The organism is Rhizorhabdus sp. (assembly GCF_018006725.1).
GTDB lineage: Bacteria > Pseudomonadota > Alphaproteobacteria > Sphingomonadales > Sphingomonadaceae > Rhizorhabdus.
The window spans coordinates 1-43990 of sequence record NZ_JAGMXV010000014.1 but is presented as its reverse complement, the minus strand read 5'-3'; the positions used below and the strand labels follow the sequence as shown (position 1 = coordinate 43990).

The window sequence follows — 43990 nt, the reverse complement described above, 5'->3', positions numbered from 1 at the left end:
CTTGGGAAGCGATTCGGCCCAATCTGACCCGGCTGTACGACGCGGCCGACTGGTGGAGCGTCGTCGAGGGCAGCGTGGAGAGTGCGCTGGATGACGAGGATCCCGCCTTCGTGCGTCAGGCCGCCGAACTGGCGGAAACCGCCACATGGGACGCCGGTACCTGGAAAGCGCTGACGGGTCAGTTGAACGCCGCCACCGGGCGCAAGGGCAAGGCCTTGTTCCTGCCGCTGCGGCTCGCGCTCACCGGGCGCGAGCATGGGCCGGACATGAACGCGCTGCTCCCGCTGATCGGCCGCGACCGCGCAATTGCACGGCTGCGTGCCGCCGGATCCTGAGCCCCGACGAAGCGGCTCACCCTCAGAAGCGGTTGGACGGCGCGATCAGCCCAACCAGCAGATAGAGCAGGATCGTCGAGCCGACGCCGCAGAGCGTCAGCAGCACCGCCGCGATGCGGATCAGCGAAAGATCGATTCCGCTATAGTCGGCAAGACCGGCGCACACGCCCATGATCTTGCCCTGGCTCTTGTTGAGGCGAAAGCGTTCGGTACGGACGGACATGGCAATTTCCTTTGCTTGACAGGACGGTCAGAGGAGGACGGGGCGCTCGGCCGAGATCGGCGTCGCGGAGCAGAAGCAGTTCGCATTCGCCGGCCCCAGAGCGGTCGCCAGACAGGCGAGGCTGAAGAGCAGCGCACCGCCGACCGCGAGCAGAAAACGCTTGGCGTCGCTCATCTCGGTGTTGGTGTCGAACATGGTCTGGCTCCCTTTGATCGGCCCCCTCGGCCGGATACCCAATGCTGTGCAGGAGCCGTGCCAAATGTTCGGAGCCAGGAAAATCGGGGTTAAAACCTTCTTCACGGCCCGACGATCCCGAATATGGCACCATCTTATCGGAAAATTCGCCAAGGTGCGGCATATCTGCCCGATAGGCGCCGGCCATTTCCTTCATTGAGTCATTCCCGCGACGGCGGGAATCCATATCCGTCGGGGCCACAATCAAAAGGTCCGATCCGGACCAGATTCCACGACCGCAGGAACGCGTGATGATGTACTATCACGCCAGTGAGTCGGAGACACATCCGGCCACGCTCGGAGTAGGAGTATAGCCATGACCAATGGAGGTTATCTTACCGAACGAAAATCCCATCCCCTCGGCCTCGGGCTGGTCATCGCCGGCCATGCCGCTGTCCTGGCCGCGCTGATCCTTGCGCCGCCTGAGAGCTTCAAACGAATCGTCTATCTCCCGACCATCGTCGAGAGCATCGAGGCACCCCCGCCGCCAGATGAGCAGCTGCCCCCGCCGCCCAAGGCATCCCCGAAGGAGGCGAAGCCGCACTTGGTGAAGCCGATCGTCGACTTGGCGCCCCCTTCCACCCAGCCCATCCGGCTCGATCCGCTTCCGCAGGTCGAACCCGCGACGACGCAGCCGGTACAACCCGTCCAACCCGCAACACCGCTGTTCGTCCCTGCAGCGATCGAGCCGGGCGCCGCCGCGCGCTTCCAGCCGGGCTATCCTTCCGCCCTCGCCCGCGCAGATATCGAAGGGAGCGCAACGGTGCGCGTGCTGATCGGCGCCGATGGCCGGGTGAAGCAGGTCGAGCTGGTCAACGCGACCCATGCCGGCTTTTTCGAAGCCACGCGCGATCACGCCCTGCGCGCGTGGCGCTTCCGTCCCGCGACGCGAGAGGGCGTGCCGACCGACAGCTGGCGCACGCTGACGGTGCGGTTCAAGCTGGAAAGCTGATCCAGCCGGCCGGTCTGGCGCCCGGTCTTCCGGGCGCGGACTGGCGCGACGGGATGTCCTCGCCTATCTTGGCCTTCATGGCCATATTCCCCCGCCCTTCGACCCCGCGCGCCTTTGTTGCCGATCTAAAAGCCTTCCTGCATCAGCAGAACCGCCACAAGCTGATGATCGCGGTCGTCTCGGGGCTGATGCCGATGATCATCGTCTGGGGCTTTTATGTCGATTCGAAGACCGACAAGCCCAAGGCGCAGGTGATCTTCGTCGAGAGCTGGCCCTCTACCCGCACCGATGCCGAGATCGAGAAACAGAACATCGCCGACCAGAAGGTCCGCGACGCACAACGCAAGGCGAAACAGGAGGAATATCGCCGCGTGGCCGACAAACTCGGCATCGAATATTGATCCCGCCGCGCGCGGACGACCGGCGGTGGATGCTGGCAGCCATCGCGCTCGCCGGACGCGGCAGCGGACGCACCGCACCCAACCCCAATGTCGGCTGCATCGTCGTTCGTGACGGGCGCGTGATGGGGCGGGGCGTGACGCAGGCTGGCGGCCGCCCTCATGCCGAAGCGCAGGCCCTGGCAATGGCAGGGAGTGTGGAAGGCGCCACCGTCTATGTCACGCTGGAGCCGTGCGCGCATTTCTCGACGCGCGGCCCCGCCTGTGCCGACCTTCTTGCAGCAGCCGCTCCGGCACGCGTGGTCGTGGCGCTGACCGATCCCGACCCGCGGACCAATGGCCGGGGCATCGCACGGCTGGAGGCCGCCGGAATCGCGGTAACTGCCGGCGTCGCTGCCGACGAGGCGCGGCGGTCGATGGCCGGCTTCCTCACCCGTCAAGCATCGAACCGACCGCATGTCACGCTCAAGCTCGCCACGTCGCTCGACGGCTGCATCGCGCTCGCGGACGGGAGCAGCCGCTGGATCACCGGCGACGCGGCGCGGGCGCATTGCCATGTCGAACGCAGCCGACATGAGGCGATCCTGGTCGGTCGCCGCACTTTCGACGCCGACGCGCCGCGCCTCGACGTGCGGCTGCCAGGGCTGGCCGATCGCAGCCCCCGCCGGCTGCTGCTCACACACGGCGCGGCACCCGAGGGCTGGACCGCTATCGCCCGCCCGCAACTGATCGCGGACCTCGAAGGGGTCGACCATCTGTTCGTTGAGGGCGGCGCGGCCACGGCAGCGGCTTTTCTGCGCGCCGATCTCGTCGACAGACTGCTGCTCTACACCGCACCGATCCTGATCGGCGGCGGCCGGCCGGCGATCGCGGATATCGGCCTCGGCGATCTCGCATCGGCACATGGCCGCTGGTGCATGGCCGACACGCGCATGCTTGGCAGCGACCGCCTCAGCATCTACGAACGCTGCTGACATGTTCACCGGAATCATCACCGACATCGGCACCATCGTCGCGACCGAGCAGCGCGGCGACCTTCATGTGCGCGTCGCCTGCTCCTACGACACGGGCTCGATCGACATCGGCGCATCGATCGCCTGTTCGGGCGCGTGCATGACGGTGGTCGAACTCGGGCCCGACTGGTTCGCGATAGACATCAGCGGCGAGAGCGTCTCGCGCACCGCAGCCGATCGCTGGGTGACCGGTCGCAAACTCAACCTCGAACGCTCGCTCAAGCTGGGCGACGAACTGGGTGGCCACATCGTGACAGGCCATGTCGACGGTGTCGGCACGGTCGCCTCGATCGGTTCCGACGGCGATTCGAAGCGCTTCGAGATTCGCGCACCGGCGGAACTCGCCCCCTATCTGGCGGAGAAGGGATCGATCACGGTCGACGGCGTATCGCTGACGGTCAACACGATCACCGACCAGCCGGACGGCAGCACCCTGTTCGGCCTGAACATCATCCCGCATACCGCGGCGGTGACGACGATCGGCCTGCTCGAAGTCGGCGACAGCGTGAACCTGGAGATCGACGTGCTGGCCCGTTATCTGCGGCGCATGGAGCAGCTGCGCACCTCGGCCTGACAAGGAATCACATTTCAATGTGATTTAATCGTTGCGATGTCACCTCGATGTGATATCGCAGCACCCATGAGCACCGAACTGATCGATCGCATCCGCCACGCCGTGTCCGAACGCGGCGTTTCCCGTTCCGGCCTTGCCCGCGCCGCCGGACTTCATCCCAATTCGCTGCGGTCGCTCGACGACCCCGACTGGAACCCCACGGCGGATACGCTAAAGAAGCTCGAGCGCTATCTCTCCTATTCTGGCCTGTCGCCGATCGAGGAGATCATCGACGAGGCGCGCAACGGCCGGATGTTCATCCTCGTCGACGACGAGGACCGCGAGAATGAGGGCGATCTCATCATCCCCGCGCAGATGGCGACGCCGGACGCGATCAACTTCATGGCAAAATATGGTCGCGGGCTGATCTGCCTGTCGATGACCAAGGAGCGCGTCGACCAGCTCGGCCTGCCGCTGATGAGCCGCAACAACGGCACCCGTCACGAAACCGCCTTCACCGTCTCGATCGAGGCCCGCGAGGGCGTAACCACCGGCATCTCCGCCGCTGACCGCGCGCGCACCGTCGCCGTCGCAATCGACGCGTCGAAGGGCCCCGAGCATATCGTGACGCCGGGCCATGTTTTCCCGCTGGTCGCCAAGCCCGGCGGCGTGCTGATCCGCGCGGGTCACACCGAAGCGGCGGTGGACGTTGCGCGCCTTGCCGGTCTCAACCCCTCGGGCGTGATCTGCGAGATCATGAACGATGACGGCACGATGGCGCGGATGGACTCGCTGGTCGAGTTCGCCCGCACCCACAAGCTCAAGATCGGCACCATCCGCGACCTGATCGCCTATCGCCGCAAGCACGACCATCTGGTCGAGAAGCGCACCGAAACGCGCTTCACCAGCCGCTGGGGCGGCGAGTGGAAGCTGACGACCTTCTACAACAAGGCGACCGGGACCGAGCAGACCGCGCTGGTCATGGGTCATATCGACCCCGACAAGCCGACTCTGGTGCGCATGCACCTGCTCAACCCCTTCGCCGACATCTATGGCGAGAAGAGCCCGCGCAGCGACCTGATCGAGCGCTCGATGGAAATGATCGCCGAGGAAGGCGCCGGCGTGATCGTCATCCTCAACCGCCCGATGAGCGGCTGGATGACCCGCGCGGTCGAGGCGCGCGAGACCGGCGACAGTTCGGCGATGGACGAACTGCGCGACTATGGCGTGGGTGCGCAGATCCTGACCGAACTTGGCGTGCAGGACATGATCCTGCTCACCAATTCGCACCACACGCTGATTGCGCTGGACGGCTATGGTCTGTCGATCGTAGGCGAGCGGCCCATTCCCGCCGCCTGACAGGAGCTAGACCATGGCCAAGATCCTCATCGTCGAAGCGCGCTTCTACGATCATCTGAACGACATGCTCCTCGACGGCGCGCGCACCGCGATCGAGGAAGCGGGTCATCGTCACGAGACGGTCACCGTTCCCGGCGCACTCGAGATCCCCGGCGCCATCGCAATGGCTGCCGAGAGCGGACGCTATGACGGCTTCGTCGCGATCGGGGTCGTGATCCGCGGCGAGACCTATCATTTCGAGGTGGTCTCGAACGAGAGCGCACGCGGCCTGATGGCGCTGTCGATGGACGGCATCGCGATCGGCAACGGCATCATCACCGTCGAGAACGAAGCCCAGGCGCTAGCCCGCGCTCGCCGGTCGGATAAGGACAAGGGCGGAGAAGCGGCCAAGGCCGCACTGCGCATGCTCGAACTGCGCGAAAAATTCGGCGCCTGACCTGATCGAGACCAATTGCCGATCGTCATCACGGCGTATCGGCAATTGGGTCTTGCCCTCGCTGTGACGGAAGGCGATGGCGGGTCGATGAGCAGCGCATCGCCCGCCTCGCCCCCCGTCGCCCGCGCCTATGCCGCGATGGTGATCGCCAATATCGCGCTCGCCTTCGGCCCCTGGCTGGTCCGCCTCGCCGACACCTCATCGATCGCTTCGGCCTTCTGGCGGCTGGCACTCGCCTGCCCCCTCCTCTTTGCGATGACCCGGCTCGCGCGCCAGCCGATCCCGCGCCTGTCCTGGGGCATGATCGGGACGATCGCGGTCGGCGGCCTTTTCTTCGCGGCCGACCTCGGCGCCTGGCATGTCGGCATCCACCACACAAAGCTCGCCAATGCGACCCTGTTCGGCAATCTCGCCAGCTTCCTGCTGCCCGCCTTCGCGCTGATCGCGACGCGATCGCTGCCCGATCGCGTTCAGGCGTTGGCACTGCTGCTGGCCGTGATCGGCACGGCGCTGCTGCTCGGCCGCTCCTACCAGCTCGACAGCCGCTACCTGACCGGCGACCTGCTGTGCATTCTCGCCGGCATTTTCTACACCGGCTATATCATAGCCCTGTCGAAGGCGCGGGGCATGCTGCAGCCCATGCCGGTGCTGCTCATCTCGACGATGGCGGGCGTGCTGCCGCTGCTGCTGTTCGCGTGGATCGACGGCGGCCCCATCCTGCCGCACGACTGGACGCCGTTGCTGCTGCTGGCGATCGGCAGCCAGGTCGTCGGGCAGGGACTCATGGTCTATGCGATCGGCCATCTCCCGCCGCTGGTGATCGGGATCGGACTGCTCATCCAGCCTTTCATCGCTGCCCTTATCGGCAGCGTGCGCTATGGCGAGATGTTGGGCATCCTCGATCTCGCCGGCGGCCTCGCCATCTGCGCCGCCCTGGTACTCGTCCGGGCCGGTAGCACTGGTCAGCAGACGCCCGAAAAGCTAAAGGAACAGCCATGATTACTCCCGCCGACATGACCCTCGACGAGCTTCGGCGGGCGCTGGCCGAGCGCCTTCCCACCCATGCCGTGTTCGACGGCTGGAGTTCCACCGCGCTGGCCAATGCCGCCGACGAGCTCGACGTCCCTGCCGACCGGGCCGCGCTGTGCTTCCCGGGCGGCGCGATCGAGATGATCGACGCCTGGTTCGCCACCATCGATGCAGCGATGGCCGAGCACCTCCGGTCGCTCGACCTCGGCGCGATGAAGATCCGCGACCGCATCCGCACCGCGCTGCTCGTCCGGCTCGACGAAGCCACCCGCCAGCCCGACGCCCTGCGCCGGGCGATCACCCAGCTCGCGCGTCCGCGCCATGCCGCACGCGCGGTCAAGCTGGCATGGCGCGCCGCCGACTCGATGTGGCGCGCGATCGGCGACACCAGCGTCGACATCGCCTGGTACAGCAAACGGACGACGCTCGCCGCGCTCTACACATCGGTTCTGACCGCGTGGATGGACGACGACAGCGAGGACTTCGCCGACACGCGCGCCTTCCTTGATCGCCGGATCGACGACGTCATGCGGTTCGAGAAGTTCAAGGCCAGGATGAAGCCCGAGCCCGACCGACATTTCAGCCCGGTCCGTTTTCTCGGACGGCTGCGCTATCGCCTCCAGGCCTGACCTGCGCTTAATTTGCGAGGGGGGATGGCAAAGACGCCACCTTATTGATAATCACTCGCATCATGGATGTGGATGCAGAGACGATGAGCCTCGACAGGCTGCCGCTGGGAACCGGCGGCGCCATCATCGGGGTACGCTGGGACCAGCTAGACGAGCGCGATGCGCGCCGCCTGCGTGAACTGGGCGTGGACGAGGGCGTGTCGGTGGAGAAGTTGCACAAGGGCCCGTTCGGCGCCGATCCCATCGCGTGCCGCATCGGCCGCATGACCGTCGCGCTGCGCAGCATCCAGGCGTCCGCCATCCTGGTCGGGCCTCGATCGGCATCATGACGCCGACCCCGCTGATTGCGCTGGCCGGCAACCCCAATGCCGGCAAGAGCGCCCTGTTCAACGCGCTCACCGGCGCCCGCCAGAAGGTCGGCAATTATCCGGGCGTGACGGTGGAGCGGAAATCGGGCCGCATGGCGCTCGACGATGGCCGCCCGCTCGAATTGCTCGACCTGCCCGGCACCTACAGCCTGACGCCATCGAGCCCCGACGAAGCCGTCACCCATGACGTGCTGCTCGGCAAGCAGCCGGGCGAGCGGATGCCCTCCGCCTTGCTCGTCGTCGTGGATGCGACCAATCTCGACAACCATCTGCGCTTCGCGCTCCAACTGATCGACCTCGGCCTGCCGACGGTGGTCGCGCTCAACATGGTCGACATGGCCGAGCGCGACGGACTGCGCATCGACGCCGACCGGCTCTCGACCGAGCTCGGCGTGCCGGTCATCCCGACCGTTGCCGTCCGCCGGAAGGGTATCGACGAACTCAAGGTCGCGCTCGGCAGCCTGGCGGCGACGCAGGCGTCCCGTCCGGTCAGCGAACCGTCGACCGACCATGACGCGCTGATCACGCTGCAGCGGCGCGCGCGCGCGATCGCCGCCGCCGCAATGACAGAAGAGAATTTCCGGCTGCGCTGGACGCACCGCGCCGATGCGGTGGCGCTGCACCCGGTGATCGGCCCCATCCTGCTGGCGACCATCCTGTTCGTGATGTTTCAGGCTGTGTTCGCCTGGTCCGCAGCGCCCGCCGATGCGATCGACGGCGCCTTCGTCGCCCTGCAGGGCATTGTGGCCGACCGGATGCCCGACGGCTTCGTCAGGTCACTGATCACCGAGGGACTGATCGCGGGCGTGGGCGCGGTGATCGTCTTCCTGCCGCAGATCCTGATCCTGTTCCTGTTCATCCTGCTGCTCGAAGCATCGGGCTATATGGTCCGCGCCGCCTTCATCATGGACCAGTTGATGGCGCGCGTCGGCCTGTCGGGCCGGGCCTTCATCCCGCTCCTGTCGTCCTTCGCCTGCGCGATTCCGGGCATCATGGCGACGCGCACGATCGACGATCCCAAGGACCGGCTGACGACGATCCTGATCGCGCCGCTGATGACCTGCTCGGCCCGCCTGCCTGTCTATGCCGTTATCATCGCGGCCTTCATTCCCGAGCGGACCGTCGGCCCCGGCGTCGGTCTGCAGGGCTTGGTCCTCTTCTGCCTCTATATCGCCGGCATCGCCGGAGCGATGTTCGCCGCCTACATCCTGCGCCGGACGGTGACCAAGGGGCCTGCTCCCGGCTTCCTGATGGAAATGCCGCGTTACCAGATGCCGATCCTGCGCGACGTGCTGCTGGGCCTGTGGCAGCGCGCGATCATCTTCCTGCGCCGCGCCGGCACGATCATCGCGGCGACCACGGCCGTCCTGTGGCTGCTCGTCTCCTATCCCAAGGCCCCCGCCGACTATTCCCAGCCCGCAATCGACTATTCGATCGCCGGCCGGATCGCGGGTGCGCTCGAACCGGTGTTCGCGCCGGTCGGGTTCAACCGCGACATGGCGCTGGCACTGATTCCGGCCATGGCGGCCCGCGAGGTCGCCGTGTCGGCGCTCGCCACCGTCTATGCTGTCGATGCCGAGGACGAAGCGGTCCAGGAGCAGTCGCTGGTCGAACGGCTGCAAGGGCGCTGGTCGCTGCCAACCGCTCTGGCCTTCCTCGCCTGGTTCGTTTTCGCGCCGCAATGCGTGTCGACGATCGCAGTCGTGCGGCGCGAGACGAACAGCTGGAAATGGACCGGCTTCATGCTGGCCTATTTGTTCGGTCTGGCTTACATCGCGGCAGGCGCTACCTATTGGAGCGCGCTAGCTTTAGGTTTGTAGGGAGGCCCGCGTGGCAGGCAGCGTTAACAAGGTGATCCTCGTCGGCAATCTGGGTCGCGACCCGGAAAGCCGCTCCTTTGCCAATGGCGGCAAGGTGGTGAACCTGCGCATCGCCACCTCGGAGCAGTGGAAGGATCGCAACACCGGCGAGCGCCGCGACAAGACCGAATGGCATTCGGTCGCGATCTTCAACGAGGCACTGGCCGGCGTCGCCGAGCGCTATCTGCGCAAGGGCAGCAAGGTCTATCTCGAAGGCCAGCTCCAGACCCGCAAATGGACCGACCAGCAGGGCCAGGAGCGCTATTCGACCGAGGTCGTGCTTCAGGGCTTCAACGCCGTGATGGTACTGCTCGATCGCCCCGAAGGCGGTGGCGGAATGGGCGGCGGCTCCGGCGGCGGCGGCATGGGTGCCGGCGGCGGCAGCTGGGGCGACGATGACGGCTATGGCAGCGGCTCGGGCTTCGGCGGCGGCGGCAGTGCCGGCGGCGGCTTCGGTGGCGGCAATCGCGGCGGCGGGCAGAGCGCTGGCGGCGGGCGCAAGTCCGATCCGTTCGATGTCGGCGATCTCGACGACGACGTTCCGTTCTGATCGCGGGACCGCGACAGGCGCTGCCGATTACCCGATGAACGGCTGCTGCGCCCGGCACGCCGGGCTCCTCCTCGCTTGCGTGGGAAGCCGGGTAGCGTATTTTCCTGCAATGCGTGACCCGGTCCCTTTCGGTTTGGTGAGATGAGCCCCTCGCTACCGATCCTCAGGTCGCCACCTTTTCCCGGGACGGCGCCCGAGACGGCCGCCGTAAGTCGGCAGCGCCCGCTCGCGCCGGTGCGTGAGGACATCACTCCTCAATTGCGCGAGCGCGCCCAACTGATCCGCGAAAGGATCGTGGAAGCGCGCATCGGTGGGCGTTTCTGGGCTGCTGGCGCTGACAATGTCTGGGATCAGATAGCGCGCGGCGAAAGGCTGGCATTCGCTGGCGACGACGAGCGTGGTCTGCTGGCACTGATTGCCGGGGCTAGTGTCGATTGGACCGGTCCCGGCCCCTTTGCCGATATCGCGCACAGCCCTGATCCGGACGCGCTCGATCGTGCGGTGACCCGCTGGCTGATCGACGGGGCCGACTATCGCGACCCCTTTTCCGGACGGCCGGTCGCGATCGAAGCGGCGATCGACCAGCTCGCTTTCTGGCGGCAGGCGATCGACCGCAATCGGGGGCTCGTCGTCGCGGCTGGCATAGCGCGCTGGAAGCGGCGCGAGGTCGAAGCGATGCTATGGCCGGGTGACAGCCTGGTCTTCGCCGGCAATGCCGCAGACGCCGTCGGCGCCGCGCTGCGAGGAGGCGGCGAAATCGCGGTATGGCCTTCCAAGGCGCCGCGCGGACTGGCCGAGGAGGCCGCGGCCCATGGCGTAAACGTGCATCCGGTCGAGGACGGCTTCCTCCGATCCGCCGGGCTGGGGAGCGACTGCCACCCGCCGCATTCGATTATCCTGGACCGGTCCGGCCTTCACCTCGACCCGACCCGTCCTTCCGACCTGGAAGCGATGATCGCAGCACCGGCCGATCCGGCACTGCTCGCCCGTGCGGAACGGCTCATGCGGTCGCTGGTCGACGCCGGGATCAGCAAATATGCGAGCGGCGGAGCCCCCTGGGAGCGCCCGGTCAAGGACCGCCGCATCGTCCTCGTCACCGGCCAGGTCGAGGATGACCTTTCGGTGAAACTGGGCGGTGCCGGCGTCGAAGGCAATCTCGACCTGATCCGCCGCGCGCGCGCCACAGAGCCCGACGCATGGCTCGTCTTCAAGCCGCACCCCGACGTCGACGCCGGCCACCGGCGGGGCGCCATAACCGATGCCGTTGCCCTGCGCCATGTGGACCAGGTCGTGCGCGACGTGCCGATGGCGTCGATGCTCGATGCGGTCGACGCCGTGCATGTCCTTACGTCGCTCACGGGTTTCGAGGCACTTATTCGCGGCTGCGACGTTGTGACGCACGGCCAGCCCTTCTATGCAGGATGGGGATTGACGCGGGACCTCGCGCCGCCCATTGAGCGCAGACGGGGCCACAACGTAACGAAGGCGCAGCTTGTGGCGGCAACTTTGATTCTCTACCCGCGCTATCTCGACCCGGTAACGAAGCTCCCCTGCTCTCCCGAAATTCTCGTGGAGCGCCTTGCAGCCGAGCCGGAACCCCGTGAGACGCTGCTGACCCGCCTGCGCCGCCTTCAGGGCCGCCTGCGCCGAACCCTCTCCGTTGCGGGAGGCCGGGCTTGAAGCTTCACGACATCGCCAAGCAGCGCTTCCTGTTCCTGCAAGGGCCGCCGGGACCCTTTTTCGACCGGCTCGGCGCATCGTTGCGCCGGCTCGGCCATGCGGTCCACCGGATCAATCTCAACGCCGGTGACGTGGCCTCCTGGTCGGGTCCGGCGATCGATTATCGCGGTACCGCCGAGCGCTGGCCGAGCTTCGTCGACGATTTCCTGGTCCACCACAGGATCACCGACCTGATCCTGTTCGGCGACTGCCGACCGTTGCACAATGCGGCACGCGGCATGGCGCGGCTGCGCGGCGTGCGCGTCCATGTGTTCGAGGAAGGCTATATCCGGCCCGACTGGGCCACGCTCGAACTCGACGGCGTGAACGGTCACTCCTCGCTGCCACGCGATCCGAACTGGTACCTGAAGGCGGCGCGCACACTCCCGCCGCTGGCCAAGCGCCCGACCGTGCCGTCGCGTTTCCGCCGCCGCGCACAGGAAGCAACCAGCTATTATGCCCGCACCTCGCTCGGCCGCTGGCGCTTTCCGCACTACAAGTCGCACCGCGACCGTTCGGCGGTGACGGAAGCGCTCGGATGGCTCAAGCAGTTCGCACTGCGCAAGCTGCAGGAAGACCGGGCCGAGAACGTCCTCGCCCAGCTTGAGGGCAAACGCTATTTCGCGCTGCCGCTGCAGTTGTCCTCGGACCACCAGATCCGCGTCCATTCGCTGTTCGGCACGATGCAGGCGGGCGCCTCTTATGTCATCGAGAGCTTTGCCCGCTCGGCCCCCGACGACACCTATCTTCTGGTCAAGGAACATCCGCTCGACAGCAGCCTGTTCAGCTGGCGCCGGTTCATCCGGCGCGAGGCGCGACGGCTGAACGTCGAGCATCGCGTGCTGTTCACCAAGGGCGGCCGGATCGACGACATCGTCGAGAATTCGCTGGGCGTCGTCACGGTCAACAGCACGACGGGCACGTTGGCGCTGGCATCGGGCATTCCGGTGATCACGCTGGGCCAGGCAGTCTACAACATCCCCGGCATCACCTTTCAGGGGCCGCTCGACAGCTTCTGGAGCGATCCGACCCCGCCCAATGCGAAGATCTGGGATGCCTTCTCCCGCGTGCTGCAGGCGCGCTGCCTTGTCTATGGCGGCTTCGCCAGCGACGAGGGGATCGAAATGCTGGTCGAAGGGTCGATCGCACGGTTGGTCGAAGCGTCGAAGATCGTGGACATCGGTTCCTATCTGGGCGGCACCACCCAGATTGCCGCCGAATAGCGCGCGCCTCCCGATCGATCCGCCTCAGCGGCGGCGCATGATATATTCCTCGTCATACCAGCTGCCGACCTTGAAGCGGTAGTCGCCGACCTTCTCGAAGCCGCGTGCGGCATAAACCGCCTGCGCCTTGTCGTTGCCCGACCAGACGCCCAGCCATACCGGCCCCGGCCGCGCCACGGCGAGATAATCGAGCGCGGCCGCGAGCAGCCCCGCACCCAGCCGGAGCCCCTGCGCCTCGCGCAGGACGTAGAGCTGGTAGAGTTCGCCCTCGCCAGGCGCGACTTCGACATGGGGCAGCTTGCAGGGGCCGACCTGCGCATAGCCCAGCAATTCGCCGTCGCGATCCGCGACCCAGCTTCGCCGCTCCCCATCGGCCAGTTCGGCGCGAACCGCATCCGCCGAATAGGCCTCCGCCTCGAAGATCGCGAGGTCAGCCGGCGGGTAGGGGATCGCGAACCCGTCTTCCAGGAAGGTCTGGCGAAAGGTGCTCAGCTTGAGCCGGGCGAGTGGCTCGGCATCATCGGGCGCGGCGGGGCGGATGGCGATGGTCATGCCTCTGCCTGCGATGCAGCGGCGATGCCGTCAAGCAGGCGAACTCCACAAAGAGAAGGGGCGCGGAAGCCAAAGCCTCCGCGCCCCGATCCCTTGCTCCTGCCGGTCCCGAAGGACCGGTCCGGATCAGCCGTTCTGACGAGCCTTGAGGGCTTCGCCGAGAATGTCGCCGAGCGATGCGCCCGAGTCGGACGAACCGTACTGCGCAACGGCCTGCTTTTCTTCGGCGATCTGCATCGCCTTGACCGAGAAGGTCGGCTTCTTGGAGCGGTCGAAACCGGTCACCATTGCGTCGAACTTCTGGCCGACCTGGAAACGCTCCGGACGCTGCTCGTCGCGGTCGCGGCCGAGATCGCTGCGCTTGATGAAGCCAGCCGCGCCATCGTCGCCAGCCTGGACTTCCAGACCGCCGTCGGTGACGGCAAGGACGGTAACGGTGACGACCGCGCTCTTGTTGAGCTTCGAGCCATCCGAGGTCGCAGCGCCGATGCCGCCACGCTCGAGCTGCTTGATGCCGAGCGAGATGCGCTCCTTCTCGGAGTCGATGTCGAGGACGATCGCCTTGACCGTCTCACCCTTGTGGTGAAGCGACAGGGCTTCCTCGCCGGTCACGCCCCAGGCGATGTCGGACATGTGGACCATGCCGTCGACATCGTTGTCGAGGCCGATGAACAGGCCGAACTCGGTGGCGTTCTTGACTTCGCCCTCGACGACCGAACCGATCGGATGCGCTTCGGCGAAGGCCTCCCACGGGTTGGTGATCGCCTGCTTGAGGCCGAGCGAGATGCGGCGCTTGTCGGCGTCGACCTCGAGGATGACGACTTCGACTTCCTGGCTGGTCGAGACGATCTTGCCCGGGTGGACGTTCTTCTTGGTCCAGCTCATTTCGGAGACGTGGACCAGACCCTCGATGCCCGGCTCGAGCTCGACGAAGGCACCATATTCGGTGATGTTCGTCACGCGGCCCGAGAACTTGCCGCCGATCGGGTACTTGGCCGAAGCGCCTTCCCACGGATCGCTCTCAAGCTGCTTCATGCCGAGCGAGATGCGCTGCGTGTCCTTGTTGATGCGGATGATCTGCACCTTCACGACGTCGCCGATGTTGATCATCTCGTTCGGATGGCCAACGCGCTTGTAGCTGAGGTCGGTGACGTGCAGCAGGCCGTCGATGCCGCCGAGGTCGACGAACGCACCATAGTCGGTGATGTTCTTGACGACGCCTTCGATCACCTGGCCTTCGGCCAGCGACTGGATCAGGCCCGAACGCTGCTCGGCGCGGGTTTCCTCGAGAACGGCGCGGCGCGACACGACGATGTTGCCGCGGCGGCGATCCATCTTGAGGATCTGGAAGGGCTGCGGAATGTCCATCAGCGGGGTGACGTCGCGGACCGGACGGATGTCGACCTGCGAACCCGGAAGGAAGGCCACGGCGCCGTTGAGGTCGACGGTGAAGCCGCCCTTGACGCGGCCGAAGATGACGCCTTCGACGCGGCTCGACTGCGAGAACTCGGCTTCGAGCTTGTCCCAGGCGGCTTCGCGGCGGGCGCGGTCGCGGCTGAGCATCGCTTCGCCATGGACGTTCTCGACGCGGTCGACATAAACTTCGACTTCGTCACCGACCTTCAGATCGGCCTTCTGGCCGGGCGCAGGCGCGAATTCGCGCAGGGCCACGCGGCCTTCCGACTTCAGACCGACGTCGATGACGGCCATGTCGTTTTCGATCGCGGTGACGGTGCCCTTGACGACGCGGCCTTCGAAGCCTTCGTTCTCGCCGCCGAGGGTCTGGTTGAGAAGCGCCGCGAAATCGTCGCGGCTCGGGTTTGCCGTAGTGGCCATAGACTAATGTCTTCCTGTGTCAGTTATTCCGGCCATCCGGTTGTCTCCGGAGGTCTTTGGGCCAGAACCGCCATAACGGCCTCATGCCGCTATGGCATCCGCAGGTCGCTCGATTCGCGGAACCCGAAAAGCATAAGGGCGCGGCAAGAGAACGGCGTCTTGACTGCCGACCCCCTGTCGCGCCTGCTGGCGACCGCTGTTAAGAGCGTTTCGCCGTCCGGGCTTCCACGAGTTCTACCGCCCGTTGGACGGCCGCCTCTATACCGAGATCGCTGGTATCGAGCAAGTCGGCATCCTCGGCCTGGCGCAGCGGTGCGGCTGACCGCCCCATGTCGCGTTCGTCGCGGGCGAGGATATCGGCAAGGACCGCGTCATAGCCCACCCCCGTGCCCATCGATTCCATCTCGCGAAAGCGGCGCTGCGCGCGCACCTCGGGACGGGCGGTGACGAACAGCTTGGCGTCGGCTTCCGGCGCGATCACCGTGCCGATATCGCGTCCGTCGAGCACCGCGCCCCCCGTCTGTCCGGCAAAGACACGCTGCCGTTCGAGCAGCGCTTCGCGCACTTGGCTGTGCACCGAAGCGAGCGAGGCCGCGCGGCCCGCCGACTCGGTCTTGAGTGCCGGATCCTCCAGCAGCGCCGCCTCGAAGTTGCAGCCGCGCAACGCATCGGCCGCATCGGCCGGATCTCCGCCGGCGCGCATCACCGACACACCGACCGCGCGATAGAGCAGGCCGGTGTCGAGATGCGGCAGGCCGTAATGGCGCGCGAGCGCCTTGGCGATGGTGCCCTTGCCCGAAGCCGCCGGGCCGTCGACCGCGATGATCATGCGACTTCGGCGCCCAGGGCGGTCATCAGCCCCGTAAAGCCGGGGAAGCTGGTCGCCACCGGGCCCATGTCGTCGATCGTGACCGGCGCCGACGAGACCAGCCCCGCGACGGCGAAACTCATTGCGATGCGATGATCGAGCCGCGCGGCGATAGTCGCCCCGCCCGGCAGCTTGTCGCCGCCGGTACCGTCGATGATCAGCCCGTCCTCCAGTTCCTCGACCCGCGCGCCGATCGCGCGCAGCCCTTCGGCCATCACCGCGATCCGGTCCGATTCCTTGACACGTAGTTCCTCCAGCCCGCGCGCCACGGTGCGGCCCTCGGCCAGCGCCGCCGCGACGAACAGAATCGGATATTCGTCAACCATGGAAGCGACGGTCTCGACCGGGGTCTCGATCCCCTTGAGCACCGAATGGCGCACGACGATGTCGGCGACAGGCTCGCCGCCCACCTCGCGCTGGTTGGCGAAGACGATATCGCCGCCCATCATCCGCAGCACGTCGAACAGCGCGGCACGGGTGGGGTTGAGCCCGACATTGGTGACGGTCACCTCCGATCCCGGAACCAGCAGCGCCGCGACGACGGGGAAGGCCGCCGAGGACGGATCGCCCGGTACGACGATATGCTGCGGCCGCAGATCGGCTTCGCCCCGGATCGAGATGAGCCGCGCGCCCGCGCCGTCCTCCTCGACCGTCAGTTCGGCACCGAAGCCGCGCAGCATCCGCTCGCTATGGTCGCGCGTCGCGATCGGTTCGACCACGCGTGTAATACCCGGCGTGTTGAGACCCGCGAGCAGGATCGCCGACTTGACCTGCGCCGAAGCGACCGGGAGCCGATAGTCGATCGGCACAGCCGGACAGAGCCCCCGCACCATCAGCGGCAGGCGTCCGCCGGGGCTAGCGCTGATCTCGGCGCCCATCAGGCCGAGCGGTTCGATCACGCGGCCCATCGGCCGCTTCGACAGCGAGGCATCGCCGGTGAAGGTCGCGGTGATCGCATGGCTGGCGACGAGGCCCATCAGCAGGCGCGTCGATGTTCCCGAATTGCCCATGTCGAGCGCGCCTTGCGGCTGGAGCAGCCCACCGACGCCGACACCATGGATGCGCCAGGCATCGTCCGCACCGCGCTCGATCGTCGCGCCCATCGCCCGCATCGCAGCGGCGGTGGCGAGGACATCCTCCCCTTCCAGCAACCCTTCGACGCGGCTTTCGCCGATCGCGAGCGCGGACAGCATCAGCGACCGGTGCGAGATCGACTTGTCGCCGGGAACGCCGGTGGTTCCGCGCAACGGGCCGGGGGCCGAGAAGCGTGCGGGGCTTGGATGGGGGCCGTGCATAGGCGCGCGCTTTTGACAGCGGCGCCGGGCTATGGCAAGGCGCCCGGCGTTTCGGCCTTCCATTGACTCGGGCGGCCGCGAAGTTTCCGCAATGTCGACTGGAGTTTCTAAACCGTGGTGAAACCTGAATGGGGCACCAAGCGGACCTGCCCGAAGTGCGGCACCCGCTTTTACGACCTGGAAAAGGACAATCCCGTCACCTGCATCGAATGCGGTGCGGCCTGGGAGCCTGAACCCGTCCTCAAGTCGAAGCAGCCGCTGCCGTTCGACGCGCCCAAGAAGGAAGGTCCCGAGCCGAAGGCGGTCGACACCGACCTGTCCGACGATCTGGACATCGACGAGGACGCCGAGGAGAATCCGGACGACGACGTCGATCTGGGCGGCGACGACGATATCGGCCTGAACACGGCCGACGACGAGGACGACAACTGATCCGCGCGCCGGGGCGGCCCCCTGCGGCCCGCCCCGGCGGCGATCGTCATAAAATAGCGCGCGATGCGAAAAGGGTCTTGCGAGGCCCTCGAAGCTGACCTAAAGGGCGCGCTCCGCCGCCGGGCCCAACCGGCGAGCGACCGAAATGGCACGGGGCCGTAGCTCAGCTGGGAGAGCGCTGCAATGGCATTGCAGAGGTCAGGGGTTCGATCCCCCTCGGCTCCACCATTTCCTTTTCCCACAAATTCCAAAGATGCGCAGAACCTGGCAGCTCGTCACGGGGCTATGCGCGACCATCCTGCGAATCCCTCTCCCTTGCTCCTCCGAACGCGCGTACATCTTGCTCTCAGGACCGGCAGAAAGCCGGCTTAGACATAGGAGAGGATGCGATGCGGCCGTGCATGGAGAGCACCGATGCAGGCGCGTAATCCGAGGATCGTCTTTCAGGACGCCCTGCCCCACTGGGCCCCGAACACCGCCTTCGCCCAGATCGTCAACGCGGGATCACTGATCATCCCGGCGGTCGAGATCTTCCTGAACAAGGTGATGGCGCGCGCCCTGAGCGAGGTCGCGGCCCCCGCCACGCGGCGCGACATCGAGATTTTCATGTCCCAGGAAGGTAATCATTATCGCTACCATCGCCTGTTCAACAAAACGATGTGGGCGCGCTACCCCGAACTGCGGGCGTTCGACGCGGAGTTGACGGCGGAATATGAGGCGATGCTCAAAACACGGTCGCTCCGCGACTGCGCCGCCTATTGCGAAGGGTTCGAGTCGCTGGGCCTGATCCAGGCCGAGTTCTTCTTCGGGCATGTCGACGATCTTCTGAAAGGTGCCGACGCACGCGTGGTTCGTCTGTGGCAATGGCATCTGGCGGAGGAGTTCGAGCATCGCTCGGTCTGCTTCGACGTCCACCGGCAATTGGGTGGCGACTATCTGAGCCGCGTCCGGGGTTTCGCTTTGGCGGCGCGACACCTCGGTCAATGGGGCAAGCGGGTTTCAGACCACCTGATCGCCTGCGACACGGCGGCGCTCGATGCGGCAAGCCGTGCGCGGCTGAACGCCGAGGAACGGACCTATCGCCGCCGCCTCCTGCGCTTCTCGCTGCCCCGGATCCTTGCCATCCTGTCGCCGGCCTATGATCCGGGCGGCAAGGCGGCGCCGCGCGGTTCCATCCGGCTACTCGAGAGCCTGACCGCGTCGTAGCGATCGACATCCGCCCCGCAATTGCCTTGCCAAGTAGCCGCAAATTGGCGCATTAATTACGCCAGCGGGAACAGGGGACATCTATGACGAAGCACGAAAAACAAGCGGACGTGGCCCAGCCCGATGCGTCCAAGCAGCCTTGGGCTACGCCACAGATGACCGAGGTGGATGCGGTCGCAGCTACGCTGGCGGGCGGCGATGCGGTAGCCGATCAAGACCCCAATCGGGTATCCTGATCCCGGCCTTCAGGCCGAGTAAGCTGCTACGCGGCGAGCCAAGCTGCTCGCTGGCAGAATCAGGCAGCAGAGTCAAAATTGGAACGGTACATGACAAAGCAGGTGAAGCAGGACTTGCACCCTGTCGGGACCTTAGGTCGACACAACCAAACTCCCCTGGATTCCGCCACAGATGACCGAGGTGGATGCGGTCGCGCTTACGCGGGCGGGCGCCGGCACGATTGGCGATACCGATACCAACGAGCTGTCCTGACCGCCAACATTCTCTATAGTGCCCTATAATGCCCTTTGTGATCGATAACAGAGGGCCAGCCCGACATGGCGGACAATGAGGCGATGATCGACGGATTATCGGCGCTGCTGCAGCCCGAGAAAGTCGATTCCTTCCTCGCGGCATTTGCAGAAAAACGGCCCCTGAAGCTGCGCACGTCGCGCGACGATTTCGCGCACTTCTTCCCATGGGCGGAACTGAACCGCTGCGTCTCCATGGACAGTCTCATGTCCGGGCGCGTCAGACTGATGCGGGCAGGACGGGAAGTTCCCATCGATCTCGTGAGCAGGAGAAGGGACAGCGGCGAGCGCGTGCTGCTCGCCGAAGCCCTGCACCTTCTATGCGATCAGGGGCTGAGCATACAACTCATCGGACTCCACAACCTGAGTTCGAAGATCGCAGCCCTCACCGCCGCGCTCGAGCGCGAATTGCGCGCAGACATGCAGGTCAATGCCTATGCCAGCTTCACCCGCGGCGGGGCCCTGCCACCCCACTCCGACGAGCATGACGTCCTGATATTGCAGATCGACGGCAGGAAGGCGTGGAAAGGCTATGGGGGCGCGGAGGCCCGACCCCTCAAGGGCGGGATTGCGAGGATCGAACAGCCTTCGTGGGTAGAGGAACTCCAGCCGGGTGACCTGCTCTACCTGCCGCGTGGCGAGGTCCATCAGGCGGCGGTCGTCGGAGAGCGGTCGCTGCATCTGACGATCGGCATCCATACTCTCAAGGCCTGCGACAGCCTTTCCTGGCTGCGCGAGCGCGGCATTCAGGACATCCTCTTTCGCGAGGATGTATCCCCGCAGGAGCCGGACGCGGCCGCCGCACGGCGGTCGACGGGGATCAGGCAGGCACTCCATGCGCTGGTCGATCAACTGGACCTTGGCGACATGCTTGCGGATCGGGATCGCCGGGCGGCCCCGTTCAGACCGTTGAACCTGGGCTTCTTCGGTCCGCTCGCGCCGCGAAGCTGGGTCTGTCCATCATTGCGGCGCTGTCCCGACCTCCCCTCCGAGGGCGGCGCGGAGATCGAGGCGGACGGGATCCGGATTGTCCTGGATTCTGCCGAACGCGCGCTGCTCGTCAGGCTGCTCGAAAGCGGAGGAAGCCGCGTCGATGCCCTGCTGCAAGGACCGGAAGCAGAAACCACGGAACGGGCATTGTCCGGGTTGATACGCAAGTCGCTGCTGTTCGTTCTGGAAGACTGAACGAAGCAAGCTCCGCTGCAATCCAACAAAGTTCAGGCGTTGCTGCCACTGGCTTTGCGCGTGAACAGGCCCGTCGCAAGCCCGCGCATGAGCTTCAGGTGATAGCGGTAATAGGAGGCGCGATCGGCCGGATCGGCCTGCTCCAGCGTCTGCGCCAGACCAAGCAACGTGTCGACGTCGACCACCTCGTGACACGCCCGGGTCGCCGATTGCCGCTGAAGCTCGTCGACCAGAGGGCGCTGCGCCTGCAACTGCACGCTCTTCCAGTCGGATGCGGCCAGGCCCCTGTGCCGGTCCTCCCAGATCGGCTCCGGAACACGGCTTCCGAATGCCTTTCGATACAGCCATTTCGGCTGCCCCTCGCGCAGAAAGATGTCCGCCGGCGTGGCGAGACAAAATTCGAGCACGCGTCGATCGCCGGTCGGATCGCGCCGATCGATGCGGAAGGCCGCGCGAATGGCGGAGTTCATCGGCGCGGCGTCGGTTCGACCCCACGCATGCCGGAACCAGTCCTGCCAGGACAGAAGGCGGGGGGAGAGCGCATCGGCGAGCCGCGGATCGTCCGGACCATCATAGCCCAGTTTCTGGAGCGCGGCCGGCGCGATGGGAAAGAGATCGGCATAGATCGGATGCCTCCGGAGATGCCTGATTGCCCCCGGCAGGCGTGACGTCAGTGCCCTCCGAACGACTGTGTAGAGGCGATACTCCGCCCTTTCCGCATAGCCGTTCCGGCGGAGGCGTCCCGTTTCCGCGAGGAGCTTTCCCCAGCGCGCCCGTTCCGCCATCTCCGACAAGGCGTGCTGGCCGGTATAGCTGATCCCGAAATTGCCTTTGGTCCCGACGAGGACCGTCGAATTGCCGCGTCTCGCCGCCAGCGCATAGCCCAGACACAACCAGGCCGTGTTGAGCGGATTCATCACCGGCTGATCGGCATAGCCGGTCAGCCGCTCGACCTCTGCCAGCAGGTCGGCATCGGCCAGATGCACGAATTCATGGTCGATATTCGGGTGGCGCGCTGCAACCAACGCCGCAAAAGGTCCTTCGTCGAGGCGGGCGTCCGCCATATATTGCCGGGGAACGTCGGATCGCGGCACGTTGGTTATAGCGGTCAGCCGCTCCCCGCGGGCCGCGAGGATCGGCGCGGCGCTGGTGGCGACGGCGGCGCTGTCGAGCCCGCCGCTGAGCAGAAGGGCATTACCGCGCACGCTGCGCAGACGTGCTTCGACGGCCTGGTCCAGAACCGATCGCAGCCCCTCGACATAGTCTTCCGGCCGCGACAGGCGCAGAGGCGAAATGGCTTCCGGTCGCCAATGGCGCCGCACATCCACCCGGCCATCGGCGTGCACCCGCACCAGATGCCCCGGTTCGACGCTCGAAATCTGTTCGTAGAAGCTCCGCCCTCCCCCGTCGGACTGCAGCAACTGCCAGCGCGCGAGCCGGACGGTGTCGAGCCCGCGCCCAATTGCTGGCAGCGACAGCAACAGGCTGGGCATGGACGCAAAGGCGAACCAGCCCTTGCCACGGTGATAATGGAGCGGACGGGCGTCGCCATGGTCCCGGGCGATCAGAAGCGAGCGATCGCGCGCATCCCAGACCGCAAAGGCAAAGTCGCCGACGAGACGGTCGATGGCGGCCTCCCCCCACCGCTCATAGGCGGCAAGAAGCACATCCGCGTCGCTTCTGCGAGCCATGTCCGGGGGCGACAGGGCGAGCGCTGCGCCGAGCTCGCCGCGATTGTCGAGACGAATGTCGGCCACGAGAGTCACTATCCCGCCCGCGCCGAGCAATGGCTGCCGATCGAAACGATCTTCCGGCAGGAGCCGCAGCAACGCAGCCCCCAGCGCGACCTCTCCACCATCCCAAGTGCGCGCCTGATCGGGACCAAAAGCGCGGGCCACCTGCTGCATCCGTTCGCACCCGGCATGCGCTCCAGGTCGACCGTCGATATGCCAGGCTCCGTAGATCGCACTCATGACCGGCTCCTGCCGCAAACGGCGTCATCGCCGAAGGACGGCCGCGCCTTCTGCACCAGACGCAGTGCTTCCAGCCGATTATAAGATTCGCGCACCACCGCCTCGACGATGCCTTCGAGCGCAGGATCGCAGGGGTCGATCCGGGGCGCGGCGGCCTTGCCTCGGTCGGCCTCCTTCACGTTCGTGCGGGCCAGGACCTTGAAGCGCGCTACCAAATCGTCTGCCGGGCTCATCGCGAAATGACCGCAGATGGCAGGCACGGAATCCGCGAGCTCGGCATAGTTCACGAGCATCCAGTCGCCCATCGGATCGCCCTCGACCATTTCGGCGATGACGCTCATCCCATCCGCCACTGTCCGAGCGATAAAATTCCATGCGCCCTCCGCACCAGCATGCCGCCCCCAAATCGGCGGCCGGGCGGCGAAGGAGGCAAGTGCAGCGAGCGGCTCGCGGTACAGATAGAGCTTGGGGACGCCCGGCCACATGGTCTGAAATCGCACTGCCTCCCTCGTCGTCCAGCTCGACATCTTCACGATGAGCGGGCCGGGATCTTCGCCAAACCCGGCCGGCAGGAGGTGCATCAGATGACGCAGCGCCGCCTCACGCCGCGGCCATGGAAGGAAGCGCCAGAACCCCGTCTCGCTCAGCACGTCATTCAGTGCGCCGGGCTCCGAAACGACCCGGCTCCACTGCAGGCGTGCCAGGGCGACGGCAAGCAGCGTCGATCCGCATCTGCCCGCATGGAAGATCAGCCCGTCGGGAGCCGATGCGTCCGCAAGGTCGAGCGGTGGAATCCGCCGGCTGGACAGTGGGCGCTGCAAGGCGCGGGCTGCCGCGATCTGGTCGAGCTGGAACGGATAATCGCTGCGCAGCCCGGCAATGTCGATCTCTACGATTTCCAGTCCTTCGCCGATGGGGAAGGCCCTGACCGGGATCGGGCGGACGACCGTCTCGCGCTCAACCTTCGACACGGATGACATCGCGGGCGATCGCCCGGTCGAGAAACCGCATGGCATCGCTCTCGATGATCGATCGGTCGGCATCATATTTCAGGCATAGCCGGTCGACGAGAGCCCCCACGTCCAGTGGCGTTTCGATGAGTCGCCATATCTCTGAAGCGACGTGGTCGAAGCTGATATAGGATCCGTTCGCGACGTCGAGCATCACGATTTCACCGTCGACCTCCGACCACATGAAGTCCGGATTCCGGCTGAGCACGCTATGAAGGGCTGCGGTCTCGGCTTCCTCGGGCATGACGTCCGGATATCGAAAAGCCGTGCGATTGAAAATGGGATGATGTTCGATGAAGTCTTTCGGCTCGACGCAACCATGCGGCGAGCGGACATCGCGACGGCGCTGCATCCCATCCTTCGGCAGGGGGCAGTCCACAGCCGGCCAGGCGAGGCACCGGAAAGAAATCCGGACGGATTCCAATGAAAAACTTACCGGAAAGTCGAAGGGTCTGGGAACATTACTTAGCCGCTTCAAGGCATTACATTAACCACCGGAAACTATCGGATAGCGTGGGCATATTCGAGGAGCTGGATATGATCCGATGGTTTGTGGCGGATGCGCCGATACGGTCCAAATTCAATGTCATGGCAGGCAGCTATGTCTTTCTGGCCGTAGCGGGAATGGGCGCGGTGACTCTGTCTGGAGCGACGCCCCCGCTGGCGCAACTCGCCATGATGGGAGCGGTCGGGCTCGCGACGGTTTCGCTCACCTTTCTGTACAAGAAACTGATCTGCGATCCTTATGTCACCACCGTGGTGCGCATGGAGGGGCTGGCAGCCGGTGATCTCAACAGCGAAGTCCAATTCACGGATCATCGCGACTGTGTCGGGCGCATGACAAAAGCCATGGCGACTTTCCGCGACAATGCCGTGCAGGTGCAAGCCAGCGCCAAGGCCGAGATGATCGCCCGGGAAGCGCAACGTACGGTGATCGGCGCGCTGGCCGATGCCTTGGGGGCGCTGGCCAAAGGCGATCTGACGATCAGGCTCAACGAGATCTTCCCGGCGGATTATGAAGACCTGCGTGAGCATTTCAATGCTGCCATCGCGTCGCTGGATGCTGCGCTTGCAGCGACGAGCAACGCGACGCAGGGTGTGCACACCGGGGCGCAGGAAATTCAGAAGGCGTCGGACGAGCTTGCACGCCGCACCGAAATGCAGGCAGCCAATCTTGAAGAGGCGTCGGCGTCGGTAGGCCTCATCACATCCACCGTCGCAGCGACCTCCGCCGACGCCGCCCGCGCAGACGTGGCGGTTGAACAGGCCCGCAACGAGGCGATCCAGGGCAGCAGGATCGCGCGCGATGCGATCGAGGCGATGAACAGCATTCAGGGCTCGTCGCGCGAGATCGTCGAAATCATCAACGTGATCGACGGCATCGCTTTCCAAACCAACTTGCTCGCGCTCAATGCCGGCGTCGAGGCGGCTCGCGCCGGAGATTCGGGTCGCGGCTTCGCGGTCGTCGCGAGCGAGGTGCGCGCCTTGGCACAGCGGGCAGCCGAAGCGGCGAAGGACATCGCAGGCCGCATCAACGGCAGCGTTGCGGAAGTGTCGAATGGCGTGCAGCTGGTATCGGCGGCGGGCGCCTCGCTCGAAACGATCAGCAACAGGATCGCTGATGTCAGCGCGCTGGTCTCGACGATCGCCCGGGCGGCGGAGTCCCAGTCAGCGAGTTTGGGTCAGGTCAACGCCGTCGTACTCGAACTCGATCAGGTCACGCAGCAGAACGCCGCGATGGTCGAGCAGGCGACCGCAGCAGCCTCCTCACTCAACGACGAAGCAGGCAGCCTGATGGGTACGGTCGCCCGCTTCAACGTCGGCGCGCCGCGTCACCGCAAGCCGCAAGCCTGGGTTGCCCCTGCCTCCACCCCCCGGCCTGTGCGCATGCCGGCCGTCAGCAGCAGGGCGGCGGCAGCCGTCGCAGTCGCCGAGGACTGGCACGAGTTCTGACCCCTCATACATTGATATCAGCACCCCCTTTCTTCCCCGGCCGGCTCGGTCGCGACACGGTTCCCTTGCTCGTCGCGACCGGCCTCGAACCGGCCCCGGCAAGCCGGGCGTCAGATGATCCATATCGGCGAGATCCGCGCTGGCGCGGACCTCGCGGCCGTGCATGATGCATCCGATCGGCGGCACCGGCCTAGACTGACCGGGAAGGCGAGCCGATGCGGAGGATGCCGATGTCGTTGACGCTCTTTGCCCACCCCTTCTCTTCCTACAGCCAGAAGGTTCTCATCGCGCTGTGGGAGAATGACACCTCCTTCACCTATCGCCACATGGAAGAGCCGGGCGCCGGCGAGGAATTGCGCGCGCACTGGCCGATCGGCAAATTCCCGCTGCTGGTCGACGGCGACCAGGCCATCGCCGAGACGAGCATCATCGTCGAGCATCTGGACCTGCACCATCGCGGGCCGGTCCGCTTCCTGCCCGACGATCCGGTGGCGGCTCTGGAGGTGCGACTGCTCGATCGCGTTTTCGACAGCTATGTGATGAACGCGGTGCAGGGTGCGGTGAACGAGTCGCTGCGCGAAAAGCCCGACCGCCTCGACGAGGCGAAGCGCGTTGCTGGGGCCGCGCTGGATCGTGCCTATGGGTGGATCGAAGCCCGGATCGCCGGGCGGTGCTGGGCAGCGGGCGACGCCTTCTCGCTCGCGGATTGCGCGGCGGCGCCGGCGCTCTTCTACGCCGACTGGGTTCATCCGATCGCACAGGCCTATCCCGTCCTGCGCGCCTATCGCGCGCGACTGCTCCAGCGGCCATCCTTCGCCCGCGCGGTCGAGGAAGCCCACAAGTACCGGCATTATTTCCCGTTGGGCGCACCCGACCGCGACTGAGGCCGGATCGGGCGGCCCCGCGCTGCCCCTGCTTCGCCACCCGTCGCGCAAGGACTAGCCACGCCTCACCGCGCCCTATAAAACAGACATGCATGTTTGTATTTTTCGAGTCCTGTACGGACCGGGCGATGCAGAGCAGCGGCGCAGACAGGAGCAGGATGTCGGCGCCATACCTCGTCCGAAGCGGAAAAATATCCGCCGGGCGCTATCAGGAGATGGGTGCATGACCGAAGACGGCCAATATGATTATCGCCTGACCTGGCCGGTCAATCCCGAGGCGCCGGCCGACAGCTATGAGGCCAAGGCGCCCTATGTCGACAATGGCACCGCGCCGATCTCGCCCGAGCGCTATTATTCGGCCGAATATATGGAAGCCGAACGTCGGCTGCTGTGGCCGCGCGTCTGGAACTGGGCAGCGCGCGAGGAGGACATAACCGACGCGGGCGACTATGTGACCTTCGAAATCGGCCGCGAGAGCTTCATCATCACGCGCGACGAAACCGGCGCGATCCGGGCCTATGCCAATGTGTGCCCGCATCGCGGCAACCGGCTGGTGTCGGACGAGGAAGGGTCTCGGCCCGGCGGCTTCACCTGCCCGTTCCACAACTGGAATTTCGGCCTGGACGGAAAGGTCGCGCGCGTTACCGACCGCGAGACATTCCGCCCCGAGGCGCTGTGCCGGTCGATGGACCTGGCCGAGGTCCGCTGCGAGAGCTGGGAGGGCTTCGTCTTCATCAACATGGACGAGAATGCCCCGCCGCTGATCGAGACGCTCGGCCCGCTGCCCGCCCACGCTCGCCCCTATCGCCTGAAGGACATGCGGATCATGCGCCGGGTGCAGGCCGTGTGGGAAGCGAACTGGAAGATCGGTGTCGACGGCTTCAACGAGGCCTATCATGTCCACGCGATCCACCCGCAGATCCTGCCGGTGTTCAACGACTATAATGCGCAGATCGACCTCTATCCCAACGGCATGAGCCGGATGGTGACCAAGTTCGCGACCGAAAGTCCGCGCATGGGCCAGGAGGGGCTGAACGCCGGGCTGCGGGCGACGATGATCGAGGTCGGGCTCGACCCCGACACTTTCGAGGGCAGCAAGGGCGATGTCCGCAAGGCGATCCAGGCGGCGAAGCGCCAGCGCGCCGAGGCGCTCGGCCTCGACTATTCGGGCTTCCTCGACAACCAGCTGACCGACGACTGGAACTATGCGATCTTCCCGAACATCCAGATGGGCATCCATCCGGAGGGCGTGTCGATGCTCTATTTTCGCCCGCACGCGACCGACCCGCGCAAGTTCATCTTCGATGTCATCGTCATGATGCACCCGCAGGAGAGCCCCGAAATCCTGCCGCCGGCCTATATGGGCCTGCCCGAGGGCTGGGACATTTCAGGCCGGGAAAAGGCCGAAATCCAGCATATCGACTGGCGCGAAGGCGGGTTGGGCGAGGTGTTCGACCAGGACAGCAGCCTCTTCGCCGAGGTCCAGCGCGCGATCGAAAGCCGCTTTTTCCGTGGCTCCATCCTGTCCGAGCAGGAGCAGCGCATCGGCCATTTCCATGCCGAGCTCGACCGCTACATGACGGGCAAAGGCTGACGCCTCAGCCTATAACGCGCTCGAACGGCAGGAAGGCCGAGCGGCCGTGGTCGATGAAGCGGCGCTCGTCCTCATAGGCATCGCCGGCGATGTCGGGCGAGGCCAGCCGCGCCTGCATCGCCGGGAGGTCGGCGAAGAGGGCCTGGGCGACACCGTCGAAGGGGGCGTTCGGCAAGCCGGCTGGCGTAACCGCTTCGCGTGGGTGGATCTGGCGATAGCCATTGACCGGGTTGCGCCGGCCGAAATCGGCATGGACGTCGAGCCAGTATCGCTGGAAGCCCGCCGGGGTCAGATGGCCTAGGCGCACGAGCGGGCAGAACAGCGCGACGTCCCCGCCCCCCGGCACGATTTCATAAGCGGAGCCGACGAAGGCCCGCGACCCTGTGCGATCCAGTCCCTCGGCGGCGGCAAGCGCCACCGCCAGTCGGTCCGCAGCGGCCGCGCCAATCGCCTCGAGCACCAGATCATAATGCGCGCCGGGGCCAGCGGCCCCCTGCGGGCTGGGACCGAGCAGATCGCGCGGCAGCGCTTTCCATGCGCGCAAGCCCGGCGTGTCGCGACAGGCCCCCAATAAGCCGGCCACGGGCGCTTCGTCGTCCCTGGCGATGAAGGCCAGGGTCGTCTCGACACCGGTTGGGCTGTTGCTCATGCTCGCTCTCCTCCGGCCGGTCGCCCCGGCTTGGGCCTAGCCTGACCGATGGCGGCGGCCCGTGCACCGCTGACTTAAGACAGGATCGATCCATGCGAACTCCCGCGCGGCATCGGATTTTGCGCCTTTTGAACATTAACTTTCTGTAATGTTGTTACAAACGCAACGAACGAGAGCAGGAACCCGCATTGTTCGGCGCAACGGAATGTTACAAGGCTGTTTCCTGACGACGGTAAGTGTCTAGCGCCCCGTCCTTTTGCGCCATCATCAGAGAGGGTTGGCCGATATGAAGACGATCCTGACCGCAGCTGCCGCATTGGCGCTTTCGACGGTCCTCCATCCGGCCGGCGCGGTCGCCGCCGAGCAGACCTTCTCCGCCCCCGTAAAGGACGATGTCCTGTCGCGCATGTTCACCTGGTGGAATCAGGCGATCAAGGATCCCAACGGCTTCACGGTCGAGGCGTTCAGCCGCTACTTCACCGACGACGCGGTGCTGCGCATCAACGGCACCAACCGCGCCGCCGGTATCCAGAACCTGACCGAGCGCTTTCGCATGATCCAGAAGGGCGTCGAGGCGGTCGAAATCAAGGTGCCCTTCGTCGAGGCCTTCTCCTCGCCCGACGGGTCGAAGATTTTCACCTATCATCTCGAGGAAGCCATGGAGAAGGGTAAGACCAGCCACTCGATGGTGATGGGCTATGCCGAAATCCGTGACGGCAAGATCGCCCTCGTCAACTTCATCAGCATCGACGGTCAGCCGGGCCCCATCGCCGGCAAGTGACCTGACCAAGGCCCGTTATACGGGCCGCACCACAGGCCGGCGGCTGCAGGTCGACCGGCCCCTCCAAAAGGGAATGACATGAAACGCTCTGCCTTCGTCCAGCTGCTGCTGGCCGGGATATCCTTTGGCGCGCCCGTCATGGCGCAGACCGCTGCCGACGCCACAGCCAATGCGGCCGATGGCGACATCGTCGTCACCGCCCAGCGTCGCCAGCAGCTCGCCACCGACGTGCCGATCAGCCTGACCGTGTTCGACGACAAGGCGATCACGCGCCAGAACGTCCAGGGCATCGACGATTATTTCTCGCAGACGCCGAACGTCAGCTTCACCTCGACCGGTGCGCGCGACCGCAAGGAAATCAGCATCCGCGGCATCACCAACCAGCTGAGCGCCGACGCGATCCCGAGGACGAGCACCTTCGGCTTCTACATCGACGAGTTCAACGTCTCGACCGGCACGGTGAACCCCGAGATCGTCGACATCGACCGGATCGAAGTGCTGCGCGGTCCGCAGGGCACCTATTTCGGCCGCAACTCGGTCGGCGGCGCGATCAACATCACGACCAAGCAGGCGAACACCCAGGAGTTCGAAGGCGAAGGCTCGATCGGCTATTCGAGCTTCGATACGCTCGACGTGCACGGCGTGGTCAACGTGCCGATCGTCACCGACAAGGCCGCGATCCGCGTGGTCGGCCGCCTGTCCAAGAGCGACGGCAACATCAAGAACATCAACCCGATCGGCGGCGGCAACGACTCCGACTATAAATATGGCAAGGCGATGCTGCGCCTGACGCCGACCGACCGTCTGACGGTCGACCTGACCGGCGTCTACACCAAGGAAAATGTCGGCATGCGCGTCGGCGTGCCCTCGGGCGTGCTCGGCTATACCGCGCTGCAGGTCGTCTATCCGGGCGTGACCAACCCGGTCGCCGATCCGGACGGCGTGGGCTTCTTCCCGCGCAACGACAACAAGGTGAACTTCAACCGCCCGCAGAAGATCGGCACGGAGTTCTATTACTTCACCGGCCGCGCGAAGTGGGACTTCGACTTCGCGACGCTGACCAGCATCACCGGCTATATCCACTCCAAGCAGTTCCTGCAGGGTGACATCGACGGGTCGAGCAAGGACTATTATTATGAGACCAAGCCGATCAGCCGCTCCTCGTTCAGCCAGGAAGTCCGCCTGCAGTCGAACGACAATGGCAGCCCGCTGAGCTGGACCATCGGCGCGCTCTATGCGACCGACAAGGGCAACATCAACCAGTTCACCTTCACCGGCGCGGACAACCCGTTCGGCCTGCCCGCCGATCTGCAGATCACCTCGACCCAGAACCGCGGCAAGTCCGAAAGCTGGGCGATCTTCGGCGAAGGCGTGTACAAGCTGAACGACGCTTTGTCGGTGACGCTCGGCGGCCGCTACACCCATGAGAAGGTGACCGTCGCCCAGCTCAACACCTCGACTGGCGGCGTCAACGGCGTGGTCGACGACAGCGCGAGCTTCAACAACTTCTCGCCGCGCGTGACCGTCGCCTATGAGCTGGCCGACCGCACCAACCTCTACGCAACCGTCTCGCGCGGCTTCAAGGCTGGCGGCGTCCAGATCAACCCGTTGATCAATGACACCTCCTATGCGCCGGAAAGCCTGTGGAACTATGAGGTCGGCTTCAAGACGCAGGCCTTCGATCGCCGCCTGCTGTTCAACGTCGCAGCCTTCTACATGGACTGGAAGAACCTCCAGACCGAATTCGCAGTGGCCCGCGCCGACGCAGCCGGCAACATCACCTTCATCTCGGGCATCGAGAATGCGGCCAAGGCCCGCAGCTACGGCGCCGAGGCGGATGCGACGTTCAAGCTGACCCGCGACCTGCAGGTCGGTGGCACCGTCGGCTATCTCAGCGCCGAGTTCCGCAAATATGAGAACGCCTTCATCGATGGCCAGATCATCGACCTGTCGGGCCGGCGCATGCCGAACTCGCCCAAGTGGACGCTGAGCGGCTTCGGCGAATATAACTTCACCCCGGCGGAGGGCTTCGACAGCTTCGTCCGTGCGGAGTGGGTCTATCGCAGCTCGATCTACTCGGACAAGGCGGCGCTCCTGTACAACATCTGGCCGTACAAGGTTCCCGCATTCAACCAGTGGAACCTGCGCGCCGGCTTCACCCGTGGCAATGTCGAGGTGCAGGCCTTCGTGGAGAATGTGTTCAAGAACAAGTACTTCACCAATGCCTATGAAAAGGCGTTCGCTGGCGGCCTCTATGTCGAGCCGTCGGTACGCAACATCGGCACCCGCGTGACGTGGAAGTTCTGATCCACTGACATGCCCATGCCGGCCCGTCGTCGCCTTCGAGCGGCGGCGGGCCGGATTCGTTTGGGGCTCCCACCATAGCGTCCCACCATTACCCTCTTCCGCCCGCATAGCCCCGTCATGCTATGCGTGCAGACATCGATAGCGGCTCCGCTCCGCCAGCTTGCCCGAAGGACCACGACGCCGATGAAGACCAACCAGCGCTTCCTGCTCACGCTCCTCGTCGCCGCCTCGACCCTGGCGGGCGCCGCCATGGCAGTTGCACCTGTAGCGGACCCCGATCGGGCGCCCCTGCCTCCGGTCCCGGCATGGCACGGCAAGAGCGAGAAGCTGGCGGTCAAGCCGTCCGACCCGTGGATTACCCCGGCCGAGAAGAGCAGCCTGACCGCGACGGCGACCTACGCCGAGACGGCTGCCTATCTCGACCGCCTCGCCGCCGCCTCGCCGCTGATTCGCGTCGAACGCTTCGCCAAGACGCCGCAGGGTCGCGACATGCTGCTGGTCGTCGCCAGCAAGGACGGCGCCACGCTCGATCCGGCCAAGCCGCTGCTGCTGGTGCAGGCTGGCATCCATTCGGGCGAGATCGACGGCAAGGATGCCGGCATGATGCTGCTCCGCGACATCGCGCTGCGCGGCAAGGATGGGCTGCTCGACCGCGTCAACTTCGTGTTCGTGCCGATCTTCAACCTCGACGGGCATGAGCGCAGCTCGGCCTATAACCGCCCCAACCAGCGCGGGCCGGTTTCACAGGGCTGGCGAACCACCGCGCAGAACATCAACCTCAACCGCGACTACATGAAGGCCGACGCGCCCGAGATGCAGGCGATGCTGGGGCTGTTCAACCGGTTCGACCCGACGCTCTACATGGACCTGCACGTCTCGGACGGGCTCGACTTCCAATATGACATCACCTTCGGCTGGCAGGAGCCGCAATATACCAAGTCGCCCGCGATCAACCGCTGGTTCGAGGGCGTCTATCGCAGCCAGGCCAATGCCGGGCTGAAGGGCGCAGGCCATGTCCCCGGCCCGCTGATCCTCGCCGCCGACGATCGCCATCCCGAAAAGGGATTGATGCTGCCCGCCTTCCCGTCGCGCTTCTCGCACGGTTATGGCGACCTGCGGCACATGCCGGCGGTGCTGGTCGAGAACCACTCGCTCAAGCCCTTCGGCCGCCGCGTGCTCGGCACCTATGTGCTGCTCGAACAGACGCTGAAGACGCTCGCCAGCGACGGCGCCAAGCTCAAGGCGGCGATCGCCGCCGACCGCAAGGCGACCGGCCCCGAGGTGGTCGCCTGGAAGAGCAAGGCCGATCCGGTCCGCTCGATCGATTTCCTGCCGATGCAGGCCGATTACTACACCTCCCCCGCTTCGGGTGCCGAGGAAGTGCGATGGCTCGCCAAGCCCGCGCCGGCAGCGGTCGTGCCACTCTACGGCTCGCAGCCCGACGTGACAGTCACTCCGCCCGCCGCCTATTGGGTGTCGGCGGTCGACCGAGAGGTGATCGACCGGCTGCGCCGCCACGGGGTCCAGATGGAGGTGATCGACGCCCCGCGCACGGTCGACGTCGACATGATCCGCGTGGCAGATCCCAAGCTCGACGCGACCCCGACCGAAGGCCGCGTCATGGTTCACGCCGCCGGCTTCGCGCATGAGCGGCGGCAGGAGACCTACCCCGCCGGATCGGTGCGCGTGCCGACCGACCAGCCGCTCGGCGCGCTGGCGACGATGCTGCTCGAGCCGCAGGGCGAGGATTCGCTCTTCACCTGGGGCTTCTTCCCCGCGCTCCTCCAGCGCACCGAATATATCGAGGGCTATGTCATCGCGCCGATGGCCGACGCGATGCTCGAGCGCGACCCCGCCCTGAAGGCCGCATTCGAGAAGAAGCTGGCCGAAGACCCGGCCTTCGCCGCCGACCCGCAGGCCCGCCTCGCCTGGTTCTACGCGCGCACCCGCTATTATGACGCACGCTACCTGCTCTATCCGGTGGGACGCGAACTGGCGGGACGATAGGAGAAGGGCCGGCTCGCACCCGGCAGCACGGCTCCAGGCGAAGCTCGATCAGCACGGGCGCCAATGGGCGAGCAACTCGGCGAGATCGCATGCCCCCTGCCCCTCCAGCCCCGGCAGACTGGCGATGATCCAGTTGCCGCTGCTGTTGCCTTCGAGGAACACGGGCCCACTACTGGTCAGGATCACGTCCCAGTGAACGAGGGGGAGCGGTGGAAGCACATGCATCGCGGTCAGCGCAGCGTCCACCGCGCGGTCGAAGTCGGTTAACCGCCGCCCAGTCAGAACCGATGCGTTCCAGGGTAGCCGCTCTAGCCGCTCATCCGGCCGCGAGAGCGATAGCCCGCGCAGCATCTGGCCCGTCGCGCCGTCGACCGGCACATGCACCGCGCCTTCCAGAAAATGGGCTGGATTTCGGTCGGGGACACCGACGGTCAGCAGTGCGGAATGCAGGAAGGGCTCGGCGCCGGGCATCCGGGCGGTGACAAGCCGCAGGACGGGCGCCCGGCCGGCTACTGCGAGATCTGCCAGATCGGAAGCTGCCGTCAGGCGCTCCTGGATCAGGAGATCGTCCTCCATGACCACGCTGTCGAGACGGGCATATAGGTCGGGTTTGGAAATGATCCGTCCATCGATGAGCCATTCCCCACCTTTTGGCACAAGCGAGAAAGCGTCACGGCAAGGCGGGCACAGTCCTGGAACATGCGCTCGGAGAGGCCGAGCAGGCCACCAGCGGTGCGACGGTAGACATTCTCATAGAGCATCCGGACCGCTGGCAGGCCGCCCAGCGGCACGAGGCGCAGGTCGCCGTCGCGCATCTTACGGTTGAGCTGGCAGATGCCAGCCAACCGCATCTGTTCCGGCTGAAACTGCTCGGCCACCGAACGATCGAATTTCTCTAGCGAAACCGTGCTGCGCAGCGGCCGACCGGGGATCATGCAGAGCATGTCGAGCGTGTCGCGCCACAGCTTCTGGCGTGGAAAGCCCGGCAGCACGAGTGGGCCGCCAGGCGCGTGGATGTCGATCACCGTGACGTCATCCGACAGCAGACGAGCCCCCTCCGCCAGCAGAAGCGCGGCAATCGTCGACTTGCCCGCGCCGGAATGCCCGACGAGCGCGATGGCCTGCCCCTCCACGGCGACACAGCTCGCATGCAGCGGGAACAGCCCTCGTTGATGAGACAGGAAACCTAGGACAGACCCGAGCAGGAACAGGGCGACATCGGGCGCGCCGCGCGCAAGCCGGGTATCGATGATCACCTCGCGGCCATCGCGGACGAGATAGTCGGCAACGTCCTGCACCGTATAGCGCAGCCACCCCCGGTCGTTCACCTGCACGAGCGGATTCGCCGCCACGGTGCCGGGCAGCACCGCCGGCACATGTCCGACGCGGATGTCCACATCCACGGGCCGATCGTCGCCGTCCCAACGCGGCAGCTCGGGCAGCGGCCATTCGCTACGCACGCGCCAACCGCATAGGGAATGATCACCAGCCGTCACGGTTACTGGCCCCAGCCGGTGAAGTCCAGCCAGATCAGCTCCAGGAAGGGCAACGGGTGCGCTGTTCCCAATGGGCCAAGCGGCAGACAGTACAAAAGGAACGTGGCGACGAGCATCGGCGAGACCGGTGGCAGGCGCCAGCCGAGGCGGGCGGCGCCGGTCAGCAGCGTCAATGCCACCGCGAAAAGACCGAGGCTCGCCCAGCGGAAATAGTCGAAGCCGAGGGGGAAGAGCAGCAGCGTCGCCGCCGGCGGCAGGAAATAGCGCCACAGGCTGGCGCGGTTGTGGCGCAGCACCGCGAACAGCAGGACGAAGGGCGCCAGCGTGTAGAAGGCCAGCGCAGCCTGTTCATAGGGCTTTAGCGCGATCGGCACCTCGATCACCCCGCGCGACCAGACGGTGGTGCCGCTGCCGGGGCGAGCGTCGAGCAGGGCGAGCTGCGCCGGGTCGAGATTGCCCCACAGCCCGACCGCGCCCAGCGCCAGTGCGCCGGGCGACAGGCATGCCAGCATGTCGACGGGACGCGCCCGCTTGGCGAACAGGGCGACGGCGAGCGGCCCGGCCCCGTAGAAGAAGACTGCTTCGTGGACGAGACCGGCGATGCCGAACACCAGCCCGGCGAGGCGCGGGCGTCCGTGCAGGACAAGCGCGACGGCGACCAGCAGCAGCGCGATGTTGAGCGCATCATAGCGCCCGATATCGTGCGCGATCTCCATCAGCCCGGCGGGCGAGAGCAGCAACGCCGCGAGGACGCAGGCGCCGAGGCCTGCCACTTCCGTGCGAAGCGGACGGGCATGGAGCCGGTCGAACAGAAGGATGAGCATCGCGAAGATCGCGAGCGACAGGCCCGTGGCTATGGCGGCACCGGTCGAGGCATCGACGACCGGCGCGGAGAAGGCCGGATAAAGGAGCGTGCCCACCAGCGCACGCTTGGCAAAGCCGAAGTCGATATAGTTGACGTAGAACTGCTTGAGCAGCCACGGCCCGACCAGCGGCCGGTCGGCGCCGAGCCAGAAATAGAGATTGGCGAGCGAGCCGATAACGAGCGAAAGCAGAGCGAGCGGCAGGAAATGCTGCGTCGCCAAGCGTCCTAGCCGCCGCGCTGTTGCGGAGCCCTCCATCCCGTTCCCCCTCGCCGTCAGATGCTGAGCTTCTTGAACAGCCCTTCGGGTATTGCGCGGATGATCGCCATGATCCAGCGCCACAGCGGGCGGACATAGATGACGTCCTTGCGTCGTTCGACCGCGCGCAAGATCGCCTGTGCCACCTCGTCGGGCTGGGCGGTGAGCGCCGGGGGTAGCGTCATCCCCTCGGTCATGCGCGTATCGACGAAGCCGGGCAGGACGGTGACGACATGGACGCCGGTCTTGCCGAAGCGGTTGCGCAGGCCCGAGAGAAAGGCGGTCATCCCCGCCTTGGCCGAGCCATAAACATAGTTGGAGGCGCGCCCGCGCTCACCCGCGACCGAACTGATGCCAACGATGACACCGCTGCCACGCGCGGAAAAAGCGTCTGCCAGGCTTCCGAGTAGCAACGCCGGCCCTTCATAATTGGCACGCATCACCCGTTCGGCTGCGACCGCATCGGTCTCATTCAGCCGCTGGTCGCCGAGCAGACCGACCGCGCAGACGATCACATCGGGCAGGACCGGCAGGCTGGCGAGCAGCGCAGCGCGATCCTTGGCCTCGGTCACGTCGCACCGATGAACCGTCACGGTTACCCGGTGGCGCAGCTTGAGATCGGCGGCGATGGCGCCCAGCGCGGTTTCGTCACGACCGGCGAGTTGCAATGCATAGCCGGCGGCCGCGAAGCGACGCGCGGTCGCCTCGGCAATGTCCGACGATGCACCGACGACGAGAAGGGTAGGCGTCACAGTCCGAGTCTTTCCGATTGATAGGAGCGCAGCGGCCCAGCCATGCCTCCGTCGCGCCGCCAGCGCGCGAAGGCAAGCCCGCGCGGATCGAGCGCGGCCATCTCCACATCGGTCATCTGTGCATCCTTGGCGAGATACAGCCGCCCGCCATGGTCGCGCGTCATCGCGCGCAGCTCGGCTGTCAGCGCTGCGGTGCGCCGGCCGACGGGGAAATCGAGCGCGAGGGTGTAGCCGTCCATCGGGAAGGAGAAAGGCCCCTCCTCCGCGCCCATGCGCTTGAGCACGGCGAGGAAGGAGCCGGTGCCGGTGGCTGCGATCCGCGACAGCATCGCCGTCAGCCCGGTCTGTGCGCTGGCGAGCGGAAGCACGCACTGGAACTGGACGAAGCCACGCCGGCCATAGATGCGGTTCCAGCGCAATATCGCATCGAGCGGATAGAAGAAGCTGTCGATGGGGACGAGCGACGTGCCGGTCTTGCGGCGATGGCGGGCATAATAAAGCGCGTTGAACGCGCGAACGACCGGGCCGCCGACGATGCTGAACGGGGGCGTGAGCGGCACGTCGAGGGTCGGCCCGCGACGGCGGGCAAAAGGAGCCTTCGCCACCTCCGCCGGCAATTCCTCGGCGCGGGCATGTTCGCCCAGCATCAGGATCGAGCGCCCCAGCGAGCGAGCTGTCGCGAGCGTGTCGATCCAGGCAACCGAATAGGTCGCGTCGGCGCTCGCCTCGAACGCGTCCATCGTCTCGGCGAGCGAAGATGTCGCGATCGTCCGCTGGCGGATCCACGCGCTTTCGACCGGGCGCAGCCGCACCGCCGCGCGCAGGATCGTGCCCGTCAGACCCATGCCGCCGATCGTCCAGTGAAACAACTCGGCATGGTCCTCGTGGGAGCACCGGCGCTCGACACCATCCGGGCCGAGTAGGTCGAACCAGGCGACATGGCGCCGGAAGCTCCCTTCGCCATGATGGTTCTTGCCATGGACGTCGGCCGCAATCGCGCCGCCCAGCGTGACGAACTTCGTGCCCGGCGTGACCGCCGGAAACCAGCCGCGCGGCAGGAAGATGTCGATGATATCGGCGAGGGTCAGCCCCGCTTCGGCGACAAGCAATCCCGCCGCATGATCGAAAGCGATCAGGCGGTCGAGCCGTCGCATGTCGATCGTGGTCGACAGCCCGATCGCAGCATCGCCATAGGCCCGGCCATTGCCGCGCGCCACCGTGCCCGCCGGATCGAGCAGCGCCGAAACATCGGCCGGCTGTCCGGCGCGACGCAACCGCGTGGCGCGGCGCGGATAGAGCCCCCAGCCGCTGAGCTCCACGCGATCAGCCACGGCCTGTCGTCACAGCAGGCCGAAGCCGGTCGCGCTGCCCGCGACGATGACGACCATCAGCAGCGCGCAGCAGAGGCTGACGCGGTCGGTCGCCGCGAACACGATCGGATCGTCATGCATGTTGCCGCGATTGGCGACCATCGCGATCCGGCTGATCCAGTAGAGCAGGATAGCGCAGCTGCCCCACAGCAGTTCGGGAAAGGCGTAGAGTCGGTCGACAGCGGTGGAGTTCAGGTAGAGCGCAAGGACGAGCACCGCGACATAGCCCGACGAGATCGCCATCTGCGATACGGTCGCGAGGTCGCCGCTCTCATAGCCCCGCCCGTGCAGCACGCGGCCGCCATCGGCGAGGCTGTCGACGATTTCCGCCTGGCGCTTGATTGCAGCCAGCGAGAAGAACAGGAACAGGGTGAAGGCCAGCATCCACATCGACAGCGGCACCTGCGCCGCCACCGCTCCCGCGATCACGCGCAGCGTGTAGAGGCCGGCGAGCGCGCAGATGTCGATCACCACCTTGCGTTTCAGCCACAGCGAATAGGCGGTGGTCGCGACATGGTAGAAAAGCAGCACGCCGAGGAACGCCGGTCCCACCGCTGCACCGACCGCGACGCCGCCCGCAAACAGACCGATCGCCATCCAGCTGGCCTGTTCGATCGGGATCGTTCCCGCTGCGAAGGGCCGCCGCCGCTTGCGCGGATGGGCGCGATCGGAACCGAGATCGAGCAGGTCGTTGAGCACATAGACGCTCGACGCGATCAGCGAGAAGGCGATGAAGGCCATGAAGCCGGCCCTCAGCGTCGCCAGATCCGACTGATGCGCGCCGATGATCGGCAGGAAGACGAGCGGGTTCTTTGCCCATTGGTGGACACGGATCGCGCGCAGATAATCGGCGAAGCGCGCGTTCGGACGGGACAGCGTCTGATGCCCCGGATGAAGGGTGGCGAGCCGTGCCGAGAGCCGGCGCCCGGGGTTGCAGGCGATCACGGTACGCGCCTTGCCCCACACCGGGAGATCGGCGGGGCTGTCGCCCATATAAGCGAAACCGCCCTCGCCATAGCGCTCGCACAACCGGCGCGCCTTGGTCTTGCCCTTGAGATTTTCGTCGCGGCCCGATGCCATGACCTCGTCGAACAGGCCGAGATGATCCGCGATCGATCGCGCCAGACGGTCGCTCGTGGCGGTTACCAGCGCCACGCGTCCGCCTCGCGCACGCCAGCCGCGGATATGGTCGATCACTCCCTGGTCATAAGGCAGCGTCGCAGGATCGATGCAGGCATGCTCGGCAAGCACATGCTTGATCCGGGAACGGCCGCCGGGAAGGGCCATTAGCAGCTGGAAAAGCACCATCCAGCCCTGCGCCAGCGCGGACCAGAAGCTTTCGTAGAGCATGTTCGAGCGCAGAAGGGTGCCGTCGAGGTCGACCGCCAAGACCGGCAGGACTTCCTTGTCCAAACTGCTTCCCCCGCAAGCCACTTGTCGGACGGATCGCGCCGACGCCAGGTCCGTCTATACCCGGTTGCGACTGTGCATCAATCGGACTGGCGGGGAAAGCGCGGCCGGGCGACGTGAGGCGGCACCGGCAGCGGGCTGTTCGCGGTCGCATAGGGCTCGACGAGCAGAGGTCTGCGGTTGAAGCAGCGATCCCAGCGCCGTGCATCCGCAATCTCCGCCAGCAGCACGCCGGTCCCCACGCCGGGTGCGAAGCGCGCGCCCTCGGCCATCACGGGGCCGCACGGCCCGGTGTCTCTGTACCGGACAGCAATCAGATCGACGTGCAGGACGCCGGCGAACAGCCCGCCCGCGATGAGCAGCACAAGGACGCCGGACAGGCGCGCCTGGAGAAGCAGCAATCCCAGAAAGGGAATGGCGAAGATCAGATAGGATATCTCGATCGGCGCGCGCGCGAAGATGAGAAGCGTGATGGTAACGAACAGGAGGCCGAGCCGGAAAACTGGATCGCGCCACGCAGCCTGGAGGCGCTCCCGCTGCACCAGCAGGAGCGCGCCCGCTGCGAGCGTACCGATCAGCCCGAACGGCTGGACGACCTTGTAGGCGAAGCGCGCGAGCAGACCGAACAGGCCCTGGTCGTCCGGCAAAGCGGCACTAAGCCAGCCAAAACCGAGATGCGCGGATATCCAGACCGGCAGGTAGAACAGCCCGGTCACAAGGGTGAGCGCGGCCACCGATCCGTACCAGCCTTCGCCGTCGCGTCGCCGGGCGAGCCAGATCAGGAAGGCCGCCGCCAGCGCCCAGTTGGTGAGCCGCGCCCCTCCCGCCGCCGCCAGCAGCACTATGCCCCACAGCATGCCTCCGCGCAGGCACAGCAACATGCCCGAAGCGAGCAAGGCATAGGCGATCATATAATCCATCGAACTGGACGCCGCGATCGCGACATAGGGGCAGGCCGCCATCAGCGCCGGCAGCAGCAGCGGCTTGTCCACCTCCAACTCGCGGCCGATCGCATAGGTCGCCCACAGCGAGCCGATCGATAGCAGCGCGACGAGCGCGTTGCTCCCCATCGCTCCGCCGAGCGTCGCGGCCATACCCAGGGCGAACTCGGCGACGATATAGCCGGGGAAGCGCGACGGCACATATTGGCCCTCGGCCAGCATGTGCTGCCACGCACCGAGCATCAGATAGGCGTCGCGGTCATGGCCGTAGCCGAGCGGCAGCCGATAAAGGAGGAAAGCCGCAAAGATCGCGAAGGCGGCGATGGCAGCAGCACGCTCCCACCGGCTAAGATCCTGTATCGCTTCGTTCATCCCAGCCCCCATGCCGAACGAGTGACCGCTGTCGGCCCTGCAATCAAGCCCTTCGCCCGCGCCTTGCTCCCCGCAACGACGCCCCTTACAGCGCAGGTACGGCAATTCTGCCGGTGGGGGACGGCAAATGGAGCGGCGGGTGAGCCCGGTGGCGATCTACGTCGCGATCGCCTGCATGGCGGCGCTGCTCAACATAGGTGCGCAGATGGCCAGCGTGGCGATCTACAAGGGGCGCTTCTACGTCGAGATTTCGATGATCGTCGGGCTGGCGACCGTGCTGCCCGTCAAATATCTGCTCGAAAAGCTGTTCGTCTTCTCCTTCGCCTCGCGCGACCTGTTCCACGATGCGCGGCTGTTTACGCTGTACACGGTGCTCGGCGGCATCACGACCTTGGTGTTCGTCGCGGTCGAATATCTGTTCCACCTGCTCTTCGTCGGCGAAGCGATGCGCTATGTCGGCGCCGCGCTCGGTCTCGCGCTCGGCCACCTCCTCAAATATCAGCTCGACAAGCGCTTCGTTTTCGCGCGCTGATCCGCCCGCCACGACCGCGCTTGTCTTGGTGGGGCGAGCGTTCTACCGCGCGGACATGAAGCGACTGCGGCATATCTGGATGCGCATCCTGCCGATCGTCCTGATCGGGATGATGTTCGGCGCGCTTGCGCCGCAAGGCTTCATGCCGCGCTATGGCGACAAGGGCCTGAGCATCATCCTGTGCTCGGGCAGCGGCGCGACCACCGCGCAGATCGATCGCGCGGACCCGCTCTACGCGAAGATCGCCACGATCAGCGCAGCGATGGCAGAACGGGCGGCCCCGTCGGGCCATGAGGACGACGGCAAGGCGCAGCCGACCATGCCGCATTGCGGCTTTGCCGCCGCCGCGATGCCGGCCCTGCTGCCCGCCTCGGCGGCGATCCTGCCTCCGTCCGCCTTCGCTCCGCTCGCACCCGACACGGTCGCCACCATCGCGGTCAGCCGCCACCGCGCCGCTCGTCCGCCCGCCACGGGGCCGCCCGTCCTCGCCTGATCTCCGACCCTGCCGGCCAAGGCGCCGGCCGACGACGATCGACGAAGGACATTCGCATGAGCTGGAAGACGAAGACCGCGCGCTGGGCGTGCGGCAAACATGGCTGGCTGGCGCTGGTCGGCGGGATCAGCCTGTTCCTCTGGGGCCTGTCGGGCCTGACCCACATCGCCATGGTGCTGTTCGGCCCGCAGCAGGCGCAGTTCATGCCGCCCCGAGCGCCGCTGAACCTGCAGGGCAGCCCGCCGGTCGCCGAGATGCTGGGCAAGGCCGGGATCGATCGCGCGGTGGCCGTGCGAACGGTCGCCTATGACGGGCACAGCCTGCTCCAGGTGACCACTGATCCTGCCGGCCAAAGGCGCTATTTTGATCCGGTTTCGGGACGCGAGATGCCGGGTCAGGATGCCCGTCAGGCCGAATATCTGGCGCGCCATTATCTGAAGGAGGCGCGACCGATCTCATCGATCACGCTCCAGACCGGCTTCGATGCCGACTATGGCTGGGTCAACCGGCTGCTGCCGGTGTGGAAGATCCGCTTCGCCGGCGACGACCATCTGACCGCCTATGTCCACACCGAGACGAGCAGCCTCGCCGCCGTCACCAACCGGACCAAGGGCTGGCTGCAGATGATCTTCCGCGCGCTGCACAGCTGGGACTGGGTGCCGCCGTCGATGGTCTGGGCAAAGGTGATCGTCGCGGGCGCGATGGTCGGCAGCCTGGCCGCGCTCGCGCTGACCGGGATTGCCATGCTGGTGACGGTTCGGCGCAGGAAGCGCGCCGAAGGGGGACGAGGCTGGCACCGCATGGCGGGCTATGTCCTTGCCCTGCCGCTGATCATGTTCTCGCTCAGCGGCATCTATCATCTGGTGCAGGCCGCGATCACGCCGCCGATGAGCCAGATGCGGATGGCGACGCCCATCGACCTGCGCGCGGGCCGCTTTCCCATCGGTGCCCAGTGGACCGGGATCACGCGCGGGCTGACGGTCGAGTCGCTATCGCTGGTCGAAGGCGCAGGCGGGCGTCCGCTCTATCGCCTGGGTCTCGCGCGCGACGAAGCCATGCCCCGGGGCGAGCATGATCATGACGCGCATGCCGGCCATGCGATGCCGAAGACCGCGATGGAAATCCGCAGCGCGCGCTTCGAAGGGGTGCAGCCGACCGGCCCGGCGCTCTACATCGATGCCGGCACGGGCGCCGTCGCGCCACAAGGCGACCGCGAACTCGCCCGGACGCTGGCCAGCCGCTATGCCGGCGTAGGCGAAGACAAGATCGCCGACATGCGGCTCGTCACGCGCTTCGGCCCCGACTATGATTTCCGCAACAAGCGCCTGCCCGTCTGGCGCGTCGACTATGCCCCGCCGGTGAACGCGACCCTGTTCGTCGACACCGCGACCGGCGCGCTGGCGGACCGGGTCGAGCATTGGCAGATGCCCGAACGCTATGTGTTCAGCTTCATCCACAAATGGAACTTCCTGTTCCCGCTGGGGAAGATCGGGATGAACGCCGTCGTCGGCGGGTTCATGATCGCGCTGATGCTGTTCATGCTCGGCACGATGATGATCCCGAC

43 protein-coding genes, 1 tRNA gene and 1 pseudogene are annotated in these 43990 nt (G+C 66.1%); 28 read left to right on the top strand and 17 right to left on the bottom strand.

What is annotated here, in order from left to right; translation table 11 throughout:
• Positions 1-335 (top strand): annotated as a pseudogene (locus KAY22_RS04095) (glutamate--tRNA ligase); the annotation flags it as partial.
• A 22-nt stretch (positions 336-357) separates the two neighbouring features.
• On the opposite strand, the gene KAY22_RS04090 reads toward KAY22_RS04095, so the two are convergent.
• A complete protein-coding gene (locus KAY22_RS04090) occupies positions 358-558 on the bottom strand; it encodes a PspC domain-containing protein (RefSeq protein ID WP_296620328.1) in 201 nt (66 codons plus the stop codon).
• A 27-nt stretch (positions 559-585) separates the two neighbouring features.
• A complete protein-coding gene (locus KAY22_RS04085; protein ID WP_296620326.1) occupies positions 586-753 on the bottom strand; it encodes a hypothetical protein in 168 nt (55 codons plus the stop codon).
• Positions 754-1108: 355 nt separating this feature from the next.
• Between KAY22_RS04085 and KAY22_RS04080 the strand changes: the two genes are divergently transcribed.
• The 13 genes from KAY22_RS04080 to KAY22_RS04020 all read left to right on the top strand — a co-directional run bounded on the left by KAY22_RS04080 (position 1109) and on the right by KAY22_RS04020 (position 12880).
• Entirely contained in the window at positions 1109-1744 is a 636-nt protein-coding gene (locus KAY22_RS04080) for an energy transducer TonB (RefSeq protein ID WP_296620324.1), read from the top strand.
• A gap of 53 nt (positions 1745-1797) precedes the next feature.
• Entirely contained in the window at positions 1798-2145 is a 348-nt protein-coding gene (locus tag KAY22_RS04075; protein WP_296620321.1) for a hypothetical protein, read from the top strand.
• Positions 2145-3116 carry a bifunctional diaminohydroxyphosphoribosylaminopyrimidine deaminase/5-amino-6-(5-phosphoribosylamino)uracil reductase RibD gene (gene ribD / locus KAY22_RS04070; RefSeq protein ID WP_366514060.1) on the top strand — a complete coding sequence of 324 codons (972 nt, stop codon included), beginning with the start codon at positions 2145-2147 and terminating at the stop codon, positions 3114-3116. The genes KAY22_RS04075 and ribD overlap by 1 nt, the downstream gene beginning before the upstream one ends.
• A gap of 1 nt (position 3117) precedes the next feature.
• Positions 3118-3729: a riboflavin synthase gene (locus KAY22_RS04065; RefSeq protein WP_296620318.1), complete on the top strand. Its 612-nt coding sequence runs from the start codon at positions 3118-3120 to the stop codon at positions 3727-3729.
• 66 nt (positions 3730-3795) lie between these two features.
• Positions 3796-5067, top strand: coding sequence for a 3,4-dihydroxy-2-butanone-4-phosphate synthase (gene ribB, locus KAY22_RS04060; protein WP_296620316.1), 1272 nt, complete (start codon positions 3796-3798; stop codon positions 5065-5067).
• Between the two features lie 13 nt (positions 5068-5080).
• Positions 5081-5503 carry a 6,7-dimethyl-8-ribityllumazine synthase gene (gene ribH / locus KAY22_RS04055; protein WP_296620314.1) on the top strand — a complete coding sequence of 141 codons (423 nt, stop codon included), beginning with the start codon at positions 5081-5083 and terminating at the stop codon, positions 5501-5503.
• Positions 5504-5590: 87 nt separating this feature from the next.
• Positions 5591-6502 carry a DMT family transporter gene (locus KAY22_RS04050; RefSeq protein ID WP_296620312.1) on the top strand — a complete coding sequence of 304 codons (912 nt, stop codon included), beginning with the start codon at positions 5591-5593 and terminating at the stop codon, positions 6500-6502.
• A complete protein-coding gene (locus KAY22_RS04045; RefSeq protein ID WP_296620309.1) occupies positions 6499-7161 on the top strand; it encodes a COQ9 family protein in 663 nt (220 codons plus the stop codon). The genes KAY22_RS04050 and KAY22_RS04045 overlap by 4 nt, the downstream gene beginning before the upstream one ends.
• Before the next feature lie 83 nt (positions 7162-7244).
• Positions 7245-7490, top strand: coding sequence for a FeoA family protein (locus KAY22_RS04040; protein ID WP_296620307.1), 246 nt, complete (start codon positions 7245-7247; stop codon positions 7488-7490).
• Positions 7487-9349 (top strand): ferrous iron transporter B, encoded by a 1863-nt coding sequence (locus KAY22_RS04035; RefSeq protein WP_296620305.1) that lies wholly within the window; start codon positions 7487-7489, stop codon positions 9347-9349. Before KAY22_RS04040 ends, KAY22_RS04035 begins: the two co-directional genes overlap by 4 nt.
• 10 nt (positions 9350-9359) lie before the next feature.
• Positions 9360-9938, top strand: a complete 579-nt coding sequence (gene ssb, locus KAY22_RS04030) for a single-stranded DNA-binding protein (RefSeq protein WP_296620303.1) — start codon at positions 9360-9362, stop codon at positions 9936-9938.
• Positions 9939-10172: 234 nt separating this feature from the next.
• Positions 10173-11618: a capsule biosynthesis protein gene (locus tag KAY22_RS04025; protein WP_296620301.1), complete on the top strand. Its 1446-nt coding sequence runs from the start codon at positions 10173-10175 to the stop codon at positions 11616-11618.
• Positions 11615-12880, top strand: coding sequence for a capsular biosynthesis protein (locus KAY22_RS04020; RefSeq protein WP_296620299.1), 1266 nt, complete (start codon positions 11615-11617; stop codon positions 12878-12880). The genes KAY22_RS04025 and KAY22_RS04020 overlap by 4 nt, the downstream gene beginning before the upstream one ends.
• 24 nt (positions 12881-12904) lie before the next feature.
• On the opposite strand, the gene KAY22_RS04015 is transcribed toward KAY22_RS04020, so the two are convergent.
• The 4 genes from KAY22_RS04015 to aroA all read right to left on the bottom strand — a co-directional run bounded on the left by KAY22_RS04015 (position 12905) and on the right by aroA (position 17431).
• The gene (locus KAY22_RS04015; RefSeq protein ID WP_296620297.1) at positions 12905-13432 is read right to left on the bottom strand and encodes a GNAT family N-acetyltransferase; all 528 of its coding nucleotides are present in this window, start codon (positions 13430-13432) and stop codon (positions 12905-12907) included.
• 126 nt (positions 13433-13558) lie between these two features.
• Positions 13559-15268: a 30S ribosomal protein S1 gene (gene rpsA / locus KAY22_RS04010; RefSeq protein WP_296620294.1), complete on the bottom strand. Its 1710-nt coding sequence runs from the start codon at positions 15266-15268 to the stop codon at positions 13559-13561.
• 199 nt (positions 15269-15467) lie between these two features.
• Positions 15468-16097, bottom strand: a complete 630-nt coding sequence (gene cmk / locus KAY22_RS04005; RefSeq protein ID WP_296620291.1) for a (d)CMP kinase — start codon at positions 16095-16097, stop codon at positions 15468-15470.
• Positions 16094-17431: a 3-phosphoshikimate 1-carboxyvinyltransferase gene (gene aroA, locus KAY22_RS04000; protein ID WP_296620289.1), complete on the bottom strand. Its 1338-nt coding sequence runs from the start codon at positions 17429-17431 to the stop codon at positions 16094-16096. The genes cmk and aroA overlap by 4 nt, the downstream gene beginning before the upstream one ends.
• 114 nt (positions 17432-17545) lie before the next feature.
• Between aroA and KAY22_RS03995 the strand changes: the two genes are divergently transcribed.
• The 5 genes from KAY22_RS03995 (at position 17546) to KAY22_RS03975 (ending at position 20781) form a co-directional block, all read left to right on the top strand.
• Positions 17546-17863: a TIGR02300 family protein gene (locus tag KAY22_RS03995; protein WP_296620287.1), complete on the top strand. Its 318-nt coding sequence runs from the start codon at positions 17546-17548 to the stop codon at positions 17861-17863.
• A gap of 152 nt (positions 17864-18015) precedes the next feature.
• A tRNA-Ala gene (locus KAY22_RS03990) sits at positions 18016-18091 on the top strand.
• 186 nt (positions 18092-18277) lie between these two features.
• Entirely contained in the window at positions 18278-19069 is a 792-nt protein-coding gene (locus KAY22_RS03985) for a metal-dependent hydrolase (protein WP_296620285.1), read from the top strand.
• 83 nt (positions 19070-19152) lie between these two features.
• On the top strand, positions 19153-19305 hold the full coding sequence (locus KAY22_RS03980; RefSeq protein ID WP_296620283.1) for a hypothetical protein: 153 nt from the start codon (positions 19153-19155) through the stop codon (positions 19303-19305).
• A gap of 318 nt (positions 19306-19623) precedes the next feature.
• Positions 19624-20781, top strand: coding sequence for a cupin domain-containing protein (locus tag KAY22_RS03975; protein ID WP_296620281.1), 1158 nt, complete (start codon positions 19624-19626; stop codon positions 20779-20781).
• 32 nt (positions 20782-20813) lie between these two features.
• Here KAY22_RS03975 and KAY22_RS03970 read toward each other — a convergent pair whose 3' ends face one another.
• From KAY22_RS03970 to KAY22_RS03960, 3 genes are read right to left on the bottom strand one after another with little or no spacing between them, the layout of a single operon-like run.
• Positions 20814-22754 (bottom strand): asparagine synthase-related protein, encoded by a 1941-nt coding sequence (locus tag KAY22_RS03970; RefSeq protein ID WP_296620279.1) that lies wholly within the window; start codon positions 22752-22754, stop codon positions 20814-20816.
• Complete coding sequence (locus KAY22_RS03965) at positions 22751-23725, bottom strand: hypothetical protein (RefSeq protein ID WP_296620276.1); 975 nt, start codon at positions 23723-23725, stop codon at positions 22751-22753. The genes KAY22_RS03970 and KAY22_RS03965 overlap by 4 nt, the downstream gene beginning before the upstream one ends.
• Positions 23712-24116 carry a PqqD family peptide modification chaperone gene (locus KAY22_RS03960; RefSeq protein ID WP_296620274.1) on the bottom strand — a complete coding sequence of 135 codons (405 nt, stop codon included), beginning with the start codon at positions 24114-24116 and terminating at the stop codon, positions 23712-23714. The genes KAY22_RS03965 and KAY22_RS03960 overlap by 14 nt, the downstream gene beginning before the upstream one ends.
• 185 nt (positions 24117-24301) lie before the next feature.
• Between KAY22_RS03960 and KAY22_RS03955 the strand changes: the two genes are divergently transcribed.
• The 3 genes from KAY22_RS03955 (at position 24302) to KAY22_RS03945 (ending at position 28195) form a co-directional block, all read left to right on the top strand.
• Positions 24302-25717, top strand: coding sequence for a methyl-accepting chemotaxis protein (locus KAY22_RS03955; RefSeq protein ID WP_296620271.1), 1416 nt, complete (start codon positions 24302-24304; stop codon positions 25715-25717).
• A 230-nt stretch (positions 25718-25947) separates the two neighbouring features.
• A complete protein-coding gene (locus KAY22_RS03950) occupies positions 25948-26601 on the top strand; it encodes a glutathione S-transferase family protein (protein ID WP_296620270.1) in 654 nt (217 codons plus the stop codon).
• A gap of 223 nt (positions 26602-26824) precedes the next feature.
• The gene (locus tag KAY22_RS03945) at positions 26825-28195 is read left to right on the top strand and encodes an aromatic ring-hydroxylating dioxygenase subunit alpha (RefSeq protein WP_296620268.1); all 1371 of its coding nucleotides are present in this window, start codon (positions 26825-26827) and stop codon (positions 28193-28195) included.
• Positions 28196-28199: 4 nt separating this feature from the next.
• On the opposite strand, the gene KAY22_RS03940 is transcribed toward KAY22_RS03945, so the two are convergent.
• Entirely contained in the window at positions 28200-28844 is a 645-nt protein-coding gene (locus KAY22_RS03940) for an EthD domain-containing protein (protein ID WP_296620266.1), read from the bottom strand.
• 286 nt (positions 28845-29130) lie between these two features.
• Here KAY22_RS03940 and KAY22_RS03935 point away from each other — a divergent pair, with 286 nt between their 5' ends.
• From KAY22_RS03935 to KAY22_RS03925, 3 genes are all read left to right on the top strand, one after another.
• Complete coding sequence (locus KAY22_RS03935; protein WP_296620263.1) at positions 29131-29625, top strand: hypothetical protein; 495 nt, start codon at positions 29131-29133, stop codon at positions 29623-29625.
• Between the two features lie 78 nt (positions 29626-29703).
• A complete protein-coding gene (locus KAY22_RS03930) occupies positions 29704-31932 on the top strand; it encodes a TonB-dependent receptor (protein ID WP_296620260.1) in 2229 nt (742 codons plus the stop codon).
• Positions 31933-32115: 183 nt separating this feature from the next.
• The gene (locus tag KAY22_RS03925; protein ID WP_296620256.1) at positions 32116-33939 is read left to right on the top strand and encodes a M14 family metallopeptidase; all 1824 of its coding nucleotides are present in this window, start codon (positions 32116-32118) and stop codon (positions 33937-33939) included.
• A 48-nt stretch (positions 33940-33987) separates the two neighbouring features.
• On the opposite strand, the gene KAY22_RS03920 is transcribed toward KAY22_RS03925, so the two are convergent.
• The 7 genes from KAY22_RS03920 to KAY22_RS03890 all read right to left on the bottom strand — a co-directional run bounded on the left by KAY22_RS03920 (position 33988) and on the right by KAY22_RS03890 (position 41401).
• Positions 33988-34515, bottom strand: a complete 528-nt coding sequence (locus KAY22_RS03920) for a sugar-transfer associated ATP-grasp domain-containing protein (protein WP_296620254.1) — start codon at positions 34513-34515, stop codon at positions 33988-33990.
• Positions 34497-35399 carry a hypothetical protein gene (locus tag KAY22_RS03915; protein ID WP_296620251.1) on the bottom strand — a complete coding sequence of 301 codons (903 nt, stop codon included), beginning with the start codon at positions 35397-35399 and terminating at the stop codon, positions 34497-34499. The genes KAY22_RS03920 and KAY22_RS03915 overlap by 19 nt, the downstream gene beginning before the upstream one ends.
• A 38-nt stretch (positions 35400-35437) precedes the next feature.
• A complete protein-coding gene (locus KAY22_RS03910; protein ID WP_296620248.1) occupies positions 35438-36520 on the bottom strand; it encodes a hypothetical protein in 1083 nt (360 codons plus the stop codon).
• 53 nt (positions 36521-36573) lie between these two features.
• Positions 36574-37308 (bottom strand): SDR family oxidoreductase, encoded by a 735-nt coding sequence (locus KAY22_RS03905; RefSeq protein ID WP_296620246.1) that lies wholly within the window; start codon positions 37306-37308, stop codon positions 36574-36576.
• On the bottom strand, positions 37305-38639 hold the full coding sequence (locus KAY22_RS03900) for an FAD-binding oxidoreductase (protein ID WP_296620244.1): 1335 nt from the start codon (positions 38637-38639) through the stop codon (positions 37305-37307). Before KAY22_RS03900 ends, KAY22_RS03905 begins: the two co-directional genes overlap by 4 nt.
• A gap of 9 nt (positions 38640-38648) precedes the next feature.
• Positions 38649-40091, bottom strand: a complete 1443-nt coding sequence (locus KAY22_RS03895) for a UbiA family prenyltransferase (RefSeq protein WP_296620241.1) — start codon at positions 40089-40091, stop codon at positions 38649-38651.
• A 77-nt stretch (positions 40092-40168) separates the two neighbouring features.
• Positions 40169-41401 carry a hypothetical protein gene (locus KAY22_RS03890; RefSeq protein ID WP_296620240.1) on the bottom strand — a complete coding sequence of 411 codons (1233 nt, stop codon included), beginning with the start codon at positions 41399-41401 and terminating at the stop codon, positions 40169-40171.
• A gap of 139 nt (positions 41402-41540) precedes the next feature.
• On the opposite strand from KAY22_RS03890, the gene KAY22_RS03885 reads away from it, so the two are divergent.
• The 3 genes from KAY22_RS03885 to KAY22_RS03875 all read left to right on the top strand — a co-directional run.
• Positions 41541-41933 (top strand): GtrA family protein, encoded by a 393-nt coding sequence (locus KAY22_RS03885; RefSeq protein WP_296620238.1) that lies wholly within the window; start codon positions 41541-41543, stop codon positions 41931-41933.
• 55 nt (positions 41934-41988) lie between these two features.
• On the top strand, positions 41989-42426 hold the full coding sequence (locus KAY22_RS03880; protein ID WP_296620237.1) for a DUF2946 family protein: 438 nt from the start codon (positions 41989-41991) through the stop codon (positions 42424-42426).
• Between the two features lie 56 nt (positions 42427-42482).
• Positions 42483-43990: PepSY domain-containing protein (locus tag KAY22_RS03875; protein ID WP_296620235.1), on the top strand; the 1508-nt coding region annotated here is incomplete at its 3' end.

What these genes read in the sequence shown, in the direction of transcription:
- KAY22_RS04075 (WP_296620321.1), top strand. Translation starts at nt 1,798, where the DNA reads ATGTCCTCGCCTATCTTGGCCTTCATGGCCATATTCCCCCGCCCTTCG.
- KAY22_RS03890 (WP_296620240.1), bottom strand. Translation starts at nt 41,401, where the DNA reads ATGAACGAAGCGATACAGGATCTTAGCCGGTGGGAGCGTGCTGCTGCC.
- KAY22_RS03980 (WP_296620283.1), top strand. Translation starts at nt 19,153, where the DNA reads ATGACGAAGCACGAAAAACAAGCGGACGTGGCCCAGCCCGATGCGTCC.
- KAY22_RS03925 (WP_296620256.1), top strand. Translation starts at nt 32,116, where the DNA reads ATGAAGACCAACCAGCGCTTCCTGCTCACGCTCCTCGTCGCCGCCTCG.
- KAY22_RS03945 (WP_296620268.1), top strand. Translation starts at nt 26,825, where the DNA reads ATGACCGAAGACGGCCAATATGATTATCGCCTGACCTGGCCGGTCAAT.
- KAY22_RS03935 (WP_296620263.1), top strand. Translation starts at nt 29,131, where the DNA reads ATGAAGACGATCCTGACCGCAGCTGCCGCATTGGCGCTTTCGACGGTC.
- ribH (WP_296620314.1), top strand. Translation starts at nt 5,081, where the DNA reads ATGGCCAAGATCCTCATCGTCGAAGCGCGCTTCTACGATCATCTGAAC.
- rpsA (WP_296620294.1), bottom strand. Translation starts at nt 15,268, where the DNA reads ATGGCCACTACGGCAAACCCGAGCCGCGACGATTTCGCGGCGCTTCTC.
- KAY22_RS03975 (WP_296620281.1), top strand. Translation starts at nt 19,624, where the DNA reads ATGGCGGACAATGAGGCGATGATCGACGGATTATCGGCGCTGCTGCAG.
- KAY22_RS04040 (WP_296620307.1), top strand. Translation starts at nt 7,245, where the DNA reads ATGAGCCTCGACAGGCTGCCGCTGGGAACCGGCGGCGCCATCATCGGG.
- KAY22_RS03950 (WP_296620270.1), top strand. Translation starts at nt 25,948, where the DNA reads ATGTCGTTGACGCTCTTTGCCCACCCCTTCTCTTCCTACAGCCAGAAG.
- KAY22_RS03955 (WP_296620271.1), top strand. Translation starts at nt 24,302, where the DNA reads ATGATCCGATGGTTTGTGGCGGATGCGCCGATACGGTCCAAATTCAAT.
- KAY22_RS04090 (WP_296620328.1), bottom strand. Translation starts at nt 558, where the DNA reads ATGTCCGTCCGTACCGAACGCTTTCGCCTCAACAAGAGCCAGGGCAAG.
- KAY22_RS03960 (WP_296620274.1), bottom strand. Translation starts at nt 24,116, where the DNA reads ATGCAGCGCCGTCGCGATGTCCGCTCGCCGCATGGTTGCGTCGAGCCG.
- KAY22_RS03930 (WP_296620260.1), top strand. Translation starts at nt 29,704, where the DNA reads ATGAAACGCTCTGCCTTCGTCCAGCTGCTGCTGGCCGGGATATCCTTT.
- KAY22_RS04015 (WP_296620297.1), bottom strand. Translation starts at nt 13,432, where the DNA reads ATGACCATCGCCATCCGCCCCGCCGCGCCCGATGATGCCGAGCCACTC.
- ribB (WP_296620316.1), top strand. Translation starts at nt 3,796, where the DNA reads ATGAGCACCGAACTGATCGATCGCATCCGCCACGCCGTGTCCGAACGC.
- aroA (WP_296620289.1), bottom strand. Translation starts at nt 17,431, where the DNA reads ATGCACGGCCCCCATCCAAGCCCCGCACGCTTCTCGGCCCCCGGCCCG.
- KAY22_RS03970 (WP_296620279.1), bottom strand. Translation starts at nt 22,754, where the DNA reads ATGAGTGCGATCTACGGAGCCTGGCATATCGACGGTCGACCTGGAGCG.
- KAY22_RS03940 (WP_296620266.1), bottom strand. Translation starts at nt 28,844, where the DNA reads ATGAGCAACAGCCCAACCGGTGTCGAGACGACCCTGGCCTTCATCGCC.
- KAY22_RS04065 (WP_296620318.1), top strand. Translation starts at nt 3,118, where the DNA reads ATGTTCACCGGAATCATCACCGACATCGGCACCATCGTCGCGACCGAG.
- KAY22_RS03920 (WP_296620254.1), bottom strand. Translation starts at nt 34,515, where the DNA reads ATGGAGGACGATCTCCTGATCCAGGAGCGCCTGACGGCAGCTTCCGAT.
- KAY22_RS04050 (WP_296620312.1), top strand. Translation starts at nt 5,591, where the DNA reads ATGAGCAGCGCATCGCCCGCCTCGCCCCCCGTCGCCCGCGCCTATGCC.
- KAY22_RS03880 (WP_296620237.1), top strand. Translation starts at nt 41,989, where the DNA reads ATGAAGCGACTGCGGCATATCTGGATGCGCATCCTGCCGATCGTCCTG.
- KAY22_RS04080 (WP_296620324.1), top strand. Translation starts at nt 1,109, where the DNA reads ATGACCAATGGAGGTTATCTTACCGAACGAAAATCCCATCCCCTCGGC.
- KAY22_RS04035 (WP_296620305.1), top strand. Translation starts at nt 7,487, where the DNA reads ATGACGCCGACCCCGCTGATTGCGCTGGCCGGCAACCCCAATGCCGGC.
- KAY22_RS04045 (WP_296620309.1), top strand. Translation starts at nt 6,499, where the DNA reads ATGATTACTCCCGCCGACATGACCCTCGACGAGCTTCGGCGGGCGCTG.
- KAY22_RS03985 (WP_296620285.1), top strand. Translation starts at nt 18,278, where the DNA reads ATGCAGGCGCGTAATCCGAGGATCGTCTTTCAGGACGCCCTGCCCCAC.
- cmk (WP_296620291.1), bottom strand. Translation starts at nt 16,097, where the DNA reads ATGATCATCGCGGTCGACGGCCCGGCGGCTTCGGGCAAGGGCACCATC.
- KAY22_RS04085 (WP_296620326.1), bottom strand. Translation starts at nt 753, where the DNA reads ATGTTCGACACCAACACCGAGATGAGCGACGCCAAGCGTTTTCTGCTC.